Annotated in this window: 53 protein-coding genes, 12 pseudogenes and 1 riboswitch (1 of these 66 only partly in view); of the genes and pseudogenes, 56 read left to right on the forward strand and 9 right to left on the reverse strand. The window is 36.3% G+C overall.

Annotated features, from left to right (window positions below; all coding sequences use genetic code 11):
• A protein-coding gene (locus HNR31_RS14515; RefSeq protein ID WP_181556941.1) for a LysR family transcriptional regulator crosses the window boundary here: on the reverse strand, positions 1–833 show its 5' portion. Its footprint begins 22 nt before the window's first position; the window shows 833 of its 855 coding nt (coding positions 1–833); the start codon lies at positions 831–833; its stop codon lies beyond the left edge, outside the window.
• Positions 834–956: 123 nt separating this feature from the next.
• On the opposite strand from HNR31_RS14515, the gene HNR31_RS14520 reads away from it, so the two are divergent.
• The 5 genes from HNR31_RS14520 (at position 957) to HNR31_RS14535 (ending at position 4,973) form a co-directional block, all read left to right on the forward strand.
• Positions 957–2,384, forward strand: a complete 1,428-nt coding sequence (locus HNR31_RS14520) for an NAD-dependent succinate-semialdehyde dehydrogenase (protein WP_181556942.1) — start codon at positions 957–959, stop codon at positions 2,382–2,384.
• A 45-nt stretch (positions 2,385–2,429) separates the two neighbouring features.
• A complete protein-coding gene (locus HNR31_RS14525) occupies positions 2,430–2,939 on the forward strand; it encodes an FUSC family protein (protein ID WP_181556943.1) in 510 nt (169 codons plus the stop codon).
• 245 nt (positions 2,940–3,184) lie between these two features.
• Entirely contained in the window at positions 3,185–3,451 is a 267-nt protein-coding gene (locus tag HNR31_RS19170; protein WP_306465166.1) for a hypothetical protein, read from the forward strand.
• 47 nt (positions 3,452–3,498) lie between these two features.
• Positions 3,499–4,020 (forward strand): hypothetical protein, encoded by a 522-nt coding sequence (locus HNR31_RS14530; protein WP_309505723.1) that lies wholly within the window; start codon positions 3,499–3,501, stop codon positions 4,018–4,020.
• 245 nt (positions 4,021–4,265) lie between these two features.
• Positions 4,266–4,973 (forward strand): Type 1 glutamine amidotransferase-like domain-containing protein, encoded by a 708-nt coding sequence (locus HNR31_RS14535; RefSeq protein ID WP_181556944.1) that lies wholly within the window; start codon positions 4,266–4,268, stop codon positions 4,971–4,973.
• Between the two features lie 107 nt (positions 4,974–5,080).
• Here the strand turns inward: HNR31_RS14535 and HNR31_RS14540 are convergent, their stop codons facing one another.
• Positions 5,081–6,340, reverse strand: coding sequence for an MFS transporter (locus HNR31_RS14540; RefSeq protein ID WP_181556945.1), 1,260 nt, complete (start codon positions 6,338–6,340; stop codon positions 5,081–5,083).
• A gap of 195 nt (positions 6,341–6,535) precedes the next feature.
• A pseudogene (locus HNR31_RS14545) lies at positions 6,536–7,932 on the reverse strand (aminotransferase-like domain-containing protein).
• A 220-nt stretch (positions 7,933–8,152) separates the two neighbouring features.
• Here HNR31_RS14545 and HNR31_RS14550 point away from each other — a divergent pair.
• A complete protein-coding gene (locus tag HNR31_RS14550) occupies positions 8,153–9,028 on the forward strand; it encodes a DMT family transporter (RefSeq protein ID WP_181556946.1) in 876 nt (291 codons plus the stop codon).
• Between the two features lie 25 nt (positions 9,029–9,053).
• Positions 9,054–9,245 (forward strand): annotated as a pseudogene (locus HNR31_RS19425) (LD-carboxypeptidase); the annotation flags it as partial.
• A 122-nt stretch (positions 9,246–9,367) separates the two neighbouring features.
• On the opposite strand, the gene HNR31_RS14555 reads toward HNR31_RS19425, so the two are convergent.
• Positions 9,368–11,407: a molybdopterin oxidoreductase family protein gene (locus tag HNR31_RS14555; protein ID WP_181556947.1), complete on the reverse strand. Its 2,040-nt coding sequence runs from the start codon at positions 11,405–11,407 to the stop codon at positions 9,368–9,370.
• Between the two features lie 248 nt (positions 11,408–11,655).
• On the opposite strand from HNR31_RS14555, the pseudogene HNR31_RS14560 reads away from it, so the two are divergent.
• The 8 genes and pseudogenes from HNR31_RS14560 to HNR31_RS14595 form a co-directional block, all read left to right on the forward strand.
• Positions 11,656–12,152, forward strand: a pseudogene (locus tag HNR31_RS14560) (LD-carboxypeptidase); the annotation flags it as partial.
• A 656-nt stretch (positions 12,153–12,808) separates the two neighbouring features.
• Complete coding sequence (locus HNR31_RS14565) at positions 12,809–13,252, forward strand: MerR family transcriptional regulator (protein ID WP_181556948.1); 444 nt, start codon at positions 12,809–12,811, stop codon at positions 13,250–13,252.
• Positions 13,253–13,283: 31 nt separating this feature from the next.
• The gene (locus HNR31_RS14570; protein ID WP_181556949.1) at positions 13,284–14,234 is read left to right on the forward strand and encodes a sporulation protein; all 951 of its coding nucleotides are present in this window, start codon (positions 13,284–13,286) and stop codon (positions 14,232–14,234) included.
• A 28-nt stretch (positions 14,235–14,262) separates the two neighbouring features.
• On the forward strand, positions 14,263–14,952 hold the full coding sequence (locus HNR31_RS14575; RefSeq protein ID WP_181556950.1) for a zinc metallopeptidase: 690 nt from the start codon (positions 14,263–14,265) through the stop codon (positions 14,950–14,952).
• Positions 14,953–15,015: 63 nt separating this feature from the next.
• Entirely contained in the window at positions 15,016–16,350 is a 1,335-nt protein-coding gene (locus tag HNR31_RS14580) for a hemolysin family protein (RefSeq protein WP_181556951.1), read from the forward strand.
• A 555-nt stretch (positions 16,351–16,905) separates the two neighbouring features.
• On the forward strand, positions 16,906–17,385 hold the full coding sequence (locus HNR31_RS14585) for a DUF2975 domain-containing protein (protein ID WP_181556952.1): 480 nt from the start codon (positions 16,906–16,908) through the stop codon (positions 17,383–17,385).
• Between the two features lie 10 nt (positions 17,386–17,395).
• On the forward strand, positions 17,396–17,611 hold the full coding sequence (locus HNR31_RS14590; protein WP_181556953.1) for a helix-turn-helix domain-containing protein: 216 nt from the start codon (positions 17,396–17,398) through the stop codon (positions 17,609–17,611).
• Positions 17,612–17,832: 221 nt separating this feature from the next.
• Positions 17,833–18,424 (forward strand): annotated as a pseudogene (locus HNR31_RS14595) (YitT family protein).
• 8 nt (positions 18,425–18,432) lie between these two features.
• Here the strand turns inward: HNR31_RS14595 and HNR31_RS14600 are convergent.
• Complete coding sequence (locus HNR31_RS14600) at positions 18,433–19,146, reverse strand: MerR family transcriptional regulator (RefSeq protein WP_309505724.1); 714 nt, start codon at positions 19,144–19,146, stop codon at positions 18,433–18,435.
• 384 nt (positions 19,147–19,530) lie between these two features.
• Here HNR31_RS14600 and uvrA point away from each other — a divergent pair, with 384 nt between their 5' ends.
• The 4 genes and pseudogenes from uvrA to HNR31_RS14620 all read left to right on the forward strand — a co-directional run.
• A complete protein-coding gene (gene uvrA / locus HNR31_RS14605) occupies positions 19,531–21,999 on the forward strand; it encodes an excinuclease ABC subunit UvrA (RefSeq protein WP_181556954.1) in 2,469 nt (822 codons plus the stop codon).
• A 440-nt stretch (positions 22,000–22,439) separates the two neighbouring features.
• A complete protein-coding gene (locus HNR31_RS14610; protein ID WP_181556955.1) occupies positions 22,440–22,709 on the forward strand; it encodes a hypothetical protein in 270 nt (89 codons plus the stop codon).
• Positions 22,710–23,421: 712 nt separating this feature from the next.
• On the forward strand, positions 23,422–24,990 hold the full coding sequence (locus HNR31_RS14615; protein WP_181556956.1) for a Vga family ABC-F type ribosomal protection protein: 1,569 nt from the start codon (positions 23,422–23,424) through the stop codon (positions 24,988–24,990).
• Between the two features lie 131 nt (positions 24,991–25,121).
• A pseudogene (locus HNR31_RS14620) lies at positions 25,122–25,376 on the forward strand (transposase); the annotation flags it as partial.
• On the opposite strand, the gene HNR31_RS14625 reads toward HNR31_RS14620, so the two are convergent.
• Complete coding sequence (locus tag HNR31_RS14625) at positions 25,368–25,856, reverse strand: MarR family transcriptional regulator (RefSeq protein WP_181556958.1); 489 nt, start codon at positions 25,854–25,856, stop codon at positions 25,368–25,370. The pseudogene HNR31_RS14620 and the gene HNR31_RS14625 sit on opposite strands and share 9 nt — an antisense overlap.
• Positions 25,857–25,985: 129 nt before the next feature.
• Here HNR31_RS14625 and HNR31_RS14630 point away from each other — a divergent pair, with 129 nt between their 5' ends.
• The 23 genes and pseudogenes from HNR31_RS14630 to HNR31_RS14730 all read left to right on the forward strand — a co-directional run.
• Positions 25,986–26,726, forward strand: a complete 741-nt coding sequence (locus tag HNR31_RS14630) for a nitroreductase family protein (RefSeq protein ID WP_181556959.1) — start codon at positions 25,986–25,988, stop codon at positions 26,724–26,726.
• Between the two features lie 221 nt (positions 26,727–26,947).
• Positions 26,948–27,088, forward strand: coding sequence for a putative immunity protein (locus HNR31_RS19380; protein WP_374058322.1), 141 nt, complete (start codon positions 26,948–26,950; stop codon positions 27,086–27,088).
• A 603-nt stretch (positions 27,089–27,691) separates the two neighbouring features.
• Positions 27,692–28,567: a putative RNA methyltransferase gene (locus tag HNR31_RS14635; RefSeq protein WP_181556960.1), complete on the forward strand. Its 876-nt coding sequence runs from the start codon at positions 27,692–27,694 to the stop codon at positions 28,565–28,567.
• 48 nt (positions 28,568–28,615) lie between these two features.
• The gene (locus tag HNR31_RS14640) at positions 28,616–30,079 is read left to right on the forward strand and encodes an Msr family ABC-F type ribosomal protection protein (RefSeq protein WP_181556961.1); all 1,464 of its coding nucleotides are present in this window, start codon (positions 28,616–28,618) and stop codon (positions 30,077–30,079) included.
• A 104-nt stretch (positions 30,080–30,183) separates the two neighbouring features.
• Positions 30,184–30,336 (forward strand): annotated as a pseudogene (locus HNR31_RS18925) (Nramp family divalent metal transporter); the annotation flags it as partial.
• 48 nt (positions 30,337–30,384) lie between these two features.
• Positions 30,385–30,445, forward strand: a riboswitch (Fluoride riboswitch).
• A 57-nt stretch (positions 30,446–30,502) separates the two neighbouring features.
• Complete coding sequence (gene crcB, locus HNR31_RS14645; RefSeq protein WP_181556962.1) at positions 30,503–30,901, forward strand: fluoride efflux transporter CrcB; 399 nt, start codon at positions 30,503–30,505, stop codon at positions 30,899–30,901.
• Positions 30,898–31,260 (forward strand): fluoride efflux transporter CrcB, encoded by a 363-nt coding sequence (gene crcB, locus HNR31_RS14650; protein ID WP_181556963.1) that lies wholly within the window; start codon positions 30,898–30,900, stop codon positions 31,258–31,260. The genes crcB (HNR31_RS14645) and crcB (HNR31_RS14650) overlap by 4 nt, the downstream gene beginning before the upstream one ends.
• Before the next feature lie 3 nt (positions 31,261–31,263).
• The gene (locus HNR31_RS14655) at positions 31,264–31,449 is read left to right on the forward strand and encodes a hypothetical protein (RefSeq protein WP_181556964.1); all 186 of its coding nucleotides are present in this window, start codon (positions 31,264–31,266) and stop codon (positions 31,447–31,449) included.
• A pseudogene (locus HNR31_RS14660) lies at positions 31,419–31,652 on the forward strand (arsenate reductase); the annotation flags it as partial. The gene HNR31_RS14655 and the pseudogene HNR31_RS14660, both read left to right, overlap by 31 nt.
• 159 nt (positions 31,653–31,811) lie before the next feature.
• Positions 31,812–32,258 (forward strand): MarR family winged helix-turn-helix transcriptional regulator, encoded by a 447-nt coding sequence (locus HNR31_RS14665; protein ID WP_181556965.1) that lies wholly within the window; start codon positions 31,812–31,814, stop codon positions 32,256–32,258.
• 80 nt (positions 32,259–32,338) lie between these two features.
• Positions 32,339–33,205: a permease gene (locus HNR31_RS14670; RefSeq protein WP_181556966.1), complete on the forward strand. Its 867-nt coding sequence runs from the start codon at positions 32,339–32,341 to the stop codon at positions 33,203–33,205.
• A gap of 13 nt (positions 33,206–33,218) precedes the next feature.
• On the forward strand, positions 33,219–33,374 hold the full coding sequence (locus HNR31_RS14675) for a hypothetical protein (protein ID WP_181556967.1): 156 nt from the start codon (positions 33,219–33,221) through the stop codon (positions 33,372–33,374).
• A gap of 69 nt (positions 33,375–33,443) precedes the next feature.
• On the forward strand, positions 33,444–33,935 hold the full coding sequence (locus HNR31_RS14680) for a GNAT family N-acetyltransferase (protein WP_181556968.1): 492 nt from the start codon (positions 33,444–33,446) through the stop codon (positions 33,933–33,935).
• Between the two features lie 169 nt (positions 33,936–34,104).
• On the forward strand, positions 34,105–34,410 hold the full coding sequence (locus HNR31_RS14685) for a hypothetical protein (protein ID WP_181556969.1): 306 nt from the start codon (positions 34,105–34,107) through the stop codon (positions 34,408–34,410).
• Positions 34,358–35,065, forward strand: a complete 708-nt coding sequence (locus HNR31_RS14690; RefSeq protein WP_181556970.1) for a uracil-DNA glycosylase family protein — start codon at positions 34,358–34,360, stop codon at positions 35,063–35,065. The genes HNR31_RS14685 and HNR31_RS14690 overlap by 53 nt, the downstream gene beginning before the upstream one ends.
• 123 nt (positions 35,066–35,188) lie before the next feature.
• The gene (locus HNR31_RS14695) at positions 35,189–35,737 is read left to right on the forward strand and encodes a hypothetical protein (protein ID WP_181556971.1); all 549 of its coding nucleotides are present in this window, start codon (positions 35,189–35,191) and stop codon (positions 35,735–35,737) included.
• Positions 35,738–37,018: 1,281 nt separating this feature from the next.
• On the forward strand, positions 37,019–37,615 hold the full coding sequence (locus HNR31_RS14700) for a DUF2339 domain-containing protein (RefSeq protein WP_181556972.1): 597 nt from the start codon (positions 37,019–37,021) through the stop codon (positions 37,613–37,615).
• Positions 37,599–37,829 carry a hypothetical protein gene (locus HNR31_RS14705; RefSeq protein ID WP_181556973.1) on the forward strand — a complete coding sequence of 77 codons (231 nt, stop codon included), beginning with the start codon at positions 37,599–37,601 and terminating at the stop codon, positions 37,827–37,829. The genes HNR31_RS14700 and HNR31_RS14705 overlap by 17 nt, the downstream gene beginning before the upstream one ends.
• 735 nt (positions 37,830–38,564) lie before the next feature.
• A complete protein-coding gene (locus tag HNR31_RS14710; protein WP_181556974.1) occupies positions 38,565–39,725 on the forward strand; it encodes a DUF4062 domain-containing protein in 1,161 nt (386 codons plus the stop codon).
• Positions 39,712–39,870, forward strand: a complete 159-nt coding sequence (locus tag HNR31_RS14715) for a hypothetical protein (RefSeq protein WP_181556975.1) — start codon at positions 39,712–39,714, stop codon at positions 39,868–39,870. The genes HNR31_RS14710 and HNR31_RS14715 overlap by 14 nt, the downstream gene beginning before the upstream one ends.
• A 426-nt stretch (positions 39,871–40,296) precedes the next feature.
• Entirely contained in the window at positions 40,297–40,629 is a 333-nt protein-coding gene (locus HNR31_RS14720; protein ID WP_181556976.1) for a hypothetical protein, read from the forward strand.
• Positions 40,630–40,972: 343 nt separating this feature from the next.
• Entirely contained in the window at positions 40,973–41,218 is a 246-nt protein-coding gene (locus HNR31_RS14725) for an ADP-ribosylglycohydrolase family protein (RefSeq protein WP_181556977.1), read from the forward strand.
• A 275-nt stretch (positions 41,219–41,493) separates the two neighbouring features.
• Positions 41,494–41,834, forward strand: a pseudogene (locus HNR31_RS14730) (ATP-binding cassette domain-containing protein); the annotation flags it as partial.
• 235 nt (positions 41,835–42,069) lie between these two features.
• On the opposite strand, the gene HNR31_RS14735 reads toward HNR31_RS14730, so the two are convergent.
• Positions 42,070–42,615 carry a TetR/AcrR family transcriptional regulator gene (locus tag HNR31_RS14735; RefSeq protein WP_181556978.1) on the reverse strand — a complete coding sequence of 182 codons (546 nt, stop codon included), beginning with the start codon at positions 42,613–42,615 and terminating at the stop codon, positions 42,070–42,072.
• A gap of 384 nt (positions 42,616–42,999) precedes the next feature.
• On the opposite strand from HNR31_RS14735, the gene HNR31_RS14740 reads away from it, so the two are divergent.
• The 6 genes from HNR31_RS14740 (at position 43,000) to HNR31_RS14765 (ending at position 48,276) form a co-directional block, all read left to right on the forward strand.
• Positions 43,000–43,740, forward strand: a complete 741-nt coding sequence (locus HNR31_RS14740) for an SDR family oxidoreductase (protein WP_181556979.1) — start codon at positions 43,000–43,002, stop codon at positions 43,738–43,740.
• A 97-nt stretch (positions 43,741–43,837) separates the two neighbouring features.
• Complete coding sequence (locus HNR31_RS14745; RefSeq protein WP_181556980.1) at positions 43,838–44,425, forward strand: SDR family oxidoreductase; 588 nt, start codon at positions 43,838–43,840, stop codon at positions 44,423–44,425.
• 193 nt (positions 44,426–44,618) lie between these two features.
• Positions 44,619–45,470, forward strand: coding sequence for an aldo/keto reductase (locus HNR31_RS14750; RefSeq protein ID WP_181556981.1), 852 nt, complete (start codon positions 44,619–44,621; stop codon positions 45,468–45,470).
• A 633-nt stretch (positions 45,471–46,103) separates the two neighbouring features.
• Positions 46,104–47,075, forward strand: coding sequence for an MFS transporter (locus HNR31_RS14755; protein WP_258561100.1), 972 nt, complete (start codon positions 46,104–46,106; stop codon positions 47,073–47,075).
• A gap of 33 nt (positions 47,076–47,108) precedes the next feature.
• On the forward strand, positions 47,109–47,300 hold the full coding sequence (locus HNR31_RS14760) for an aldo/keto reductase (RefSeq protein WP_043904775.1): 192 nt from the start codon (positions 47,109–47,111) through the stop codon (positions 47,298–47,300).
• The gene (locus tag HNR31_RS14765; protein ID WP_181556982.1) at positions 47,287–48,276 is read left to right on the forward strand and encodes an aldo/keto reductase; all 990 of its coding nucleotides are present in this window, start codon (positions 47,287–47,289) and stop codon (positions 48,274–48,276) included. The genes HNR31_RS14760 and HNR31_RS14765 overlap by 14 nt, the downstream gene beginning before the upstream one ends.
• Positions 48,277–48,938: 662 nt before the next feature.
• Here the strand turns inward: HNR31_RS14765 and HNR31_RS19385 are convergent.
• A complete protein-coding gene (locus HNR31_RS19385; RefSeq protein ID WP_181556983.1) occupies positions 48,939–49,061 on the reverse strand; it encodes a site-specific integrase in 123 nt (40 codons plus the stop codon).
• A gap of 490 nt (positions 49,062–49,551) precedes the next feature.
• Here HNR31_RS19385 and HNR31_RS18930 point away from each other — a divergent pair.
• Positions 49,552–49,687, forward strand: a pseudogene (locus tag HNR31_RS18930) (ASCH domain-containing protein); the annotation flags it as partial.
• Positions 49,688–49,820: 133 nt separating this feature from the next.
• Here HNR31_RS18930 and HNR31_RS14780 read toward each other — a convergent pair.
• Positions 49,821–49,961: pseudogene (locus HNR31_RS14780) on the reverse strand (IS110 family transposase); the annotation flags it as partial.
• Positions 49,962–50,091: 130 nt separating this feature from the next.
• On the opposite strand from HNR31_RS14780, the pseudogene HNR31_RS14785 reads away from it, so the two are divergent.
• The 7 genes and pseudogenes from HNR31_RS14785 (at position 50,092) to HNR31_RS14820 (ending at position 57,418) form a co-directional block, all read left to right on the forward strand.
• Positions 50,092–50,615 (forward strand): annotated as a pseudogene (locus HNR31_RS14785) (sigma-70 family RNA polymerase sigma factor).
• On the forward strand, positions 50,612–51,637 hold the full coding sequence (locus HNR31_RS14795) for a DUF4030 domain-containing protein (RefSeq protein WP_181556984.1): 1,026 nt from the start codon (positions 50,612–50,614) through the stop codon (positions 51,635–51,637). The pseudogene HNR31_RS14785 and the gene HNR31_RS14795 overlap by 4 nt, the downstream one beginning before the upstream one ends.
• A 97-nt stretch (positions 51,638–51,734) precedes the next feature.
• Entirely contained in the window at positions 51,735–52,235 is a 501-nt protein-coding gene (locus HNR31_RS14800; protein WP_181556985.1) for a YjdJ family protein, read from the forward strand.
• A 421-nt stretch (positions 52,236–52,656) separates the two neighbouring features.
• Positions 52,657–53,829: pseudogene (locus HNR31_RS14805) on the forward strand (IS3 family transposase).
• Between the two features lie 471 nt (positions 53,830–54,300).
• On the forward strand, positions 54,301–55,008 hold the full coding sequence (locus tag HNR31_RS14810; RefSeq protein ID WP_181556986.1) for a Type 1 glutamine amidotransferase-like domain-containing protein: 708 nt from the start codon (positions 54,301–54,303) through the stop codon (positions 55,006–55,008).
• A gap of 593 nt (positions 55,009–55,601) precedes the next feature.
• Positions 55,602–56,246, forward strand: coding sequence for a hypothetical protein (locus tag HNR31_RS14815; RefSeq protein ID WP_181556987.1), 645 nt, complete (start codon positions 55,602–55,604; stop codon positions 56,244–56,246).
• A gap of 299 nt (positions 56,247–56,545) precedes the next feature.
• The gene (locus HNR31_RS14820) at positions 56,546–57,418 is read left to right on the forward strand and encodes an aminoglycoside 6-adenylyltransferase (protein ID WP_220129556.1); all 873 of its coding nucleotides are present in this window, start codon (positions 56,546–56,548) and stop codon (positions 57,416–57,418) included.
• Positions 57,419–57,671: the final 253 nt, after the last annotated feature.

The raw sequence follows: 57,671 nt of genomic DNA on the forward strand, positions 1-57,671 counted from the left end.
AACAATTTTCCTATATCCGGATTTCGGGCGATAAGTGAGATCTGTCTCTTTATGTTGAAATCTGCAATCGGAAGAACCTTAATAATGGATCGATCTATATTATAGGTGAAAATTTCCGGAAGAATAGATATGCCTAAATTTGCTGAAATAAACCCAATAATACTTTGGCCAAAGTCAATTTCAAAAGAAATATTCGGTTGAGAATGATGAAGTCTATATGCTTCTTCTATTAACATGCGAACATCGCATGAAGAAGGGAGAACAACAAGAGGTTCATCTTTGAAATCCTTAAAATAAATTATATCTTCATGCCTAGCCAGTGGATGAAGATGATTGACAAACAAATAAAAAGGTTCTTTAAAAAGAGGCTTAGACCAGTATGAATGTTGAATTTCTCGATCATCTAATAGCGCAGCATCGATGTCTCCAGTATGCAGGTTATTTAAAATATCATAAAAGCTATAAGAAATTTTAATACTCACTTCCCGGTTGTGTTCCTTAGCGGTAGCTAATTTATATGGGAGATAAAAGCTGGCAATACTTGGCCACGTTCCAATTTTAATTTCTGATGTTTCTTGTGTAGATAGAATTTTTCTCTGTATAGAACGAATTTTATGTAAAACAGGTTCAATTTCTCTAAATAAAATATCCCCAGCTTCTGTTAATTCTACTCCTTTTGCAGAACGTGTAAATAAAGTTGCTCCTAGATCTTCTTCTAATTTTCTAATTTGTTTGCTTAATGCTGGCTGTGTCATATGAAGCTGCTCACTAGCTTTTGTTAAGCTTTTTGTCTTCGCTGTTACCAAGAAAGCCTCTAGCCACTCTGTTCTCATTTTTATCCCTCATAACTTTTTGTTATACCCATAGTATATAAAGGAAGTACTCCTAATGCAAAAATCATGATAGTCTGTGGATGAGTTCAAAACAACAGCAGTGTATCTAAGGGGGACAATCTTATGTATCCAAACAGAATGTATGTGAATGGCCAGTGGATTGATGCAAAAGAAACCATTGATGTCATCAATCCAGCTACAAAGGAGATCATCGGAACTATTCCAAACGGCGGCAAGAAAGAAGCGAAAATGGCAGTAGATGCGGCATATTCTGCTTTTAAGGAGTGGTCTAAAAAGACTGCCGAAGAGCGTAGTAAACTTCTATTAAAATGGTATTCCTTAATTGAAGAACATACGGATGAACTGGCGGAAATCATCACCACTGAACAAGGAAAACCTCTTTCCGAAGCAAAAGAAGAGATTTTCTATGCGAATAGCTATATCTCTTGGTTTGCTGAAGAAGGAAAACGAATTTATGGAGAAACTATTCCGGCATCCTCTCCTAATAAACGTATTATAGTAAAAAAACAGCCTATAGGTGTTATTGCAGCCATCACTCCATGGAATTTTCCAGCAGCTATGATTACACGAAAAATTGCCCCAGCTCTTGCTGCTGGTTGTACAACCGTTTTGAAACCATCTGAACAGACGCCTTTCACTGCTTTGAAACTGGCGGAACTCGCTGAACAAGCCGGGATTCCAAAAGGGGTCATTAATATTGTAACAGGTGATGCTGAACCGATTGTAGATGTATGGCAAAAGGATGAACGTGTGCGCAAGCTCACTTTTACCGGTTCTACACGCGTAGGGAAAATTTTAATGCGCGGGGCTGCTGACACTGTGAAAAAGTTATCTCTCGAATTAGGAGGGCATGCTCCGTTCATTGTGACAGCTAATGCAGATATAGAGAAAGCCGTAGAGGGCGTTATAGCTTCTAAATTTAGAAATGCAGGCCAAACATGTATATGTGCAAACCGTATTTTTGTAGAAGAAGGGATTGCTGAAGAATTTTCTAAAAAACTAGCAGAAAAAGTGGCAAAATTGAAAGTAGGTAATGGATTTGAAGAGGGCGTAGATATAGGTCCACTCATTAACGAGGCAGCAGTTCGTAAAGTACAGGCACAAATTGAAGACGCAAAGCAAAAAGGGGCTAAAATCCTTGTAGGAGGTAACTCCATAAAAGAAGAAGAAGGCTTTTTTATGGAACCAACTGTTATTATGAATGCTACTGACGATATGTACTGCATGTATGAGGAAACATTTGGGCCGCTTGCTCCTATCGCAACATTTAAAACAGTAGAAGAAGCTATTGAACGTGCTAATAATAGTCCTTATGGATTGGCTGCATACGTATTTACAGAGAATATGAAAGAGGCAGTTTATATAACAGAGGCATTAGAATATGGAATTATAGGTTTAAATGATGGTTCTCCTTCGGCTGCCCAAGCACCATTCGGTGGATTTAAAGAGAGTGGGGTGGGCCGTGAAGGTAGCCGCTATGGAATTGAAGACTATCTCGAAATTAAGTATATTTCACTCGGATTGAAATAATTTACCTCTAATAATAACAAAAAGGATAATAACGGGGAAAGACCTATGAACACCAAAGTATTTATAAAGCATCTTAGTAGAGAATTAAATCGTGTAGGAATCACTTTACAGACTTTTAAAATATCGCTAGCAGCAGGAATTTCATGGTGGCTAGCGACTTTAATTACTCCCCATTTCTATCCTTTTATTGCTCCGTTAACAGCAGTTTTAATTACTGATACAACTTTTAAAAAGGCTGTAACCAAAGCGATTAACCGTTTTTTAGGGGTTGCAGGCGGAGTGGCATGCAGTCTGTTTATTTCTCAGTGGATCATACCGTCAGGAATAGCAGTCTTTTTGAGTATTTTTGTAGGGATGGCAATTGCGAAAACTCTTAAACTTCATCAAGATAGTATCACACAAATAGGTGTAACTGTCGTAATGGTTTTGGCTTTTTTACATTCAGGAGGTTATGAATGGGCACGTATAATTGAGACAGTCATAGGATCAGTCGTTGCCATTTTTGTTACTATTTTTCCACCTCACAGGAGAGCTGGTAATTATGATACCCCTTGATCTTGGTTTGGTATAATATTCCATTAACAGGAGGCGTTGGTTCAAGAACGGCTAAATAAAAATCTAATCTCTAAAGCCACGTAAATATAAAGTGATGGATAATAATTGAGTTAGTAAATATTAGCGCATGTGCTTTTATTTGTCTGGACATAAAAAAGGAATCAAATGTTTAAATATCTAATATATAAAATCAATATGGATTTATATTCTAAAAATATATTTTACGAGGAGTTGTCATTCAATGTGTGGGATTTGTAACTAGACACAAAGAAAGAGATTTAGAAATTCCGATGCACCGTCAAGAGTTAATGACTGCAATTGAAAAAGATTTGTTCAATGACGATGATGTATTAGCGGCTTTTTATGGCGGTTCAATCGGAAATGAAAATATGGATTTATATTCCGACATTGACCTCCGCATCGTTGTATTACCTGAAAAATTTCAAGAATTTATCTCGAACAAAAAAATCGGCCTAAAAAATGGGGAAATGTTCTTTATTTTGAGGATTTAGGTCCGTTTGTAACTTATTCCATCGCTCACTATGATTGTTTCGTTAAAGTGGATACATTTTATTATAAACCTGAAGACATTCAGCCTTCTGTATGGATGAAAAATATCAAAATTATAAAAGATACGAATGGAATATTGGCAGATATTTTAGATCAATCAATGGCTTTGTCCTATGAACCAACGATGGAAGAATTCGAGCTTTGGAGAACAAAGTTTTTTGCGTATTTTCATGAAGCTTATCGCAGAGTAATGAGAAAAGAGTATTATTATGCTTTGAAATGTATTGACAGCTTACGTTTATCAATGGCAACAGCTTGGTATATGGAAGTAGGCATCCAACCAAATACGTTTGGTGATTGGGCAAAATACGAAGGTGAAAGGAGTAAACTAGAAGCCTGGCAACGATCCCTCCTTGAAAGTTGGGAATGTGGTAGAAATCCCCTTGAAATGATGAATGTGATGAAAAGGATAGTTCCAGAATTTAAAAGGGGCCATAACAATCTTTGTCATAAGCTCGGGATCGAAGAAAGCCCTGAGTGGGTTAATGGAATTATTGATATGGTTATTTGAGCAGAAACACCCGCAAAAAGTGCGGGTGTTTTTAACTATCCCGAAAATTTGTATTTTCATTATTTGCTGATGCCCCATAATTGCGGTATGGTTGTCCCCCATGAAAGAAATTTTTGCATAATCTGTGGTGCTGTGAAATGCGACATGGGTGGCTAATAGGGAAGGTTAGTTGAAAAAGGATTTGATTTTAATTTGTAGAAATTATCGGTGTGGAAAATAGTTCTTTTTAGAAAGGAAGGAATAAGATGCGACAAATCATTGCTCTAGGCGGCGGAGGGTTCTCAATGGAACCGGATAACCCGTTATTGGATTGGTACATATTGAAACAAACAAAAAAAACTACTCCAAAGATTTGTTTTATCCCCACTGCCAGCGGGGATTCAGATCATTATATATCAAGGTATTATAACTTCTTTAATAAACAAAATTGCAAACCTTCTCATTTATCTTTATTTAAACCGCCAACAAGAGATTTAGAGGGGTTTATACTGGAGAAGGATATTATATATGTCGGTGGGGGAAATACAAGAAACTTATTAGTTTTATGGAAAGAGTGGGGGTTAGATGATATTTTAAGAAAAGCTTGGAACCAAGGGATTGTTTTAGCCGGCATTAGTGCTGGTTCTATATGTTGGTTCGAGGAAGGCGTCACAGATTCATTTGGAGAGGAATTAGAACCAATGAAATGCTTAGGCTTTCTAAAAGGCAGTCATTGTCCGCATTATGATGGAGAGTTAGACATAAGGCATTCATATCATAAACTAATTTATTCTGGAGCCATACAAGCTGGTATTGCAGCAGATGATGGAGTTGCCATCCATTATATTGAACAAAACATAAGTAATATAGTTAGTTCTAGACCAAAGGCAAAGGCTTATAAAGTTTATTTGGATAACAAGGTGATGAAGGTGATAGAGGAAGAGCTTCAGACGAATTTTTTGGGTTCCTATTAAACCTCTAAGAAGAACTTAAATATTATGCTTAGGCCCCAACAATTATTATAGAGTTTTTACATAAAAAATCGCTTCTCTTTAATGAAGATAAAGAAGCGATTTTTATATTATATATTATTTATTTCTGTGGAATCTGCTGTCATTGTTAGATAGTATTTTTTCTTCGATGGTTGTAAGCTGAATAGACATAGCATCATTGTTATCAATAACATTATTAATGTTCCTGTTATCACAATAAACTTAATTGAAATGAATTGAGACATAATTCCAAAAATAACGGTTGTAATAATTATTAAAAAAGCTTTAATTAACCCATATATGCTGCCTACTCTCCCCATTACTTCAACAGGTATATTGTTTTGATAAAATGTATGAAATCCTGTATTTGCAAAAGAGAGAGAAAAGGAAAGAATGAAGAACCCTAAAGCCGCTATAAAAAAGGAGTTTGAAAATGCATAGATGATATAGCCAACGGAAACATTTAAAGAGCCTAAACCAATTAATAAAGAAGTAGCTAATTTTTTTGCAAAAATCGTGTTTACAATAGCCCCAACGACAATACCTACACCAGCTATACTTACCAGAAACCCGTATTCACTATCTGATAAGGAAAGTACCTTTTTGGCAAAAGCAGCTTCAAGCGAATCTACAGCAGTTGCCATGACCATCATACAACTAAATAAAAAATAGATCAATGTAATATAAAAATACCGATGACTAAATTTTATAACTATTTTCCAATCATTTTTCAAAAGTTCCAAAGATATTTTTTCATCCATCGTTTTAGTAAAGGTTTGTTTTTCAAGGTTAGGCAATAATAAGGTAACAAATCCTGACAAAAATAAGGCTAATGCATTCATATAGATTGCCAATATTGGCGTACCTATTAAAAATAGTATACCGGCAATAGCTGGACCAATCAGAAAACCCCCAGATTCAATTAAACTCCGAAGAGAGTTAAAACGTTTTCTTTGTTCAGAGGGAGTTAATTTCGTAATATAAGTCATAGATGTTGGGATAAACATAGAACTTGCCATATTTATTAAAAAGACAACTACATACATAGACCAAATCGAAGAAAAGAAAGGTAACGAGGCGATAAGTATAGCTCGTATGATATCTAATATAATCATGAGATTACGTTTATTTAACCGGTCTATGACACTGCCAGCCCAAGCATTTGTAAATAATGCAGCCAAAGGTTTGAGGATATAAAGGGCAGATACGGCAAGGGGTGATCCTGTCATATCAAGCACAATTAAATTTAGTGAGATTAAATAAATCCAGTCACCTACATTAGAAACTCCAATTCCAAATAGAAGAAGAAAATGATTTTTCCAAATTTTAAATCGATGTTTTAACCTCATTTAAAAGTTCCTCCTTTTGTACAGCAATGGTCAAAGATCTTTTTAGTCGTGAATTTATTAATATATCACCATTAAGCAGGCCTAACAACAGCGTAGCTGTCATAGACAGCAATAAGAGTAAAAATCCTATAATTATTTGAATCGGTACTTAAAAATGGTCCAACAAAAACTATTCCTGATTTGAGTACTTTTTTCTTACCCTTTTGCCAGTTCACGAATGATTTGATTAATTTGATAGATTCCATTTTTAAGATCTTTTAATGTGGCATAAGCAAAGGACAAGCGAAGATAACGGTTCGCCTCTTGAGCATAAATATTCCCTGGATTAAGAAGTATACCTTTAGATAATGCCTTTACGTAAAAGTCTCTCATTGATAGTTTAGGTAGTATTTTCAACCAAATAAAAAATCCTCCTTTTGGTATATCCCACGTGGCTATGTCGCTTAAATAAGTTTCTAATGCTTCTAATGCTACTGCTCGTCGTATTTTAAGCAACTCTCTGACAGACTCAAGATGCTGTTGATATAAGCCACTTGCTAACCATTCAGCAGCGACTCTTTGGGATAATGAACTAGAACCGTAGTCGGTTTGCATTTTAATATCAGCCAATCTTTTAATGACAGGTTCCGGACCGACAATCCAACCGATTCTTAGACCTGGGCTTAAGGTTTTGGATAAACTGCCAAGATACAATACGTGTCCATGTCTATCCATTGCTTTTAAAGGAGGTGGTGGGAGTTCATCGATCCATAACTCCCGATAAATATCATCTTCAATGATCGGAAGTTGTTCTTTTTCGCATCCATGAAGAATCTCTTGGCGTCTTTTTTCTGACATTAAAATCCCCGCTGGATTATGAAAACAAGGAATGGTATATAAAATCGCTCTACCTCGCAATTTCTTTGATGATAAGGAAAGAGAATTTGGTAAAAGACCGTATTCATCTATTGGTAGACCTATAAGCTTCATGCCAACAGATTGAAACACACGCAGCGAGTAAAGGTATGAAGGTTTTTCAAGTAAGACGGTTGAGCCTCTGGGCAAAAGGCCAACCGAAATCAATTGCAAAGCCTGTAATGCCCCGGAAACAATTAAAATTGACGAAGGAGAAGCATGAATGCCATTCGCTCTTAAATAGCTACTCAATGATTGACGTAAAGGGAGAAATCCCTTCGGGTCTTCATATCCAAAAGGTTCCATTTTTTCCGATACTCTTCGCATGATAAGCTTCATTGTGTCTATAGGAAAAATCTCCGTGGAAAGTTCCCCTTTACTAAGTTGGATAAGATTTGTATTTGATTCAGCTTCGTTGATCTCCTGAACTGTCGCTTGGCTCGGTTTTTGTATTCCTGATTGGATATAATCGTTCCAAGCAGGTGACAGATTTGTCGCTAGTAACGTCCATGTATTATTGACAACAAATGTGCCCTTTCCCATTTTCCCTCAATCGTTCCGTCCGCCATTAATTCCTCTAAAGCAATGATGACAGTGCTCCGGTTCACTCCAAACATATCAGCTAATTTTCGTTGGCTTGGAATTTTGGTTCCGATAGGCCATTCCCCGTTTGCAATCTTTTCTTTGATAAAATCCATAATTTGTTTATATTTAGGAGATCATTTATTTGGTTTCTGCTCGATTTTGTCCATGAAAAACACCTCCTTCATATTCTTTTTTCGGGCTAAAGTGGTTGGGTTAATAACTGTCCAACTGGTTGAAGACATTTTACCAAGCATCGATTAAGATAACAAGAAATAAGAAGCAGAAAAGAATATTGGTTGGTTTTCTATAAATCTCCATAAAGGAGGTGAAGAAATGAAAAAACCGCTCGACTTAAGTGTTATAGGTGCGCATGGACTTATTATTTTTCTTTGGGGTTCAGCTTTTGCGGGAATTAGAGTGGGGTTAGAAGCTTACACTCCTGCACACCTTTCCCTTTTACGCTTACTTGTTGGATCAGCAGCGCTTATTGTTTTTGCATTTATCATTCGTATGCGTTTGCCAGATTTAAAGGATATTCCTTCTATTCTATTGTTAGGTTTTTTAGGTTTCGCAGTTTATCATACAGCTTTAAACATTGGAGAGAAAACGGTTAGTGCAGGAGCTGCAAGCCTTATTGTATCGACAACTCCCATTTTCACAGCACCTCTGGCTCTTATATTTTTCCGCGAAGGGTTAGGAATATGCGGCTGGATAGGAGCGATCATCAGTTTCTCTGGAGTAACACTAATTTCTCTAGGGACAGGAGATCAACTACAATTAAATAGTGGAGCTTTACTGATTCTTCTAGCATCTTTTTCAGAGAGTTTATATTTCGTGTTTCAAAAGTTTTATTTGAAAAAATATCGATTTCTTGAGTTTACTACCTATACCATATGGGCAGGCACCTTTTTTATGCTTGTCTTTCTTCCAGGACTTGGCGAAGCAATGATAAAAGCTCCAATGGAAGTGACTCTTAGTGTTGTATACTTAGGTCTTTTTCCAACGGTACTTCCTTATTTTGCTTTAGCTTACATAACATCACGTGTGGGAAGTTCGGAGGCAACAACTTCACTTTATCTAACACCAACTGTTGCATTTGTCATTGCGTGGATATGGCTTGGTGAGATACCAACTATTCTCTCTCTAATAGGTGGAGTGATCACACTATTGGGAATTTTGCTCTCAAGCGGATGGAATGTTGGCAGATAATAGATTTATTCTATGAACCAACAAGAAATGGGGATTAGGTTTGCCCGCAAGTGTTCTATTACTAGCAATTACTTTAAATACAGGAATAGCCACCGTTCATGGAACAATTCGATGATATGACAGCCATGTGGCGAACGGGGCTTCAGTTACCCGATATTCTTCGAGTAAATATGAAAAGAAATGGCAACATGATCATCCATCTCCATATGCTTTTTATTAACAGAAAGATACATATTGGAAAACCAATTCAAATTTGAGCTTGTTTTGTTGTTCGGTGGTGAAAAAGGAGGGACGTCCCGGTCCACATTTTCGTTCCAATAAGGCCCTCCATAAACATTTTTAAAGTTTCTCCACATCTACGCGACCAGAAAAGAAAGTTGCTCCACCGCCCATATCGGCTACTCGATCTGGGGTAAGTGAGTTTACCAGATGTTTCAGGCCTGGGGAATCTGCCCATAGCCCTTGCGTGACAACGACACTTGGAAGTACATTTTCTCCGACAGAAACTTTCAAAATGCATTCTCCGCGATGGTTCCACACTCGGACTTTATCTCCATCCTGAATCCCTTTCGATAAAGCATCTTTAATATTCATATGCAAGCAAGGCTCTTTTTCAAGAGAGATATGTTTTTCAATGTTTGAAAAGGTTGTGTTTAAGAAATTGTGGTTGGGACCGGGCACAAACAAAAACGGAAAGTCTCCATCGTTAACAATAGGCGTATAGGTTGGTAAAGGAGGGTAGCCATCTTGTTCTATTTTTTTTGAATAAAGTTCAATTTTTCCGCTAGGTGTTAGCAGTTTTCCTGGCAGCAATGGTTTTACATTTGCTTTTATATACTGCTTTTCAACCAATGTTTCATAATCGATTCCTTTCAGGTAAGGATTGTTTGGGTTATCCAAGGCTTGTGAAATCATTTCTTCTTCTGTCTCATATAAACACGGATCCTCAAAGCCCATGTTTTTCGCAAGCAATTGGAACACTTCGACATTTGATTTGGACTCTCCATATCGTTCAATAACTGGCTGCTGAATTTGAACATAGTGGTGCCAGTATGATGTATAAAGATCCGTATTTTCGAATGAAGATGTGGCAGGAAGTACAATATCTGCGTATTTTGCTGTTTCTGTTAAAAATAAGTCATGCACAACGACAAAGAGATCTTCCCTTGCCAATCCTTTTCTTACTTTATTGCTGTCCGGTGCAACAACCGCAGGGTTTGTGCCGTACACGAATAAGGATTTTATCGGTGGGTCTAATTCCAATAATGCCTGGCCGAGCAGATTCATGTTTATGACTCGTGTATGTTTATTTTGCAACAAATCCGGGCGTTGCAAGCTCATTTTATTAAGGGTCAAATACCCGCTATTTGACTTGATGGCTCCGCCGCCTTTTACAAGCCATTGTCCGGTCAGGGCAGGAAGGCAAGCAATGGTCCGGACACACATGCCCCCATTGTCGTGATGCTGAAGACCGTTGCCGATTCGAATAAAGGAAGGTGTGGTTTGCCCATACAATCTGGCAAGTTTATAAATGTCTTCAACAGGAACACCTGTAATTCCGGAAACAGTGACAGGATCATACTGGACAACGTGCTCACGCAGCTCTTCATGTCCGACTGTATATTTCTCTAAAAAATCATTGTCTACCATGTTTTCGGCAAACAAAATATGCATCATGCCCAAAGCGAGAGCAGCATCGGTACCCGGCAATATTGGAATGAACCAATCTGCGAACTGGCCGGTTTGATTTTTATGAACATCAATACAGATGATCTTCGCACCATTTTTTCGGGCTTTTTGGGCAAGGACAATTTGATGCATGTTGGTGCTTACAGCATTGATTCCCCAGAAGATGATTAATTTTGAATGAATCGTATCTTCCGGGTCTGTTCCAAAGCCGCCTCCCATTGTATATTTAAGACCTTCCGACCCAGCTGACGAACAAATTGTCCGATCCAGCAGGGAAGCGCCCAACCGGTGGAAAAACCGTCGGTCCATTCCTTCGGCGCTAAGTCTTCCCATGTTGCCATAAAAGCTATACGGAAGAATACTTTCAGGTCCTTCTGTTTCGATCAGCTCTTTCCATTTGGCAGTAATTTTTTCAATCGCTTCGTCCCAGCTTATCCGCTCAAATTTCCCTTCACCTTTAGCTCCCGTACGTTTCATTGGATATTTCAAGCGTTTTGGATCGTAAATTCGTTCGGTCATATTCCGTACTTTATTGCATATATTTCCTTTGGTCACAGGGTGATCCGGATCTCCTTGTATTTTTACAATTTTTCCATCTTGCTTATGTACTAGTAACCCGCATTGATCGGGGCAATCCAGAGAACAAACGGATGGAAATATACCTGTTGGCTGATGCACAAATGAGTACATATTTTTCTCCTTTCATTATCAGGTTCATCCTTGTTATTCATTTAGATGGTTAATATGATAAAATAATTCGAAAAGTAAGGCAATAATGATATATAGTTAGTTCTAAACCAAAGGAACAAGGTTATGAAGGTCATAAAGAGCTTCAGATGAATTTTTGGGTTCCATTAAGCCTCTAAGAACGAGGTGAATAACGAGACAGATAAACTAAAATAAATTCTAGGCAGATAGGAAAGAACAGGAGAATGTATATGATAAAATATCCGTTTTTAAAAAAAGGGGGCAATGATTGGTGTAACAGCACCTTCCTCTGGTGTAAAGATAGAATTACATCATATGTTTAAACGAGCCTGTGAAAGCATGAAAAGAAAAGGATATAAAGTGGTTTGTGGGGAAACAGTTTGGACACAAGAGAAAGCGAAGTCTGCGAGTGCCAAAAAGAGAGCAAATGAATTTATAGAGATGATGAAAAGATAAATAAAAATGGGTATTAGGTTACTCGGATACAAGCGTTTTATTATTAGCAATTACTTTAAACACAGAAATAACCACCGCTCACGGAACAAATCTAGTAGATTTAAGAGGCGAATACTCCGATGATACAACATCCATGTGACAAACGGTTTTATCAACGGAAACAAGGGCTTCAGTTATCCAATGCTCTTCGAGTAAATATCAAAAGAAATGGCAACATGATAACCCATCTCTATGTGTTTTTCATTTAACAGAAGATACATATTGGAAAACAAATCAAATGAACATGAACGTGTTGCAAAACGCATAGTGAATGCATAAATGTTCTATTAGAGAGAATAGGGCTTGGTTCTATTATTCTTACTTAGAACCAAGCCTTATTATTTTTATCCAGTTAAATGGAAATTGATTTTGCACTTCCAAGAAGAACCTCTAAAGAAATCTGATATGCTTGTTATTTGATATAAAATCAACAATAAAGTTAAACAGATCTAGTATTAAAAATATGTAAAGAGATATGAGGAAAAACCTTATATTGCTTTTCTAGTTTATAAAAGTCATTAAAATATAAGCGGCGCCGCTTTCACCAGACCCTAAGATATGACACTTATTTTCATAAATTCTATGATCAAATATTTCTAGATCACCCCTCGTTACTTCACGTGAAACCATGACACAGAAATGGTAAAGAAATTAATATGACTGTTATTTTAGTAAGCATTCTCATTTGCTTAGGAGCCCTGAAAATATTGAGCTAGTTTTTATTAGCCTTAAAGGTTTGTTTTTTTATTTCATTGTATGAATCCAAAATCAGAATATATTCGTATGTAGTGATTGGAACTAATTTTTAAAAAATTAACAGTATAACGTTTGACTGTATGGTTTTTCGAAAATATAATTTTAATTGATATTCTAAAAATATATCAGGGAGTGAGTTTCGTTGGGAAGTTCCTCAAAATTGGTGAACTTGCAGATTTAGCTGGCGTTTCCAAACGGACGATTGATTATTATACGCAATTAGGGTTACTGGAACCTGTTCGCTCCGAGACAAATTATCGCTATTATCCCGAAGAGAGTATCGAGCATTTGCGGTTAATCAATGCATTAAAAAAGCAACATTTAACTCTTGAAGAAATCAAAGAACGATTACAGATTATAAAAAATCAACAAGTTTCTGTAGATGAAATTGTAGATAAAATTGAGCACCTTCAAGAAGAAATGAAACATATTCAAGAAGAAGTATTGGAATTAAAACCGTTACTTAAACAATTCAATGAACAGCAGATCAAGTTGATGACAAAACCATTGACCCAACAAGGTTACGCGTTGTTACACGCATTAGCGATATTGCTTGGAGAAAATCCTTTTATTTAAATCAATAGATGTTAAGGAGAGATGAAAAAGGGTGTTTAAGAAATTTTTATCAAAGCTTGGGATTGGTTCTGCGAATATTAATCTTGTGCTGCATCATTCTCAAGTACGCTTAGGAGAGACGATTAGTGGTGAATTTCTCATTGAAGGAGGGACCGTAGAACAGGAGATCAACAAAATTGATATAGAACTCCGGTTAACATTAAACCAAAACGGGCAAGTACAAACAAAAACAATGGCAACGGTTCCAGTCGCTTCTGCCTTTGTCATTCAAGCTGGCGAGAAGAAAGTGTTGCCTTTTGCATATGAATTGCCAAAAACTCTGTCAGTGTCAAGACACGGTATTCATTACACGTTTGTTACCCGTCTTGATATTGCAGGCGGTGTCGATCATTTAGATGAAGATTCAGTACAAATTCTTCCACCGTTGCCTTTAGAAAAAATCTTCGTTGCCTTTGAAAAGCTGGGTTTCCGGGAAAAGGCAACTTCAGGATCACTAAAACCGTATGGCCAAGAATTTGAACTGTTTCCAACTGAGCAATTTAAAGAGACTGTTCAAGAAGTGGAGTTTTTTGCATCGCTAGAAGAAGAAGGAGTTCGTCTGCTTCTTGAAGTGGACGTATATGCAGGAGTCTTTGGCATACAAGAAAAAGAATTAAAACGGGAAATCTTTTTCCCATATGCAGAATTAGATGTAGACATATTAGCTGACAAACTTCACGAAACAATTCAAGAAATGATCGATCAGCCGTATCAATATGCAGCATCATCTTACATGACTCATTATTCCCATACTCCTCATGTGCATGGACACGGAAGTGGCTTGATGGGAGCGATTGGCGGTTTTGCTGCAGGAATGTTTGCGGGAATGTTAGTGGAAGAACTCGTAGGTGACGCCATCGAGGAAGCATTAGGCTTTGATGAAGAAGCTGAAGAAGAAGGGGTTTTTGACGATTTCTTTGGCGAAGAAGATGAAGAATTTTAATACTAATACTTGAAAGGGGAGAAATGTGATGTTATTTCATCCAATGGATATTCTCATCTTTTTAGCCTTTGGACTGTCACTTTGGGCACAATTTAAAGTAAAAGGAACCTTTCATCAATGGGCGGAAGTTCATGCTAACTCTTCACTCACGGGAGCTGAGGTAGCAAGAAAGATTCTGGATTCCAACGGTTTATATCATGTTCCCGTTGAATTAGTACCTGGTGCATTAACAGACCATTACGATCCATTGTCACGCACCGTTCGATTATCTGAACCTGTTTATTACGGACGTTCTATCGCTGCTGTATCGGTAGCTGCCCATGAGGTTGGCCATGCGATCCAACATCAACAGTCCTACGGTGCTTTAGTTTTGCGACATCGTATGTTCCCAGTAGTAAATTTCTCTTCTGGAATTGCTCCATTTCTATTGTTAGGTGGGCTTTTGCTGCATCAAACTTCACTCATTGGGCTTGGCATTATTCTCTTCTCAGCAGCCGTGGCATTTCAATTAGTTACGCTGCCGGTAGAATTTAATGCAAGTTCTCGTGCCAAAAAACTTCTTCTTGCTGAAGGATTTATCCTCAATGATGAAGTACGTGGAGTGAATAAAGTCTTAAATGCTGCTGCATTAACTTATGTAGCTGCCGCATTAATCTCTGCGTTAGAATTAATAAAGTTTATTATGATTTTCTTTCAAGGGAATAATGAGGAAGAATAATGTATAGTTAAAATTAACAGGAGGTGGAGTCTCTAGCTGTTTGCATGCAGCTAGAGAGCTTAATTGGAGATAGTTAATTTGCTGATGGTTGGTGTTTTAATTGCTTTAACGGCATTCTTTGTTGCATCCGAATTTGCCATTGTCAAAGTACGCAGTACACGTATTGATCAGCTGGTATCTGAAGGAAATCGAAACGCTAGAGCTGCAAAACGGGTCGTTTCTAATTTGGATGAATATTTATCAGCTTGCCAGCTCGGTATCACTATTACCTCATTAGGGCTTGGATGGCTTGGCGAACCAACCGTAGAACATTTACTTCATCCGGTATTTGAACGAATGAATTTGAATGAGTCTGTAGCATCTTTCCTTTCTTTTGTGATCGCATTTGCTACAATTACATTTTTGCATGTGGTCGTTGGAGAGCTAGCTCCGAAAACATTGGCAATTCAAAAAGCAGAAGCCATTACTTTGTTATTTTCAAGACCTTTAATCTTTTTCTACAAAATCATGTATCCGTTTATTTGGGCATTAAATAGCTCATCCCGTGTCGTTACCGGATTATTTGGGCTAAAACCTGCAGCGGAACATGAAATCGCTCATTCAGAGGAAGAATTGCGACTGATTTTATCCGAAAGTTATAAGAGTGGAGAAATTAATCAGTCAAAATATAAATACGTAAACAATATTTTTGAGTTTGACAATCGGATCGCTAAAGAAATTATGGTACCCCGTACTGAAATTATCGCATTAGATAAAAATGATTCGATTGTGGACCATTTTGAAATTATAAAACAAGAAAAATATACGCGCTATCCTGTTATAGATGGGGATAAAGACCATATCGTTGGCATGGTGAACATAAAGGAAATATTAACAGATTGCATTCAAACTCCAGAGGCAGTTGAAAAAAAGTTAGACGATTATATTCGTCCAATTATTCAAGTAATCGAATCTATCCCTATTCACGATTTACTTGTAAAGATGCAGCGTGAACGGGTTCATATGGCAATCTTAGTTGATGAATACGGAGGAACAGCAGGGCTTGTGACGGTTGAGGATATATTAGAGGAAATTGTCGGTGAGATTCAAGACGAGTTTGATATAGACGAGGTTCCAATGATTCGCAAAGTAAACGAACATACCACTATTGTTGATGGAAAAGTATTGATTGAAGACGTAAATGATTTACTCGGAACGGATATCGATGATACGGATGTTGATACGATTGGTGGCTGGATTTTAACTGAAAAATTTGATATTCAACAAGGTGGCATTCTTTCCTACGGCGATTACGAATTTAAAGTGTTAAAAATGGAAGGTCATCATGTCCAATTAGTTGAAATCACAAAACGTGTAAAGGCTCCTTCTCTTATTGTACAAGAAGCGACAATAGAATAGCACAGCGAATAAAGTGACGAAAGACGGCAGCAATAGATGGCTGCCGTTTATTTTTTGCGAAAAAGACAAGTTCTTTATATGTAGGGCAGGAAAGAAAATACAACTGAGGAGAGAAGAAATTATTGAAAAAGGCAATTATAGTGGGGAGTATTTTGTTAGTGATGTTGAGTAATAAAAAAGTTGTTTAAATTATAAAAATGTCATTTAAAAAATAAAAAAGTCGTTTAGTTTTTTATTCAACAAACGGGCCATATTGTTGAATAGCGTACCAGTTATTTTAAAGGAAAATACTTATAATTAACGGGATGTTGCACAATAAGCCCAATATCCTTCTTTTGATGTTTTTTGTGTTTGATATTTTAATTTTAAGAAGCATCTCTGATTTCACGGAGATGCTTCTATAATTATATGAGAATCAATGGTAAGGTTTTCCCGACTTCAAGTTTCCGGTCAAATTTAACAACAAATTTTTATCAATATTTAATAAATTTTTATTTTAAAACGATAAATAATGTATTAAAATTTATTCAAAAATAAATTAGTGAGGTGCTTTTTATGAAACGAGAAACACTCTTTTTAAAGATAGCTGTTATTCTTATTGGAATCCCAGTTCTTGCTTTGTGCATATTTTTGGTGCCTGAGATAGCGAATTATGCAGCAGAATTGTTTCCAGATAATGCTTATATGAAATATCTCGTTTTAATCGATTTGTATGCAACGGCGATACCTTTTTACTTTGCTCTGTATCAGACTTTCAGACTTTTAAGCTATATTGATAAAAACAAAGCCTTCTCAGAATTATCGGTAAAAGCTTTAAAGGTTATCAAATACTGTGCATTCACCATCAGCGGATTGTATGTGGTAGGCATGCCACTCTTCTATCTCATGGCGGAGGTAGACGACGCCCCAGGTATCATGCTAATCGGATTGGGCATTATTTTTGCTTCAACGATTATTGCAGTCTTTGCTGCTGTTCTCCAAAGGCTTTTACAAGAAGCCATCGATATAAAATCAGAAAATGATTTAACGATCTGAGGTGAATAACATGCCAATTATCATCAATATTGATGTGATGCTGGCTAAAAGGAAAATGAGCGTCACAGAACTTTCGGAGAGGGTTGGAATCACGATGGCTAATCTTTCTATATTGAAAAATGGAAAGGCAAAGGCGATTCGATTATCAACTTTAGAGGCGATTTGTAAGGCTTTAGAATGTCAACCCGGAGATATTTTAGAATACCGAAGTGATGAAGACACCTAATATATAATAGATTTCAAAATCTATTGAAATTTCTTTCTGATTCAAACATAGCCTGTATTAACTTGTTTAACAATCGGGCGCGATTGTCGAATAAGAATCCTTAGATTTAAACGACTTTTTTGTAATAGTTTTGAGTTCGGTAAAGCATTTTATATCAAAAATTAAACAACTTTATTTTAACCCCGTCCTAAATCAGAACGGGGTTTTGTGTGTTTGAGGTTATAAAATTAAATAACTTTATTGTAATCTTACAAGTGATTGGGATTAATGTTTTTTAGTTCCCCATGAGCTGTTAGATGGAGGAATGATAGGGATTAGGTTAATCATTAAAATGGGAATGTTAAAGTCGGGCTTACGATTATTTTGCTGAGTACTCCACTTTATGTCATTGCTTGGTTTTATTATCGACCTTATTTTTATAACAGTTTACATGGTATGCTTCTTTCATTACTTATGATTGATATTCTCTCTCCATGAAGAGGAAGTCTTGAAATCCCCATTCTTATAAGTTCCATCATCGGTGGGATACTTGTTGGTACAGGAATTGGAATTATGTTACGTCATGATACAAGTACGGGAGGAACAGATTTATTGGCGCAATTCATTTCAAGGTTAACGAACTATAATGTCGGTATTCTTATTCTTGACGGAATCGTAATTCTTTGCGGAAGCTGGATTGTTGGACCAGACATTTTTTTATACTCGGCGATAGTGATGACCGTGGTTGGAACAGTAATAACGATGCTTACTTCCATTAACAAACAGAACGGAAAGGATAGACGCCGCAAACGTCTATCCTTTTCTTTTTCTTAACCGTTCACTCAAGGTTTGGTTTCTTTTGAATTAACTTTGTTGCATAATTTGTATAAATAATAGGCTCCGCGAAGTTGTTCCATAATCAAGTAATCCATATAACTAAGAGAATCTTTAGCAATTTTTCTTGCATGGGCAATATTGTTGCTGTCAAATTCATTTATTATTTCTCGTATAGTGTCTAATGAATATACCGCTGATCGAAGTGTTCGAATGATCAATAGTTTACGAACATCCGCAGGGCTATATTTTCTGTATCCGTTTTCCTTATCCCGCTCTGGCATAATTAAACCTTCTTTTTCCCAGTGCCTAAGTGTTGTACTAGGTACATCAATCTCTTTTGCGACTTCCCCAATCGTAAACCAATCCTTCTTTTTCCTAGTTAAAAATAATCTATTAGGATCATCCATTTCCAGTGCTTTCAGAGCTTGTTCAGCCCTTCTTCTTTCACGATATAGATTGGCTTGAACTTCATTAACAAGCCATAGTGCCTCGGTTATTTTATTTTGCTGCACAAGAGGCATGATTTTTCGTATTAGGTCCATACCAAACCCTGGATACATGGCACGAATACATTCAAAATAAGCAACATGCACTTCTGTGTAGATGCGATAACCATTTGGCTTTCTTTCGGGAGGAGGAACAATTCCCCATGATTCATAATGTCTTAAAGCACTTGTGCTGATATTTAATTTCCGAGCAATGTCAATGGGTCTAATCACATAAAAACCTCCTTGCCTTGATATAAATGAACGAATATGACGGATATTTGTCAATAAACCTCTTCAATACTGGTAAATGTTAAGCAAACATTATCACTTGCACTAATGTCGTCGTTTAATGGAACATACACCTTATTTTAAAGCATAATATCCGTGTATTAATTTCGAATGATAATATACTGTGCTTTATGGTAAGTGACGTTTCTGTCTTTATTTGTTTTATAGAGAAAAAGGTGTGAACCTTATTGATAAACATTAAAGCGTAGATGACGGATTTTTATATATTGAAAGTTGATATTTTAATTATGTTTTTTCCTAAAGTTTAGCACTTGCATCAATGTTGTACAATGGAGGTTGAACGGTAAAATTAAAGGAGGTATGAATTTGAACGATAAGATTATTATTGAAGGCGCGCGGGAAAATAATTTAAAAAACATTTCATTGACCATTCCAAAAAATAAGTTTATTGTCTTGACTGGACCATCCGGTTCGGGAAAAACGTCGTTAGCAATGGATATACTACATCGAGAATGTCAAAGGCAATATATGGAATCTATAGGGATGACCATTGACTTTATCAGTAAACCTAAAGTTGATTTCATGATAGGTCTATCCCCTTCTATCATTGTTGGACAACATGTGACCAATCGTAATCCTCGCTCAACTGTTGGGACCGTAACCGATATGTATACTTATTTACGGGTTATCTATGAAAAGTTAGGGGAACGTAAATGCTTTAATTGCCAAACGACAACTTTGCCATCCCTGGAAAACCCAGCTCCCGATGAAGAATCATCAGGTTACAAACAATATATCTACTGTCCAAATTGTCATCAGCGTTTAGAAAAACTCACCCTATCCGATTTTTCATTTAATACTCCCGATGGGGCCTGCCCGACGTGCGATGGATTGGGGAAGGTTGATGATATTCGTATCGAATATGTATTCAATGAGGACTTCAGTTTAAGTGAAGGTTGTGTAAACATTTGGAACGGAGCTTATGGAGAATACCAGAAGAGTATCTTTAAAGCAGCTTGCGATTATTATGGTATTCCGATTGATGAAAATCTCCCATTAAAACATTTTACTGATCAACAACGCGCTTTGTTATTTTATGGGGTAGAAAGCAAGGAATTTACATCCTATTTTCCTGACAAACAACCTCCCAAAACGGTGAGGGCCGGAAAATTTGAAGGTGTTCTTACCGGAATGAGGAGAAGATACAATGAAAAAGGCGGGAATTCAGGAGAAGCGCATCTTTTTTATTCGCAACAATGTCCCGATTTCCAAGGAAAGCGATTAAAAAAAGAGAGCAGGGAAGTGCTGGTAGCAGGAACCCCGATAACGGACGTTTCTAATTATTCCCTTGAAGAATTGCTATCATGGTTAACAGAGTTGCAGAGATCTCTGACACCAGAAAATAAAACAATGGTTGAAACATTTTTACATGATCTAATTGTAAAAGTTAGAAGAGTTATCAATGTTGGATTAGGGTATCTATCCCTTGATAGACAAACGATAACCCTTTCTGGAGGGGAAGCTCAACGTTTAAGGTTAGCTTCCATTATTGGCTCAGCTCTGACAGGTGTTCTCTATATTCTGGATGAGCCAACAACTGGACTTCACCCAAAGGATACAAAAGAGCTGGTTGAAGTCATGAAGCAGCTTAGAGATTTAGGCAATACGGTTCTTGTCATTGAACATGATGTGAATGTGATGCAAGAGGCAGATTATATTATCGACATGGGACCAGGTGCTGGAAATTTGGGCGGTACTGTAGTAGGTGAGGGAAGCTTACGGGAATTAATGGAACAAAAACATTCCGTTACCGGGGCATTCTTAAGAAACAGGTCAATACCTACGATAAACCGGCGAAAAGGAACAGGAAAGTATTTGACAATTCATAACGCTAATAAGCATAATTTGAAAAATATAACAGTCTCTTTTCCGCTAGGCTGTTTAATTTCTGTAACGGGAGTGTCCGGCTCAGGCAAGTCCACGTTAGTTTTTGATGTACTTTCAACAGGGAAAAGCGGCGTTTATGATGGTTGTGAAAAAATTACCGGGTTTGAGGATGTTGATAAAGTTATTACAGTTGGACAGTCGCCACTGAGCAGAATGAAACGTTCGAATATTGCCACTTATACGGAAGTATTTACATTCATTCGAAATTTGTATGCAAGTCTGCCGGAATCAAAGAAACATAATTTTGATGCAAAGGACTTTTCTTTTAATACACCTGGTGGACGATGTGAGAACTGCCAAGGCATGGGGTTCGTTTCTTTGGACATGCACTTCCTTCCTGAGTTTGAAGTGGAGTGTCCGGTTTGTCACGGCAAAAGGTTTGAAGAAAAAATACTTAAGGTAAAGTATAAGGGGTATTCTATTTCAGATCTTCTAGATCTATCAATTGAAGAGAGCCTGCCTATATTTGAAGATCACAAAAAAATTGCGCCAATGATTCAATTATTATGTGAGATTGGACTTGGTTACTTAAAATGGGGACAATCTCTCACCACATTGTCTGGAGGCGAGGGGCAACGACTGAAATTAGCAAAGGAATTAAAGAATCAGACAAACAACCATACCCTTTATTTATTGGATGAACCATCCACTGGATTACACCCAACAGATGTAAACAAGTTACTTGTCTTGCTAAATAGGCTAGTAGATGCAGGTAATACTGTCATTGTTGTCGAACATAATAGTGATATCATCCGTGCTTCTGATTGGGTAATCGATCTGGGACCAGAAGGAGGAAGTGCCGGAGGAATGATTGTTGCAGAGGGGACACCTGAAGAGATAGCGAATATGAATAGCTCTTACACAGGTGAATATCTAAAATTAAATTAAATCGAAGATGCAGGGGGGAATTGTACACCCTGCTAACAAATTTGACGAAAACAATGGTCCCGGTGCAAATAATCTATACGCGTATAACCTGAAGATAAAATTAATCCAATCAAGAATGAAAACAATGTCCGATTGGTGGAATACAATTTAAATTTAAATGTAGTATAAAAGTGTCGGGATACACTTTTTCGTCGAAATGTACAATAACTTGAACATTTGCAACACTAATTAAATCTCAACTTAAAAAATATCTCTTCCGGTTAATCTGGCCATTGTTTCATGTGTTAAGTGACAAAAAAGATGTTTCATTTACAAAAATGTTGTTTAAATTACAAAGGCTCTTCGGATTGTATAGAGAAGTTTAGCCGTTAAAAATGTTTTTAGATTAACGATTATTACGCAGTGGATTGATATTGTACAACAAACAAAGGAGCATAAAAATGAACAGGCATTTTGATAAAGAAACATTAAAAGAAATACTCACTTATGTAGAACAAAACTGCACAGACTTAAAAGAGGTAATAACATACATCACAGAACGGTTTGAGTATTACTGGCGGGCAGGAGAGTCTGATAAATACCAAACGATATATGGTATTTACAGCTATATAAACAAATACAATCATACTATAGCGTTGATGACAGTAGAAGAGATAAAAAATTATTTGCAGGGCTTAAACTCACATGCACAAGACGAAGAAGATGTGTAATAACGTTATTACAAGATATAAAATTCAAAGGGTACCCCACCATATAATCCGAATACCCATTACAAAAAGTCATTTAAAAATGATAAAAAATGTTGTTTAATTCTCTTTATCTTCGTACTACGCATATTCAGTAGTACCAATCATCATACGTAACTAACCAAATTCCGCCACTCTTTCTTATTTCATTGATATGAAACTTTCCACGGTTACATCACTGTGTTACGGTATTATCTGAAAGTCCCACTTTTCCGCTGCCTCTTTTGATGTGTAGACGAGGAAAAGCGGGTTCACTCCTTTACTTAGGTTTAAGCGGGATAGAACGTTGTTTAAGTAAATAAAAGCGTGTTGTGCAGCAATAAATATAAATAAATAATTTACAAAAATGTTGTTTATTTACACTTAGGATTTGACAATTCTTAAATGTATCGTTTAAAGTAGATGTAAATTAAAGAACGGAAGGGTGAACCAACTAAATGAAGTACTAATCCTATTTACGAAAGCAAACAATTGAAGGTTATTTTTAGCAGGCAATCTCTGCTCTATTTATGATGCCTTCAATTGTCGTTTTTCAGAATAGGATTGGACTTCTATAGGTGGACCTAAAGGGGGTAGTCTCTTTTGGTGTGCCCTATATATGATTTATGTCTCCTATTCTGAATGTATATAGGGGGCATTTTTTTGTCTCCTAAACTTGATAAAAGGAGATGTTAATATGCTTTTATTAGAAGCTCATCATGTAAAGCACTATGTACAGGATCGTTTATTACTAGATGTGGATCAATTGCAAATTCATCAAAATGATCGAATTGGATTAGTTGGTCGAAATGGAAGTGGGAAAACGACGTTACTTCAAATTCTAGCTAAAAAGATTTCTCCAGAAGAAGGTGTCGTTATTCAACATACTCAATGTGAACTTTTACCGCAGTTTAAACGAACAGATACAACAAAAAGTGGTGGTGAAGTGACGCAAGAATATATTCAAAAAGCTCTTGTTAAAGATCCGGAACTTTTACTTGCAGATGAACCAACGACAAATCTTGATACAGACCATATTGAATGGTTAGAAAAGAAGCTGAGAGAGTGGCAGGGGGCATTTATCATTGTTTCGCATGATCGTGAATTTTTGGATGCTCTTTGTACAACCATATGGGAAATCAATGAAGGAAAGATAAGAGAGTATACAGGCAACTACAGCGATTATGTAAAACAAAAAGAAGTAGAGAGACATCAAGCACAATTAGCTTATGAAAAATATGAGAAAAAGAAAAAGCAGTTAGAAGAAGCATTAAAATTAAAAGAGAAAAAAGCGGAAAGAGCAACGAAGACGCCAAAAAGAGTCAGTGAATCGGAAGTAAGAGGGACAAAGCCATACTTTGCCAAAAAGCAAAAGAAACTGCAAAAAACAGCGAAAGCCATTGAAACGAGATTAGAAAAACTTGAAAAGGTAGAAAAAGTGAAAGAACTCCCACCACTTAAGATGAACTTACCGAATGCAGAAACGTTTAAAAATCGGATTATCTTTCGTGTAGAGGATGTAACAGGTATGATTGGCGAACGTGTACTTTGGAGCAAAGCAAGTTTCCATGTTCGAGGTGGTGACAAATTAGCGATTATCGGTCCAAATGGAAGCGGGAAAACGACGCTTGTAAAAAAGATCATCAACCAAGAGCCTGGTATTACGCTTTCTCCGTCTGTGAAAATAGGCTACTTTAGCCAAAATTTAAATATATTAGATGTGGAAAAATCTATTATAGAGAATGTCCAGTCTTCTTCAAAGCAGAATGACACGCTTATTCGGACGGTCCTTGCGAGAATGCATTTCTTCAGAGATGATGTTTATAAGCCTGTAGGGGTTTTGAGTGGCGGTGAGCGAGTAAAAGTTGCACTAGCAAAACTATTTTTAAGTGATATCAATACATTAATTTTAGATGAACCGACGAATTTTCTTGATACGGAATCTGTTGAAGCATTAGAGTCTCTTCTAAAAGAGTACGAAGGGAGCGTGATCTTCGTCTCCCACGATCGCCGATTCATTGAAAATATCGCTACACGAATTTTGGTCATTCGTAATCAAAAGATTAAATTGTTTGAAGGAACCTATCAGCAATATAAACATGCTCAACTACAAAAAACTCGAGACACCGCAAAAGATAAACGTCTCTTACTCGAAACAAAAATATCAGAAGTACTAAGTCGCTTAAGTATCGAACCATCTGAAGAATTAGAAATGGAATTTCAAAAACTTTTAAAAGAAAAAAGGGAATTGGACACGATTGAATAATTTTGAAGAGTTCCTTTTGTAATAATATTTAATTTAAATAGCTCATTAAGCCCCCTAATGAATTTGGACATTATAATGAAGTGACCAAATGAAGGGGGCTTTTGCTATACATGAAATGAAGAAAACATTCAAAGGAATTTAAGTTACAAATGGTGAGAGAAGCATTAGAAGTTGGAAATAAAACATTGGTAACTAGAAGATATGAACTTAGCCCGAATCTCGTGCAAAGGTGGATGAAAGCATATGGACGAGAAACGGTTACCCATTCCTCTTCAGCTGAGGTGAAGGTGAGAAAAGGGAAGGAGATATTTTATTTGTTGCCAAATAAAGCTTCCATTAATATTTTTAATCATTTATTCCAAACCAACATTTTAAAACTAACGTAGTCGGGCTAATTTTTCTAGAAAATCAGCAACAAGCTCAAGTGACGACAAGTCATAGCTTCTAAATAGTTCAAAACTCTTTTTATCCAATTCCAGATGGTATTGCTGGTGCAATTTTGATAACTCAGCACCCAAAGGCGTGACATAGAAATAAATCTCTTTAAGGTTTGTCGGACGTTGTTCTTTTCTTATTAAACCATAATCCAAAAGTTTTCGAGTAACTTTAGATATTGCTCCTTTTGTCACACCTAATTTTTGAGCGATATCTATACCCTTAATGCCTTCATTTTGACTAATTATCTCTAATGTATGAAGGCTTAAAACAGACAGTTTAGGAATTAGTTGCTTGAGACGGTCATTGGAGGTATTCTCGATTAACCATATTTTATCTGAAGCATCATCTGACTCACTGGTGAAAATAAGAAGTAAAGATTCTTTAATTCTTTGTTGGATTTTTTTAATATCGTTGTCCGCATCAGTCATCAAGGTTTCTTCCTTCCTTTCTTTATAAAAAATTATAACATAAGTTTACTTGGAAATCATTTGATTGACACTCTTACATTTATTTATTAATATAGTTTCCGTGGAAACTAAAATACGGAGGGATCTTTAATGAATGATGTCATCCGAACAATTAATAATCATCGATCTATAAGAAAGTTCAAAAATATTCCGCTAACTCAAGAGCAGATTGACATAATTGTTCGCGCTGCCCAAATGGCTCCAACATCTGGTCATTTACAATCATTTACCATTATTGGTATTACTGATCCTAACTTAAAAAAAGAATTATCGAAACGAGCGGAAAGTCCAGCGATTGAGGAAAGTGGTTATTTATTTATCTTTTGTGTTGATTTTTATCGTATCATGGTAACTGCTAATGATATTGAAAAAGAAAAAATGAAAAATAATTTAAGTTTTGCTTACTTCTATCAAACCGGCATTACTAATACGGCCATTGCTTTACAAAATGCTAATTTGGCGGCTGAGTCTATCGGGCTAGGGACTGTGATTCTAGGAGGTGTTGGTGCGGTGACAGAGCTGGATGAGTGGCTTGATTTACCCAATAATGTGATTCCCTTAGTTGGACTAGCTGTTGGTGTTCCAAACGAAATGCCGGAACAAAAACCACGTTTACCCCAGTCCGCTCTGTTCTTTGAAAACAAATATAACCGTCATTTAAAAGAACTCGTTGAAAAATTTGATAAAGATATGGAGTACTATTATGCACATCGTACGAGTAATCAGCAGATAGCAAATTGGTCACAGAAAAATATTAACATGCTGACTCAGGATATACCGTTTGAGTTTTACAGCGAATATATCAAACGTAAAGGATTTGTTTTAAAATAATGGTAATTAACTCAACTTTCTATCCCTGAAATAAGCAGGGAATCTTTGATATGGTTAGGTAAACCTGTAATAAATTTTAATAGATTTCTCTTTGGTGTTACATTTGTTAAAATGAGGGACATAATTGTAGTGGAAATGAATCGATCTAATGAATTCGGGATTAATACTAAAAAATATCAGGCTTTGTAGATACAAGAGTAAGTAAGTCGATTGCAGAAATTCTGAGCAAGCTAGATCACAGAACATTGGTGCTCTGGGCTACTGACTGCACCGAACATGTACTCCTATATTTCGAGGGGAAGTACCCGAAAGACGACCGACCTCAAAAAGCTATCGAAGCGAAGCAGGGCGTGCCTGGGTGAGTGGTGAAATAGCGATGGGCAAAGCTCGCACTGCTGCATTTACTGTTGAGCGATTACCAAAAATGTGGTTTAAAATCTTCAGCTATATTTAAAGGGGCCAGATTGTGGAGAATCAGCAGGTATTTAAGAAAGAGGATCGAAGTTAGACTTAGGGACACTTTCTTCAAGTAACGTTGTATAATAGTGGAATAAGTGTTAGTTTTATTTGACTTTTTCTAAAAGGATCTCTATAATAATATCTGTACTTTTGAATTTATAGGAGGATTATTAAAAAAATGTATTTTATCAGATTGCGTTTCCCAACTTTGAACCAGTAATTAAATACGTTCAAAGGCTCTGCTTGTGTATGCAGAGTAATGGGAGCAGTCTGTCCTTTTTTAATAATCTTCATTTCATATAGAAAATATGTAATGTGAAGACAGGCGGATCCGTTCTGTCTTTTTTTATTTATGTATAATTTGCCTTCTTTTGTTTAGCAAAAGGAAGGTTTATTTGGTGACGGCTTCTAATAGCCCCTAATCTAATAAGGATGGGTCTTCTTCCCTTTACTCTGAATCACAGGCAGATCGCCTGTGATTTTTTATTTCGAAAGGGAGAGATAACATGACCAAAAAAATAAAAAGTGCAGAACTTGTTAGTGAATTTGTAGGGGTATTCAGATGTCCACTCTGTAAAAGTTCGATGAGGGTTGTTGATTTTAAAAGCCTAATATGCTCTAAAAACCATACTTTTGATTTCGCAAAACAGGGATATATAAACTTGATGACTCATCCCTCTAATAGTCATTACAAGAAGGAACTGTTTGAAGCAAGACACAAGATCATTATGGAAAGCAACTTATACACTTCCATGCATGAAACGATTGCGAAAGTGATAAAGGAGTATATGGATGCTTCTCTTAACCCTTTTATGGTTGCAGATTTAGGATGCGGAGAAGGTTCCCATTTACAAAAGAGTTTGGACGAATGTATGATTCCGGCAATGACTGGGGTTGGTCTCGATATTTCAAAGGAAGGCATTGTCATGGCAGCGAAGAGATACGATAACCAAATTTGGCTAGTAGGTGACTTGGCCAAATCACCACTGGCGGATCAATCGTTTCATGTGGTTCTTAATATCTTATCTCCTTCCAATTACAAGGAATTCAAGAGGATTTTAGTTGAAGATGGACTGGTCATTAAAGTTGTTCCTCGTCCTAATTATCTAAAGGAGCTACGAGAAGTACTCTTTGATAACAATGAAAAAAAGGTCTATAAAAATGATCAAATCGTGTCACTTTTTAAAAAACATCTCCATCTACTGGATGTTTTCAATTTATGTTATACAAAGAACCTTAAGAAAGCGGAGCTTAAAAATTTGGTTCAAATGACCCCGCTTGCTTGGTCTGCGGATAAAGCACGCATTGATGCGTTTATTAATCGGGATTCCGCTGCGATCACAGTAGATTTAGATATTTTAGTTGGAGCAAACAAGGCATGAGAAAGAAAGTGATAACCGCACAAATGAATTGGAGGTAGTGAGTGAATAATGGAAAAAGTATATATTGAATTAAAAAATATTGAAGTCTCATTTTTAGATCGATTAGTATTAGATATCCCTCGACTAGCAGTACACCAGTTTGATCGTATCGGGATTGTCGGAAAAAATGGAGCTGGAAAGAGTACATTATTGAAACTTTTGGCCGGTCAAATTACTCCAGATAAAGGTCAAGTACATCGGTTTGCAGATTTTGCTTATTTCGATCAACTGTCCAGACCAGTTGAAAGAGAAATAGATTATGAGCTGTTAGGAAAGCTATCTATACCTCAAACAGAAGTGAAAAATTTAAGTGGTGGTGAACAAACGCGTTTGAAGTTAGCGGAAATTTTCTCCACCTATCATGACGGTTTATTGATTGACGAGCCGACAACTCACTTAGATGAGGACGGTGTACAGTTTTTCATCGATGAGCTACGTTATTACTACGGCGCTCTTGTTCTTGTAAGCCATGATCGTCATGTGTTAGATGAACTCGTTACAAAAATTTGGGAAGTAGAAGACGGGCGTGTAACGGAATACACGGGAAATTATTCCGACTACGTAGCACAAAAAGAACTCGCTCGTAATAGACAGCTTAAGGATTACGAAAAATATGTGAAAGAAAAAACACGTCTTTTAAAAGCTGCAGAGGAGAAGATGAAAAAGGCGGAAAAAATTACTCAGCCAAATAAACGTATGTCAAAAAAGGAAACGAAAGCAAAGGCAAATAAAATGTTTATGACTAAATCAAAAGATACAAGCCAAAAGGCGATTCAACGTGCAGCAAAAGCGATTGAGCAGCGAGCGGAACAACTCGAAACAGTGGAGGCACCAAAAAAGGAACAAACACTTTATTTTCCTCAGCCGACAGCTCTCAAGCTACACAATAAGTTTCCAATTATGGCGGATCGATTAACGTTAAAGGCAGGGAATAAAACCCTACTCAAAGAAGCTAGTTTCCAATTCCCATTAGGGAGCACTATCGCGATTACGGGAAAAAATGGTTCAGGGAAAACAACACTCCTTCGTCATATCATACAACAAGGAGAAGGGATTATCATATCTCCCAAAGCTGTCATCGGATCATATGAACAAATGGACTATTATTTTGAGAAAGATGAAACCGTAATGGCATATATGAAGGAGAAAAGCGACTACGATGAAAGCAAGATCCGTGCAGTCCTACACGCAATGAATTTTACCGGAAATGATTTGAGAAAGAGTGTCCGCGATTTAAGTGGTGGAGAAGCAATCCGTCTAGTATTGTGTCAACTGTTTTTGGGAAGATACAATATACTGATTTTAGATGAGCCGACAAATTTTTTAGATGTTTTTTGTATTGAAGCGTTAGAACGCTTTTTAAAAGGATATGAAGGCACCGTCCTTCTCGTATCACATGATCGCATGTTTATTAATCGTGTAGCAGATCATATATATGTCATTGAAAATCAACAACTAAAATTAAAAAACTAATCATAAAAAGAAGCAGAGAAGGTATCTCTGCTTCTTTTTATAGGAATCTCTATTGGATTGGGGTTTTTCTTTAATAAGGAAAAATGTATTTTTACAGCTCTCCTTTTGCGGTGGTTCCTCTCATTCAATTCACAAGCGATAAAAAGAAAATGGGGGAATTCGCTAACCCATTATGGCTTAAAGTTTTTGCTTGGATTGTAGCTATTGTTATTATCAGCTTAAACGCATATTTATTATTTCAGGCTTTCTTCGGTTAATGAATTGCTTTTTTAAATTACCCATTATAAAATATCATCATCAAGACCAGCTAAATAGGCGGTGGAGTTCGCCATAACCGTCTTTATGACCAATGACTCCTGCTAGAGGTTTCTCTGGCAGGAGTCTGTTTATTTTTGACCATATATTGAAAGGATTGTGATAAAAATGAATATTATTGCTGTTGGTATTGGTGGCTTCTTTGGAGCCGTACTTCGATACTGTATGGGGCAATGGATACCAGTACATAATGGCTTTCCTTTACCAACATTGATCATTAATTTGCTTGGGTGCTTATTTCTTGGTTGGTTTTTCACCATAACGTTGCAAAAAATAAAAATTAGCCCTACTTTGCGTCTATGTATAGGAACTGGTTTTACAGGCTCATTTACTACATTTTCAACTTTTTCAGTCGAGACAGTTATTTTAATCAAAAATAACCAAATCGAAATGGCAATACTGTATGTTCTGCTTAGTGTTGTTGGAGGTATTGCATTAGCTTTCAGCGGAATTGGACTAGCCCGTATAAACAGATCAGATAAAGTAAAGGGGAAGATCGCAAAATGATTTTTGTTGTTGGTATTGGTGGAATATTAGGTGCCATTACTCGTTTTTTATTAAGCAAATGGATATCTTCAAAAGTGACAACAACTTTTCCAATAGGAACGTGGATTATAAATATTACAGGCTCCTTTATATTAGTGGAGGTATTTGCATTACATTTAAATGAAAATATTCCTGCGTGGTTATGGTTGTTTTTTGGGGTTGGTTTTCTGGGCGCTTACACTACGTTTTCGACATTTGGATATGAAACGGTTCATTTAATTGAAAAAAAGGATTTCGGTAAAGCCATATTGTATGTATTATTGTCAGTTCTCATAAGCGTTGGTTTTGCCTGGATTGGCATTCTATTGTCAGGGGTGTAGGTAATGAAAGAGAGAGCTTATATTTCGGCTTTCCTCTCATTGGCTGTGCCAGCGATTATTGAAAACTCTCTCCAAAGCTTAGTTGGATTTGTTGCTGTCTCCTTCATTTCTAAAATCGACTTGGAAGAGGTCGCAGCGGTCGGAGTGGCTAATGCCATTCATCCGATGTCATTGATCCTGAAATTTTAAACAAAGCTGATTTGGTAGTAACATTATGTGGTCATGCGGCAGACCATCGCCCGGTGCCACCACCACATGTGAAACGTGTACACTGGGGATTCGATGCCCCTGCAAAGGCAGAGGGAACGGAAGAAGAAAAATAGGCTGTATTCCAGCGTGTTCGTGATGAGATTGGTGAAAGAATTAAGCGTTTTGCGGAAACTGGGGAATGAACGATTAATAAACCTTTGTATTATTCAAAGCCGAGAGCCGGGATAACTCAGAAGATGAAATGTCCTACTTAAAAACTGCCGAAAAAATAGGCAGTTTTTTTGTGTTTTTATTTGCAAAATACAAATAATATACTATAATGCTATTAAGAGGTGAAAAAAATGGAAAATGTTCGCGAACTGTTCCAAGTCATGACTAAACGATTTGGTCTTTTAAACAAAAATTGTTGCTCCATCGGTGGAACCGAGATTTCTCTTGTTCAAAGCCACATTCTATACGAAATCGATCGCTTAAAAGAACCGTCCATGCAGCAAGTGGCTGATTCCCTTGCTATGGATATTACGACATTTAGCCGGCAAATTCAAACGCTTGTTAAGATGAATTTAGTCAAGAAAACACCATATCCTGAAGACCGACGTATATATATTTTATCATTGACGCCGGAAGGAAAGTACGTGGCTTCGAAAATTGACGCAGAGATGAACCAATATTTAAATGAAGTGTTTTCTCATATGAGTGAATTTGAAAAAGAATCAGTTCTACGTTCCATAAAGTTATTAAACGACTGTATGGCAAAATCGAGCGTTTGTTGTAAACCGTTATTTTGAGGCAAGTTTATTATAGCTTGCCTTTTAGTAAAATTAATATTTGCATTCTGCAAATAAATTTAATATAAGGAGAGATAATAATGGACTTAGAAGTTCTTCAAGACTTTCTCTATATTGCCCTAGAATTGACTCTTTTATTTTTGGCTATTTCGTTCGTCATTAATTTTTTAGAAGGATATATTTCTTATGATAAAATGCAAAGTTTGTTAACAAAGAATCATCCGTTATTGGGGGCATTGGCTGCTGTCGCTTTTGCCTTTGTTACACCATTTTGCTCCTGTTCTACGATCCCGGTTGTTATATCGCTTCTAAATCAGAAAGTCCGTTTCGGTATTGTGATGATTTTTCTATTTGCTTCACCTGTGCTTGATCCCACCATATTGACATTAATGACCGCGACACTCGGAGTAAAAGTAGCCATTTCTTATACCATTATCACAACCATTTTATCCATACTGATTGGTTTTACGCTTGAAAAACTTGGATTTGAAAATCAAATGAAGCAAATAATGGTGAAAGGAGAAGCAGAGATCGGAAAAAAACGAAACATGAAAGAAGCTTTACAGGCGACCTTTCACTTAATGAAAACGGTTTATCCATATTTGCTTTTGGGTGCAGGCATTGGAGCCATTATTCATAGTGCTGTACCGACAGAATGGATTTCAACCTATATGGGGGGTGATAAGTGGTGGCTTGTTCCACTGGCAGCAATCATCGGCATTCCTTTGTATATTCGTCTTTCCACAATGATTCCAATTTCACAAATGTTGATTGCAAAAGGCATGGCATTGGGACCAGTCATGGCGCTGATGATTAGCTCAGCAGGTGCAAGCTTACCGGAGATAACATTATTACACAGTATCTTTAGAAAGAAGCTAGTCTTTGCGTTTGTAGGCTCTGTCATGACGATGGCGACGTTATCAGGATTTTTATTCTATATCATTTAAGGAGGAACTTCAAATGAACATGTTGAAAATTCTATTTGGCCATTCCAAAGAAAAGCAAGGTTGCTGCGACATTCAAATTGTGGAAGTAAAAGAAAGCCAAGATGTTACAGACAAGGCCACGATGGAAAGTGAATGCTGCTCATCTACATCTAATCGTGAGTGTTGCTAATTTTACTGGAAAGGCATTAGGGCGATTCCTATTGCCTTTTCTATATGAAAATAAGGAGGGATTTTTAATATGAATATTCGTAGCTTTCGCAAAGAGGATTGGCTGCAAGTCAAGGAAATTTACGAGCAAGGAATTGCGACAGGACAAGCAACGTTTGAAATGACAGTACCATCGTTCGAAAAATGGGTATCGACTATTGCTGCAAATTTATGTTTAGTCGCCGAAGACGAAGAAAGTATTCAAGGCTGGTGTAAGATAAGTAAAGTATCGGATCGCTGCGTGTATGAAGGAGTGGGAGAGGTGAGCGTGTATATTCGAGATGTGAGTCGAGGAAAGGGAGTTGGAAAACGACTTCTACAAGCCATGATCAAAGAATCAGAGGCAAAAGGATTTTGGACATTAACTGCGGGGATTTTCCCTGAAAACATACCAAGTTTACGTTTACACCAAAGTGTTGGATTCCGTGAAGTCGGTATACGACAACGTATAGGAAAGTTAAATGGTGTATGGTGTGATGTTGTATTGCTTGAACGTCGCAGTCAAATTGTTGGGATAGATTGACCATCCTTTTAAGTTTTAGGTTGGTTTAGATATAAAAGTGACATAATTATTGTTAGTCTTCTTGGATGCGATAGCAAGCCAAAATAATTCTGTCACTAAAATAAAATCGTCATAGAAAGTTGTAGAAGAATTTATAAAGGAGAGATGAAGATGAAAGAAAAAGCAAAAGGTGGTTCAAGATGACTATAAAGAGTTAGATATGCTTGAATATGGAATTGATGATGATGCCCTTAATATGTTTCTTCCCTTCTATATAATAGATATAGTAAAATGTGAAGAAATGGATATAGTGACAGTGCTAATAGGAGCAGATAACCCACAGGATTTATTGACTGACGATGTTAGAGAGTTTGCAAAAAATAAAGCAGAATTTAAATTAAATGCTGCTAGTAATCTAATAAATGAATCGGATGTGATAGTGAATGGACAGAATGAACTTCCATTTAAGTTATTCACCTTCCAAAAAAACAAATAAGAAGGAGTCATATCAACTATTAGTAAAGGAACGGAAACTTTGTTCTGCATGTAATGGTGTTGCTAATCCTTCCAAAATAATGAATGGGGTTTTTGACAACGAAGATCAATGTATTGGGCCTTGGTCAAAGTTAAAAGGAGACCTAAATGCAAAAGTAATGGTAATAGGTCAAGACTGGGGTAATGAGGAATATTATATCCACCAACAAGGAAAACCTAATCCAGATAATTTCACAAATAAACGGTTAAAGGACTTATTAGAGATCGCAGGGTTCGATTTTGATACTACTCCTATGTTTTTTACGAATGCGATACTATGCATGAAAAAAACAAAGGGATTAGGTGGTTCTGTAAAAACATCTTGGTTTCGCAACTGTTTTGATTTTTTAGTGAAGCAAATAAAAATTGTAAACCCAGATGTTTTAATCACACTAGGTTCTAAACCATTTGAAGCACTAAAGCCATTATATACTAATGGTTGTCCTTCCTTTAAAGATGCGGTTAACCAACGGGAACCAATATTTTTAGATATGAATGGGTCAATTATAAAGCATTTTCCTGTTTATCATTGCGGGAAAAATGGGTTTCGTAATAGGAGTAAACAAGACCAAATAAATGATTGGAAAAGAATCAGAGATTATCTTATACATTGTTAAAACGAAAACAACATCCTTTTTCATTTTTACTACACATTGAGAATGTATCAATATTAAATAACAAAAAACAATATAGAACTAAATATAGAACTAAAATGAATTTTTAAGAATGAAGGGAAGCAAATGCAAAAAATAATTCTGTTAATAATGGTCTTAATATTTTGCTTAGTGGGATGTAATAAAAACGAAGTAAAGTCCGAAATCTATAAAGGAAAAAATTTGTCAATTGCAGTCGTAGGTAAAACACCAGAAGTTAGAGAAAAGAATATAGATTTTAAATCTCTTTCGTTAGAGGAAATTTCCAAAAGTGTAAAGGAAATTTCAAATGAGTTTGATGCGGTTTTTATTATGAAAGAGCATCTCTCAGAAGCGGATGATGATAAGTATGTTTCAACCTATAAAAACTTAACAATTCCAACATTTTTTTTCGAAACTACTAAAGCACATTTACCGTTTGTAAATGAAGGTGTAACATACAAAACTGCACCTGAAGTTGGTGAAAATTCCTATGCAGTTGGCTACCTTTATAGCGGTACTAAACAAGAGTATAAGGATGACGTTTGGAAATTTTATTTATATAACGATGTTAAAAATGAAGTAAATATTAAGGATGTTTACACAAACATTTTTAAAATCATTGAGAGCGTATCTCAATCTTCTAACCTGAAATAAAAAAGGCTCAGTTCTATAAAAAAAGAACCAAGCCTTTTTTTATTTCAGTATAAAATCAACATTAAAATTTAACATAGCCATTGAAAAATAAAGGAACAAAGGTTCACCTTCAGCGGGTCAAGGTTCCCTTTGGTCTATGGTGTGAAATAGCCGTAAAGTAGTTCTTACCAGATAATTTTCCAGAATCAAAGGATAAGCATAAACTCGGGAAGATTTTAAAATTCTCTAGAATTAATATGCAAACTAACATTATTTTGGGCGCATCATTTTTTATTGTTATAACAGGTCTCATTTAAAATTCCATTAAAATATATTGTTAAGGTGAACTCCAAATTAAACCAATAATAAATACCCATAAAACATATACTGTGACTGTAACTACATTCAGAGATATTGCCAGTTTAATCAGCCATCCCGATTCCTTTGTCTTTTTACCTATTAAACCAAGAATTGCCCCTATAATCCATATAAAGATTAGAAGGTACCCATTTGGATTTCTAGAAAACATAATCATAAAAATACTTAATATCTATAATCCCATTGACAGATACTTATACAAAATAACATCTCCTTTTGCAATGCCATCCATTATATAAGGTAAAAGACAGGTTCATGTACCGTCTTCTGTCGCTTCTAATAACTTTATTGACAACGCGTTGCCAGCAATGAGAGTAGAAGCTAAGAAATTCCCCGATTTTTTTATTCTCTTTAAAAAGAAGCTTCTTGCATACAAGCTTCTTTCGGTGTTTCATCCGACTTTATTCCTCCACCCGGGTTCCACACGATGTCACCTCTTTGAAAGATTTGTTTGAGATCAGTACTTGCGAAATCACTTTTCTGTTCCTTTCTTTGATTAATAAGGGTTGAGCATTCCGATTCAAGTAAAGAGCTACATAGTTAAACATGACTACAATTCAATATCTCATATTAAAATAAATACCAAATTTTCCAATTTTTTCTTGATATATTTTACCAGAATATATAGATTATTGTATAGATATAGAAATGGAATTTATTTGTAAGATATTGCTTTATGTATCACATAGTGTAAGTTACTTTAATTGTTAAATAAAGAAGTTTTTGTATGATTCATACACGAATAGCATTTGTGAAAAATCATTCAGGTAACATTAGGGAATTTTAAATCGTTGTTCATTATATAAATCACGATGATTGGATGAATCGGAGAGATCAAAATGAAAACAACAGATTTTTGTTCGAATATGGTAGGTCATGAGTATTTTTATCTATCTTATTAAAGAAAATGAAAGGAGACAGTTAATGGACCAAAGACGTATAGAACAACTAGAACAACGGATTGCTTTTCTAGAAAAAGAAATGAATGTATTAAAGACGCAAGTTGAAAGGGTATTGCAAGGGGGACAAGAGGCGCAAAAAGTACCTCAAGCGCAAGAGCGAAAAGAAATCATAGCTCCTGTGAAGAAAGGAAGAGCGATTCAGTTTAAAACAAGAGAAGGACAAAAAGAAGTAGTCTCTCCGCCAGTGCAGCAGAAAGAGTCCGGTCCGATAGATTGGGAGTATGTCATCGGAAGAGTGTGGCTTCCTAGAATATTTATCTTCGTTCTCTTGCTCGGATTGGTATGGGGATTTACGCTTGCTGCTGCAATGGGAATATTAACGGAACCAATCAGAATTTTGATGGGGTTTGCCGGTTCCGGTTTACTTGTGTGGTTAGGAGAAAAACAAATCAAAAAACAAAGGGAAAGTTTAGGGAAAGCTTTATTATCAGGCGCGCTTTCTCTTTTGATTCTTACAACATTTGCGATGCATGTACTATATGACATGGTGCCGGGAGTGGTGGCATTTATTTTATGTTGGATGGATTGTCGTAGGTCTACAATTGGCGAAACGCCATAAATCCGAAGTGATTGCGATATCTGCAGAGAAATATAGAGAACGGTATTATTTGTATAGAGTATACGAAAAAGACGGGAATTTTACACTCATTGAAGTGAATAACCCACTGAGATTTGATGAAAAAGCTATTGATGTACAATACGAAATAAATCCTTTCCGCTCTGAGAAATCGGAAAAGTGGTCTATTATTGAATATATGGAATCAACTAACTGATTTTATATTAAAGACATCATGGTAATTGGTAGTAACTTCCCTTGGAAGTAACAATTTTAAAAAGAACATTTAATCATCTTTATTACACCGTTCTGATACTTGAACGGTGTTTCTTTTCTTTAATAAGACTTCAACTCTAAATATTGATATATATTCTATTCCTTTTATAATTTTCTAGAGAAACGACTTCATTTTTTATTTGTTGTCGTGGATTCAAGTTCAACTTTTTTATAAAGCCTAGATGTCGAAATTTGTTTATAAAATATAGCAGAAAAACCATTTTTTGTGTTATTTACTTAAATTATTTACTTTCATTTAAACCACTCTTATCATTGGAGGAGAAGGAATTTAGCAGTTTTTGTCGAAGTTAAACTCTAATGAATGTTTTTAAAGTAATTTTTTATGCTAAAAAAGGAGCTAAGGTTAGAGCAACACATGATTTGAAGGGGACATGTCTATATTCGAAAACTTGGAGAAGTTAGATAAATTATCTAAGCAGATGTAGAAAGGAATCTTTGTTAAGAACCTCAACCATGCTGCGAATAAAAGAAAAAAGGTAGGACAACAATATTCCATTAATCAAATAGATTCTAACTTCATAAATTCATGACACAAATGAAACCCTCTGAAGAAATTCTCGAATCAAGTTTAAGACACGAATTAGCAAACGAACTATTGTTCCTAAATTTGCTACGGATTTGGGAGATTGTTTAAAAAGTAAGGTGGTATTGTAATATGGATAGAACTACTATTTTTATAAGTTCTGTTGCACAAGATACTCTTTCCTCTATACGAAACGCTGTATTTGAAGAATTAAAAAATATGGGGCATGAACCTATTCGTTTTGAAGATAGTATGCGATATATTCACCAAGATGCCATCCGAACTTGTTTGGAATACGTATCAAGAAGTGATATCTTTCTACTATTTATCGCGGACAAAGCAGGAACATTCTTAGAGGATGAAGGGAAAACTGTTACTCACCTTGAATTTTTACGTGCATATCATGAAAATAAACGTCTTATCGTATATGTTCACGATATAGTTCTTGATACCTACTTTCAGACGATCAGACCTCAAATAAAACAATCGTTAGTACAGTATTTAAGCGAACACGGTAAAGAACCGGATTCAATGTTGAAATTTATAAGCGAAAACATTAAAGAGCAGCCTCATGTTGCCGAAAATTACGTATGGTACTTTCTTTATGATGCAGAACAAAAAGGCATATATTTCGAAAAATGTTCATTAGGTGTCGAAATTCTTTCAAACATAAAAAGCTATCTTTCAGCTCTTTTCAAAGAAAGCCTTCAATACTTAAATATTCGTTCAGAAATCGAACGAAGCTTAGAACATGTTGAATTATACGGGGATTTTTATGAACTATCACTTGAATTCATAAGTTTATTGCAGAATGGGCAAATTACAAATTGGAGAAGGCTATTAGCGCTTTTACGATCTAAGATGGTCGGCTGCAATATTTACTCTACAAATACAAAGTACCAGCAAGAAGCTATAGGAGCATTAATGGACTGTAAAGCCGTAACTCTTTACGAAAAAAGAGATGACCAGATGATTTGCAAAGAATATGATGGATTAACAACTCCTGAGAACTTTTCATTAGATGATTCCTCTTCTTACGTTGTGCAAACATATAATGATCATAATCATAATGAAAAGCTATACTATTCACTGGAAAAAAGAATATGCTATTTCCTGTTTAAAGTAAAGACTTATGTATTTTGCTTTCATCTGCCGCTGCTAGGAGAATGGGATTATTATAAATTGAAGGCTTACCAAGAGCATATATTTAATGCTATACTTGAATCAAAAGGATATTCTTATTGTTACTTTATCAAAATGCTGTTAGGAGGTCTCTCAAATGAACAATTATAAAGAAAATGTAATATTAATTGCCTCCGCACCACATGGATATGGAAAAAAAGTTGTAACGAATCGTCTTAGTCAAATGAAGCGTGATCACGCAAATTTACAAAATAAACTTTCCAAAATAAAAAGTTCATTTCGTAATTCAAAATAAATGCTCATGATGTAAAAATGCTCTACTGACAGAAGGAGTAAAATCCATTTTTTCAAATGTTTCCAATTTGCACGTTCTACAATTTCAATATTTTCAAGATAGCAGTAGAAGCCCATCTATCACCAAAGTATTCAAGAAGAAGGTCATTTGATCTTCTTCTTTTTTAGTTTAACTGAGGAGGGTGTTTAATTGAAAGTTTGTATCGAAAAGATGAAGACGCGATGCATTTTTACTGGGTAAATTGGTAAGCTGCATGGAGTGTTGTTGATAAAGCATTAACGAAGCCAACATTCCTTTGGGCTTCAAATTAATGTTAGAGGATTTAAAAGTTTTATTGGAACGAAAGGGCCTTCGGTCTTTTAGCGGCTTCAGTCACCCAAAACAAAATGTGCTTTTCAAAGACTTTTATTTTTGGGGAGAGGAAAAATGAGTGTGGGAAAAGAAATTAAAAATATATATGATGCGATACTTAAAATATGCACCGAAACGAGTCATTTCATCTCAGTTGTCAATGACCTTTTTGTCAGATACGGTTGGAATCCTGTTGGAGGAAACGGCGTGATGTGGGACCGTTCCACCCATTATGCTCAACCTCGTTTCTGGCTGCCGTATTTTCAGCAACGTGTTTTTGCAACTGAGCAAGATACTACAAAGGGAGTAGGAATCAACATTATCTTTGACGAAGCTTCTAGAGAGTTAATGAACACGATTCCTTTTGTTTTCTGTTGTTACATCAAAGTAGAAAATAGTGGCCGATGAAATTTACTATGCAAGCTGGAGCGAAACATCATAGGTGCTTGATGAAACACATCGTAAACTCTATAAGACCGTCTATCCAAACCGGATGACAATCGTTAATTATTTTCTGCCGCTCGATGTTTTATCAAATCAGCAAGCAGTTGAAATCTATATTATAAAACCTTTAATAGAAATATATAATGGGAACGTAGCTAAAGCATATGAATTAATTAAGTCAGTTTGTCTTATCAGAGAAGAATTAAGTTCTTAATTAATCAAAATTTCATAGTGTAATTCAAATGGGAACGTACGTATACGAAATAATTGTTTTTAAACATATAAGTTTTTAAAGGAGCTGGACATATTGCTTGATAAAATAAAAGGTGGGCTGTTTGGATTAGCGATTGGAGATGCTCTTGGGGCTACAACTGAATTCATGAATATAACAGAGATTCAAGAGAAATATGGAAAAGTCACGGATATAATCGGTGGCGGCTGGTTAAACTTATCGCCCGGAAAAGTTACCGATGATACAGCAATGACCATCGCTGTCGCTAAAGAAATTATTAAGAATAAGGAAAATCCTCTTCCCGATTTTACATCAACTTAATTCATGGTCGTTGGATTGATGATCGTGTGAATAATTATGACTGTAGTCGCTTTTATAATAATTGGGATGTTGTAAATATGTTACTTTTATCTTAAATTTTTATTTTATGAGAAAGACGGTGGTTAAAATGAATAATGATTTCAGAATATTCTTGAATTTTTACAAAGAAGAATTTTACCAATTTAAAAAATATGGTTGGATAGAAACTGTTGATAAAATAAACGAAAAGATGCAAATAAAAATAACAAATTAAGAGCGGATTTACCACCTAAATGGCATATATGAAGGAGAGAAGCGACTACGATGAAAGCAAGATTCGTGCAGTCCTACACGCAATGAATTTTACAGGAAATGATTTGAGAAAGAATGTCCGCGATTTAAGTGGTGGAGAAGCAATCCGTCTAGTATTGTGTCAACTGTTTTTGGGAAGATACAATATACTGATTTTAGATGAGCCGACAAATTTTTTAGATGTTTTTTGTATTGAAGCGTTAGAACGCTTTTAAAAGGATATGAAGGCACCGTCCTTCTCGTATCACATGATCATATGTTTATTAAACGTGTAGCAGATCATATATATGTCATTGAAAACCAACAACTAAAATTAAGAAACTAATCATGGAAAGGAGGATGTCCCAAAAGGTCGGTAAAACGACCTTTTGAGGACAGCCTCTTTTTTTGGTCATTCTTTCATTGTCTTCTTCAACGCACTCGTTAGTTGAAGTACAGTCCTTCACAACCTGCATTTTAATTGAATAGTAAAAGACAATATTCCTAGTTAAAGCATCTTCCTAAAGGAATTATCCTCTTTCTTCCTCACTAAAATGAAGCAGGTTTTTCATAGGAGATCACTATAGATTCCTCTCTAACAAAATCCCTACTTGTTCTGCCATGACATGAGGAGGATAAGGCATTCCATTCGCGATCCACCATTCCACGATTCCTACATAAGAATTCACAATAAATTGAAGAATAACGTCTTCATTTAATCCTTGATTTTTTTCTTTTGTTATATCCACTTCATCCTTGAACTCTTCGATGAGAAACTCAATGAACTTACTACGAAATTGAGGGGCGCCTTTGCTCGTTAACATCGTTGAAAAAAACAAATAATGATGCTCAAGATATTCGAACAAAGGAAGATTCGCCTCGTTATATTCCGCTTCAGCCGTCGATTCACAAATTTCTCTCATATTGTTAATATGTTCTTCAATGAGCTTATCCAGTAGATCAAATTTGTCCAAGTAATGAAGATAGATGGTTCCTCGGCTAACATTTGCCCTGTCGGCAATATCTTGTATCGTAATGTCATCAAAATTTTTTTCAGACATTAATTCAATAAAAGCTTTTTTTATCGCTTCTTGAGATTTGAGTATTCTTCTATCCACTTTAGACATTGTGAGGATCACCCAACTTTCTTAAAGATAATTAACAATTTTAATTGATTTGTTCACTAATGAACAAATCGTGTTCATTTAACCATTGTAAGCATCCTGTACACATTTATAATTATAGACAGATGTTAATTAATATATCAATGTTTATTATTTATTAATTCAATGTTTAATGAAGAAAGGGGGAAAGAATACGAATACAGCTCAACAAAAACTGAAAGCATTCAGAAAAGTGTGGTTCATCGGATGTCTGCCATTATGGTTGTAAAAGAATTGTTTTCGAAAAAAAGTAAAAATATAAGTAGCCCAAAAGGTATGCATTTTTTCAATGTTTAAGGCTTTTTGTTACTTGATTATTTAAATTATTAAGAAAGGATGTTATGTAGTATGTCTAATATTCAAGATAAAGTTGTCATTATTACAGGTGCTTCTAGTGGGATTGGAGAAGCTACCGCAAAAGAACTTGCATCTAAAGGTGCAAAAGTGGTTTTAGCAGCTCGTCGTGAAGATCGTTTAAAGAAAGTACAAGAAGAGATTCAAAAGAATGGCGGGCAAGCTATTTATAAAGTAACAGATGTGACTTCATATGAACAAATGGAAGAGCTAGCTGAGTATGCTCTTAAAGAATTTGGAAAAATCGATGTAATGATCAATAATGCAGGATTAATGCCATTATCACCTCTTTATCAGAAAAAAATCAATGAATGGGATACGATGATCGATGTTAACATCAAAGGTGTGCTTTATGGTATTGCTGCTGTACTTCCATCCATGAGAGAACGCAAATCAGGTCATATTATTAATGTTTCTTCCGTAGCAGGACACTTAATAGGACCTGCAGGTTCTGTTTATAGTGCTACAAAATTTGCTGTACGTGCTATTACGGAAGGTCTTCGTAAAGAAGAGTGTGTCAACAATATTCGTACAACCATCATCTCGCCAGGAGCCGTTACTAGTGAATTGCCAGAAACGATTTCAGATCCAGAACTAAAATCTGCAATTGATGAATTCTACAAAGTTGCGATTGATGCTGATAGCATCGCTCGTGCCATTGCTTTTGCCATTGAACAACCATCTGATGTAGCCATTAACGAGATGATTATTCGTCCAACAGTTCAAGAACTCTAAAAAGAAAACTTACGTTATTTAGATTGCCCCATATTATTGTTTTCGGGGTAATCTATTTACATTTAATGATTAGAATGAATGAAAGGGAGTTTTGAATTTGAAAAATGTTTTAATTCTTGGAGCAAATGGTTCAATTGCTCGCATTGCTATTAATTTATTCCTTAACGAAACCGATGCTCAGTTGACACTTTATCTTCGTAACTCACACAGACTAAAAAACATCAATTCAAATCGAGTACGAATAATCGAAGGCGATGTTTTGGATATTGAAAAATTAAAAGAAGCCATGATTGGGCAGGATGTCGTTTATGCCAATCTGGCTGGCAATCTCGAACAAATGGCGAAAAACATCGTGGAAGCAATGAACGCGACGGGTGTGAAACGTCTAATTTGGATCAGTTCAATGGGAATTTATGATGAAGTCCCGGGAGAGAAGTATGGTAGTATCTTAGATCCATATCGAAAGTCAGCTGCTATTATTGAAGCATCAGACCTTGACTATACAATCCTGAGACCTGCATGGTTTACCAATCAAGATGAAATTGACTATGAGACAACTCAGAAAGGCGAACCATTTAAAGGTTCGGTTGTATCACGTAAGAGTGTTGCGGACTTGGTTGTTAAATTAGCTGTAACGCCAGGAATGGAAGTTCGTCGTAGTTTGGGAGTGAATAAACCTGAATAAGAATTGTATTTTTTATTAACAATTTAAAAGGATCTCGTTCCTATTTTAATAGATGTACATTGAAGGGACAATACCCATTATGTATAATCAACCGGATATGGGAGAAATCACTCAATGTGCATCCAAATCATTTAGTGTAAAAAAGAAGGATTGTGACTTGACACTTAATATTTAAAACACGGGAGGATTTCATATGCAAAAAGTAATTTTGAACAATGGTGTTGAGATGCCTATATTGGGCTTTGGAGTTTATCAGATTACAGATGCGGACGTATGTGAACAATGTGTTTATGACGCCCTTATGACAGGCTATCGTCTGATCGATACCGCTGCCGCTTATCAAAATGAAGAAGCGGTTGGCAGAGCAATCAAACGGAGTGGCGTGCCAAGGGAGGAAATATTTGTTACCACAAAACTTTGGATTCAGGATGCCGGTTATGAGAGCACAAAGAAAGCATTCGCAAAATCACTGGAAAGATTGCAATTGGATTATTTGGATTTGTATTTAATTCATCAGCCATTTGGTGATGTATATGGCTCTTGGCGTGCTATGGAGGAATTGTATCGTGAGGGAAAGATTAGGGCAATTGGAGTTAGTAACTTCCAAATGGATCGTCTGGTAGATTTGATTATTCATAATGAAGTAGTTCCTGCTGTAAACCAGATTGAAACGCATCCTTTTTGCCAACAAATAGAAAGCGCAAAACTTATGAAAGAGTACAATGTTCAGATAGAGTCCTGGGCGCCTTTTGCTGAAGGAAGAAATAACATCTTCCAGAATGAAGTTTTAGTATCAATAGCTGAAAAGTATAATAAATCCGTTGCTCAGGTGATTTTACGTTGGTTGACACAAAGAGGAATCGTCGCGATTCCAAAGTCTGTTCATAAAGAAAGAATCATCGAAAACTTCAATATCTTCGACTTTGAATTAAGCCAAGAGGATATGGAGATGATTGCTACGTTAGATACGAAAAAGAGCTTGTTCTTTTCACATAACGATCCTGAAATCGTGAAATGGCTCTGTAACCGTAAATTTGATATTTAATGCTCTTATACAACACAACGAAATGAAATACGGAGAACCGTGTCATAAGTGATGGTAAACTTCAAAAGTAAGCTAACTTTGGTTGCACATACATTAGGCACAGCAACTGGTTGTCTAGTTGCCGTGGTAAAGCCTTATTTTGTTATACTCACTATGAACCATAGTAGTGGTTCATAGTGTATCATTTCTGGTTTTTCTATACTTTAGAATGAATGAAAGGGAGTTTTAAAACTGAGTAATCTTTTAATCCTTGGAGCAAACGGGGGAATTGCTTGAATTGCTACTGATATATTCCTAAAAGAAACTGATGCTCAGTTAACGCTTTAATCTGCGTAACTCAAGCAGACTTAGAAATCTTGATCCGAATCGCGTACGAGTAATTCGTTCTTTAGGACAAAAGGGATTAAATTATAGATTGAGGAGTAGATAGAACACCGTGAATAAAACCTAGAAAATTTACATGCTAACCCTTATCAGCTTTTTTGTGGGCACGTCACAATTTGTCATCTCGGGCATTCTGGATCAAGTCGCTTCTTCTGTCGGCGTATCGGTATCGGCAGCAGGACAGCTTATTACCGTATTCGCGCTTGCCAACGCAACGGCACGCCAGCCGTCATGGTGGCGACTGCGAAGATGGATCGGCGCAAGCAACTGCTACTAGCTCTTGCCATTATTTTACTCGGCATCGTTTCGACGCTCGCCCTTCCGGGTTTCGGCTTCCTGATGGTCTCTCGCGTTTTACTCGGGGTCGGAACGGGTGTTTTCGTAGTCACCGCCTATTCCACCGCTGCAAATCTGGCGCCTTCCGGGCAACAGGCTGGAGCGATGTCTAACATTGCGTTGGGCTTCAGTGCCTCTCTCGTCCTCGGCATTCCCATTGGGCGCGTGGTCGCTGCGGCGTATGATTGGAAGGTGATATTCTGGGGTATTGGAATCTTCACCCTGCTGGGAATTTTCGCTGTCGCAAAGACGATTCCATCCATGGAAGGCGAAGCATCCGTCCCTCTTGGCAAGCAACTCGCCCTGTTAAAGAAGCCAAAGATAGCCTTCGCCCTCGGCGTGACGTTCTTCGTGTTTATCAGCTATTCGGTGGTCAATACGTATATCACCCCATTCCTGACCTCTGTCATGTCGATGAGTGAACAGGAAGTGAGCGTCATTCTCTTCGCCTTGGGCATCGCGAGCTTGATCGGCTCCAAGCTTGGCGGCTTCTTGGCGGATCGGACCGGCACCGCTCGCACACTTGTCGGCAGCATGGTCGTACAAGCCCTCGCTCTCGCGTTGCTGTCCATCGTCGCCCGAACGACCATCGTCGCTATCCCGTTACTCATGCTTTGGGCGATTGCTGCTTGGACGTTCGGACCGACCCAGAACTACAACCTACTCTCACTCGCTCCGGAAGCCTCCGGTATCTTGCTTAGTCTGAATAGTACCTTCGTACAGCTCGGCTTTGCAGCAGGCGCTGGTATCGGAGGAATTGCCGTGGGCGGATCGTCTATACTGGCGATCTGTTGGATCGGCGCCGCTACAGTCTTCGTCGCAGTCTCCGTTGCATCCGTTTCCTTCGGGCTTACACGAACTTTCTCAAAGCGCGCCAATGGTTGAGCTTTTCTGGTATTAAAATTAGAAGGATTTATTATGAAATATCGCACAGTAGGGAAAACAGGCATTAAAGTCTCAAGTTTATGTTTTGGTACGATGTCTTTTGGCGGAAACGCTGATGAAGAAACATCTAAAGCAATGTTTAAACGTTGTCGTGAGGCCGGTATTAACTTTTTTGATACGGCAAACGATAAAAAAGAAAGGAAGATAAATTATGCAAAAGCGTAAATTAGGAAAAAGCGGACTAGAAGTTTCTGCTATCGGGCTTGGTTGCATGGGAATGAGTTATGGTTATGGTCCGGCAGCAGACAAGAGGGAGATGATTTCGCTGATCCATGCGGCGATTGACCGGGGTGTTACTTTTTTCGACACCGCCGAAGTTTATGGTCCATATGTGAATGAGGAGTTGGTAGGTGAAGCGCTTGCCCCATTCAAGGGGAAGGTGGTCATCGCCACAAAATTTGGTATTAAAATGGTAGATGGCAAGCAGGTGCTTGACAGCAAGCCGGAGACCATTAGGCAATCCGTCGAAGGCTCGCTCAAACGCCTAAAAGTTGAAGCCATTGATCTGTACTATCAGCATCGTGTTGACCCAAATGTACCGATTGAGGAAGTAGCCGGAGTAGTGCAAGACCTAATCAAAGAAGGTAAGGTTAAGCATTGGGGACTTTCTGAAGCAGGGGTGCACACGATTCGCCGTGCACACGCGGTTCAGCCGCTCACTGCAGTTCAGAGTGAATACTCAATGATGTGGCGAAGCCCTGAAGAAGAACTGCTTCCTACGCTCGAGGAACTCGGAATCGGTTTCGTTCCGTTCAGCCCGCTGGGTAAGGGCTTCCTTACTGGAAAAATTGATAAGAATACAACATTCGTTAGCTCCGATTTCCGCAGTATTGTTCCTCGCTTCAAACCGGAGAATCTCGAAGCAAATCAGGTTTTGGTCGAACTAATAAAGAAGGTTGCTGCAGAGAAAAACGCAACACCGGCTCAAATCGCACTCGCATGGGTGCTTGCCCAGAAGCCATGGATTGTTCCGATTCCCGGCACGCGTAAATTGGAGCGCTTGGAAGAAAATCTTGGCGCAGCGGACATTGAGCTGACTCCCGACGAACTAAAGGATTTGAACGACGCGCTCTCGAAGATCGAGATTTCGGGGGATCGCTATCCGGCAGATTCAGAATACGCAAATAGAACGGGCAAATAACTGATCGTTCTCCGTGTGGGATAGAATAAGGTATGAAAAGTGCAAGGTAAATCACGAAAATCGTGAAAAAACTTGCACTTTTCATTTAAAGTAAGGCGAGCATCATTTCATCAAAAAAAACAAAGCTGGCTTATTTAAAGACAAGCAATTATCTACAATTTTGGAGTGTATAATTCCAAACATAAGGTCCAATTCTTGCCGTTACCACCAAAGTTTTTGAACAGTCTGAGGGAGTATATTAAAGAGAATGGATTAACATCCGATGATCCACTTTGTTACGGAATCAAAGGGGTAGCGTTACAAAACAAACAATTAAATCGAATGACTGATAAAATTTGTGGATATTTAGGGTGGGAAGGGGAGAGAAGAGTTACACCACATGGTTTCCGATATTCCATTGCGACATTGTTAGATGAAAAGGGTGTTTCCAAAGATATTAGATACTATTCAATATTTGTTAGGTAATAGTGAAACAGAGAGCATCAAATTTTATTCACGCCGTGATAAACGAAAAATACATCAAATTTGTTATAATTTTCCTTTGAACAAAATTGGCTAAATGATTTTAAACATGAAATGCGTCGTTGCAATGTGCAATGTTCGTGGCTGAATACCATGATTGATTACTTGATCTTGAACAAAGCGTCGACTTGTAGAAGGTGTTAAATATCATGTAAATCAAGCGATCTGATTTGTTTTATTAAAAATTCTTTGTAACATTTCAAGTCATAAGCGTAGCTGCGTAGTGTATTATGTGAACAGTTTTTTTCAATTTCCAAATACATCAAAAAAATCGTCAGCTGCCTGTGTAAAGTTCATACGGAACGACCTCCTTAAAAATTAAGTTATGAGGGCGCACCCGTAAATTTAAATTATGGACCGTACCTGATAGTTATCCGGACGTCCATAAAACTTAATTGGAACAGCACTAATAATTATCGTCAACTTGAGGGGAAGAAGTACACGATATAAAATCTTATCGGTACTTGAGAGATCAACTTATTGGTACGCTTAAGTTTCTATCCAGTTGACATAATATAAAGTGAAGGATAAAAAACGATAAAACAGTAAGTTAACTTAATAATCGCGTATAAACTTTGATAATTCGTGATAATTGTATCGAAAAAATAAAATGAGTTAATTTATGTATGTAAATATTAGCACGTGCGTTCTTATTTGTCTAGATTAAAACAGCAAAATATGTAAGGATAGAGCAGAATAAAATATTCTAATCAATCAATCCTTCAGCAGTATTATTCAAAATACACAAAACTAGATAGAACATATCAGTATTGGAAAGAAGCTTATGAAAAATTCTTTAAAGAAGAGTTTAAGTAAAATTGGTCGCGAATTTAAAGAAGATATGTTGCTGGTTTGTGAGCGTTTTGAATTGGTTGATGTAAAGAAATAATAGGAATAATAGGAATGATATTACACCACAATACTAAAAAGGTGAGTTAATAAATGATTTTTTTAAACGCTCGGAATGAAAATCCGAGCGTTTTTCTGTGATGGTAGTCCATGGCATCGGTCTTTGCTTTTCATAAACTTGAACTTTTGGCTCTATAGGAGATGAGTGGATTGATGATAATGAATACATAGTGATGATCCTCCAAAAATTTAACAACGGGAGGATGGTAATGTCCTGTTGCTTCTAACACCACTGGAGGCTTCTGACCGGTAGATTATACACTATTTTTATGTATTTTAATATTTTAAACATTATTTATAACCTTTTTCATTAACATAGCATATTTTTTTGAAACATTTTAACGTTATTTTATGTCTAAAGAGTGAAAGGAAAGGGGAGGAAAGATGTTATTTCAGGATAAAGTGAAAAAAGCAAAAAGAGGAAACGATAAAGCTTTTCAAGAATTAATTGAAGCTGAAAAAGAAAAGCTTTATCGAATGGCTTATCTCTATGTGAAAAATGAAAGTGATGCAATTGATATTGTTCATGAAACGATTTATAAGGCTTATATTTCGATAAAAAAGTTAAAAGAAACAAATTATTTTTCAAATTGGCTCACGCGAATTTTAATTAATACAGCCCTTGATTTTAAAAAAAAATAAGCGGGTTATTCCTGTTGAGGAATTGGATCTATATGGAAATTATAAAAATATCGAAAGACTTCATATTGAAGAACGTATGGATTTAGTCGATGCTATCGACCAATTAGAAGAGAAATATAAAACCGTTATAATTACGATATTACAATGACCTTCCGATAAAAGAAATCGCAAAGATTTTAAATTATCCAGAAGGTACGGTGAAAACCAACTTACATAGAGCAATTAATCAGTTGAGAATTTATTTAAGAAAGGAGTGCATCAAATGAATGATTTCCTATCTCATTTAAAAAAAGAAGCGGATAAAATTTCAATTCCGGAAAAAGAACTGAATGACGCAATCCAATCAGCAATTCTTAAAGGAAAAAAGAAAAAGTGGAGCTTGAGGAAGAAAATCGCTTATTTTAGTGGAGCGGCTGTATTATTATTTGGTTTGTTCATTGGTTCAGCGTTTATTTCACCGACAATGGCGGAGGTTGCTTCAAAAATCCCTTATTTAAACCAATTATTCGAATCTAAGCCTATTATCGATGTAATCTCAGAAGAATTACGGAGAAAATACAACATTGATAGTGTGGGAATACAGTTGATCCCTAAGAAGAAGGTTGAAGTAGCAATTGTAGGAACAGAAGAGTATTACAACGATGTAAAAGATGATGTGGAAAAAACGGTTAAAGACATTTTGGCATCAAGAAATTATGATGCTTTTACCGTTAACGTATATAAACAAAACCTGTACAGAGAAATCGAAGACCCGAAGCAACTAGAGTTTGAGCGCCAAAGCGGGGAACTGATGGATGCTATTTATGAAGAATTAGAAAAATACGATTTTACCGTTTTATCCGTTGGAGTACGAAATAACGATAAAGAAAAATTAGTCGAATTGGATGTCCCTAATACTGAGCCAAAGGTAGATGAGATTAAAAAAGTAGTTCAAAGCGTGATTGAATCAAAAAATATTGGAGCATTCCCAATAAAAATCCACAAAATTGATATGGAAAAGCGAGAACAAGAAGCTAGATGGCGTACAGTAATTAAAACAATTGCTGAGGGATTAATGAGTCAAAAAGAGTATAAAGTGAAGGGAGTAGGTTATTCTAATCATCCTTCCCCAATGACGATTACAATTAAAACAACGGTTTCATCATCAGATCCCGAAGCAAGGGAGCTTGGAAATAAAATTGAGAAAATGGTAGTTGATTTTATTAACTCAAAAGAGGCGAAAAAAGCAGTAAAAGATGACCCATATAAAATTATTGTTTATAGTAAAGATAAGAAAGAACTTAATTAAATAATTCTTCTGCAATCTGTTGGCATAGATGATTAATATTGTAGGTTTATTGAATAAAAGGTCTAGGTGATAAATTAAAAAAAGAGGTGAAATTGGGATGAATAGAGTGTCATTTATATTTCAATATGCGTCAGCGTTTATGCTTTTTGTTTTCTCTACATTTGCTTCATGGTATGAAGGAAGTGAATTGAGAGATAGACCATGGGAATGGAAACATTCTGCATTTTTTTCAAAGGTGTTCAATGGTGAAGTAATGGAAAGCACCGATATTTCACAATTGGACCACTTTATATATGCAGCAAAATTTAAACCAATATTTCCTATATTGATGATGTTTAGCCTTACTTTTATTTTCATTTTAAGTGGTTATTTACTTTTAAAGCACAATACAAAAAAGCTAATTGTGTTTCATTTCTGTTTGGGTATTATGTTTTTTTTATTAGGAGCAATGGTATCTGATTCTCCGACAGTAGGAGGTAAATATTTCACTTCTCTTTTTATAATTACTTGTATGTTAAACTTTATTATTTCACTCATTCTCTTCTTAAAGTTAAGAAAAGGAAATGAGCAAATTTTCAAAACAACATTTTTAAGCTAACAGATTGCTTGGATTGAATAAGAACAGCCAAAGACCGCAATACAGTGGTCTTTTTCTTTTAGTCAAAAATCAGCAAAGGATATTTAATAGAGCATATCAATATATATTTAGGTCAATTGCACACTACACAACCGTGTATATAGTTGGTATAATTTTGTCATTTATGTCGGTAAAATTCTGTCACTCTACATTACAACTGACCAAAAGGAGAAGATTTCTATCTCTGTATATAATAAGATTGCATGAAATTCTAATTTAACGAAGACTTTTAGACGGAAAAATTAAATGTTTGGTATAATTTACCTGTGATATATATTTTTCCTATTAATTTTATATGTCAATGATGTTAGTCTAAAAAGTGGACACAGAGAACAGAGAGATTATAATAAACTTAATTACAATCGGTTCGAGGTGTCCAATCATGAAAAAGAGAACATTTGATCAAGAATACAAGATTCAAGCCGTTGAGTTATGCTTGGAGGGGGACAAGTCCATCGCCCAAGTGGCAAAAGAGTTAGGTTTGGCTTACAACACTCTTCACCGTTGGGTGAAAGAATACAAAGAAAGCAACGGAAAGAGTTTTGTGGGTTCAGGCAACATCAAGCCGCAAAATCAAGAAATCATTGAGTTACGCCGTCGCAATCAAGAGTTGGAGGAGGAATTAGCCATCCTAAAAAAGGCGTTAGGCATCTTCACCAGAAACCAGAAGTAATTTACGCGTTCATTTTTCAACACCGAAACGAATTTCGCGTGGTGAAGATGTGTCAGTCAAGTGCTCGATGTTTCAAGAAGTGGGTATTACGACTGGCTCAAGCGTCCGAAAAGTAAACAGAAAGAACGAAAAGAACAACTCACTCAACAGATTCGAAATGAGTATCTAAAGTCCCGTAAGATTTACGGAAGCCCGAAAATTACTCAAGAACTATGCAAACAAGGGATTCGAGTGTCTCAAAAGACGGTCGCTCGCATCATGAGCGAAGAAGACTTGAGATCCATTACCGTCCGTAAATTCAAAGCCACTACGAACAGTAACCATCCTTACAACGTCTATGACAATCTATTGAAACAAAACTTTCAAGCAACGGCTCCGAATGAAGTATGGATGGCGGATATTACGTACATTCCTACCGATGAAGGCTGGTTGTATTTAGCCAGTATCATGGATTTATATACTCGTAAGATTATAGGATGGTATATCGATACACGAATGACGAAAGAGTTCGTCATTAAAGCGTTACAACGGGCTCTAAACAGCGAAAAACCAACGGAACGAGTGATTCATCATTCGGATCGTGGGAGCCAATATGCTTCGAATGACTATCAGCAACTTTTACAGGAACATCATTTTCAAGTGAGCATGTCGAGACGTGGGAACTGTTACGACAACGCTTGTATGGAGTCGTTTCATAGCCTCATCAAGAAAGAGTGCATTTATCTGAATCGATTCCGCACGCGGAAAGAAGCGAAACAAGCCATTTTTGAGTACATCGAATGCTTCTACAACCGAAAAAGGAGTCATTCCGCTCTTGAATATGTATCGCCATGTGAATTTGAGGCTGCTTACTACGCTAACCAGAGAAAAGTAGCTGCCTAAGTTCAGCTATTTCTCTCTGTTTAACGTGTCCATTTTCTTGACATAACACCACCAGAATTTAAAAGAGTCCATAAAAATCTTTGTAATAAGCTCGGAATCGAAGAAAATCCTGAATGGATAAATGGAATTATTGATATGGTTATTTAAGCAAAACACCCGCAAAATGCGCGGGTGTTTTGCTTACAACCATTTTTTAACTATCCCGAAAATTAGCATTTTCATCATTTGTTGGTGACGCAATGCGGCATGGAAGTCTATCCTGAAAGTGAATATTTTCATCCTTGCTGATGGTGTCGCAATTATGCGGTACGGTTGTCTTCCATGGAAGAATAGAATTTCTTGCATAATCTGTGGTGCTGTGAAATGCGACATGGGTGGCTAATGGGGAAGGTTAGTTGAAAAAGGATTTGATTTTAATTTGTAGAAATTATCGGTGTGGAAAATAGTTCTTTTTAGAAAGGAAGGAATAAGATGCGACAAATCATTGCTCTAGGCGGCGGAGGGTTCTCAATGGAACCGGATAACCCGTTATTGGATTGGTACATATTGAAACAAACAAAAAAAACTACTCCAAAGATTTGTTTTATCCCCACTGCTAGCGGGGATTCAGATCATTATATATCAAGGTATTATAACTTCTTTAATAAACAAAATTGCAAACCTTCTCATTTATCTTTATTTAAACCGCCAACAAGAGATTTAGAGGGGTTTATACTGGAGAAGGATATTATATATGTCGGTGGGGGAAATACAAGAAACTTATTAGTTTTATGGAAAGAGTGGGGGTTAGATGATATTTTGAGAAAAGCTTGGAACCAAGGAATTGTTTTAGCCGGCATTAGTGCTGGTTCTATATGTTGGTTCGAGGAAGGCGTCACAGATTCATTTGGAGAGGAATTAGAACCAATGAAATGCTTAGGCTTTCTAAAAGGCAGTCATTGTCCGCATTATGATGGAGAGTTAGACATAAGGCATTCATATCATAAACTAATTTATTCTGGAGCCATACAAGCTGGTATTGCAGCAGATGATGGAGTTGCCATCCATTATATTGAACAAAACATAAGTAATATAGTTAGTTCTAGACCAAAGGCAAAGGCTTATAAAGTTTATTTGGATAACAAGGTGATGAAGGTGATAGAGGAAGAGCTTCAGACAAATTTTTTAGGTTCCTGTTAAGCCGATATGGAAGAACGAATTAACTTCAACATCTGTGGTGAAGCTCACTTTATGGTTGGCTAACGGTTAGTGTTAGTTGAACAGGACATACAAAAAAGACCGATTGATGATATTATCCCCTTTAAGCAGACAGTGTAAAAAGCCCATTTTTAATAGTTGGGTGTTACACTATATTTGGAGGGGATTTTTTATGGCACGAAAAGGACAAACATTTCACCGTTATACGGAGGAATTCAAACAAAGAGCTATTCACACGTATGAGAATGAGGGAATGAATTATCAAGAATAATGTAGAGGAAATAAGAACTTAAAGTCAAAGTGAACACACATTGAGAAAGAAACAGTAAGATAAAAAAGAATTGATACTTCTGCCACAAAAGGAATCAAAAAGAGACATCATTCTTTTCTTACTCAATTCCCACCACCGTCTTTGGTGTCGCGAAATACGGCATGGGTGGCGAACGAGAGCATTACTTCAATAAACAGGAAGTAATGCCTTTTTTATTGAAGTGAAGAGCAGTTTAATTTAAGAATAAATATCAGAAAAATGGAAATTATGTTATAATTAACAAAACAATTCAAAGAGGATTATTATGAATAAAAAAATAAAAATTGGTATCGGTGTATTCGGCATATTCGCATTAGGTATAGGGCTTTTTGCTTTCGCATTTGTACAAAGCATGAAGCCAGATGAGGATGAAGTGAAAAAGGTAAAAATACAAGCACAGGAATATATAAAAAATACATTTAAAGATGAAATTGTTATTTATGACACACTATTTGATAATATGGGCAACTTCCCAACATTTGATTACGCTGCTAAAGCAGAGAACAAAAAGGATCATACACAGTTTTTAGTCTACTACAATGAAGAAACAAAACAGATGGAAGACTCCTATATTGCGGAGAAGTGGGAAAAGGAATTAGAAAACAATATACGTCCTTATATTGAGCAAAAACTTGGAGCGTTGGACAAATTGTGGGTAGATTATGACGAAAGGACCGGAATAACATATAACGTTAATCCAAATGAGCCAAGTAGTTATAAAGAATACGATGCGGCACCTACTATTATCATATCTGTACCTAGAAAGCCGGCTAAAAAGGATGAAGAAATTTTTAATGAGATTGTATCATTTATTCAAAAGAACGCTGGATTAAAACATGGAATGATTTCCATTAGTTATGTTAAAAAAGGTGTACCATTAGATGATAAAGAATGGCACAAGACCTTTTAACAAATTCTAAAGAGCATATTTATAAAAAGTCAAGTCCAAATTATTTTGTAAATTTCCCTTTGATAGACATCATGGGCCTGATGATTTGACGTATGGTAGGTAAGTCTGAAAATTAGCATTTTCATCCTTCTGATGGTGCCGCCGATGCATGGGTGGCTAACGAAGCAGTTTAGTTCAATAAAAAATATAATCTTTGGATGGTATAATTAGGATATTACTTCTTAACTTTGGGGGATAGGAATGCTAAAAAGAAAATATGGAGACCGTTCGTATCGAAGGAAGGGGTGACATATGTGAAAATGAGAACAGAACAAGAAATGTTGGATTTAATCATAACATTTGCTAAGCAAGATCATCGTATACGTGGAGTGCTAATGAACGGTTCTCGTGTAAATCCAAATATAAATAAAGATATATTTCAAGATTATGATATTGTATATTTAGTTACAGATGTTGAACCATTTAAAGATGAAAACTATATTTTGTCTCGCTTTGGGGAAGTAATGCTTATGGAAAAACCTGAAGATAAAATTTTTCCACCTCCCATTGGCGATGGCCGTTATACATATTTAATGCAATTTATGGATGGAAACCGAATTGATATGCATTTTATGCACACTAGTAAAGTGGATGAACTAATTAAGGATAGTTTGACAAAGGTTCTACTAGACAAAGACCACAATATTCCAGATATCCCACCTCCAAGTGAACAAAGTTATCTTATAAAAAAACCAACGGAAAAATTATATAACGATTGTTGTAATAGTTTTATATGGGGATTAGGATCTCATATTCCAAAAACTATTTGGAGACAAGAATTACCATTGTTAATGCGTTTAATAGATGTTGTTTTACGTGAGCCATTAATTCAAATGCTTGAGTGGCATATAGGAATTAAAACAGATTATAAATACTCAATTGGAAAAGGGGGAAGACATTTAAAAAAGTTCTTAGAGCCTGAAATTTGGAATGACTTTGAGAAGACGTATACAAATGCGAATTATGATAATATTTGGGATTCGTTATTTTTATTTCATGACTTATTCAAAAAAACAGCTAAACATGTTGGGCAAGTGCATGGTTTTCGCTTTCCTGAAGAAGAATGCAAAAGAGCATTAGAGTTTCTAAAACACGTAAAAGACTTGCCGCAAGATGCAAAATCAATCTTTTAAATAAAGATACGATGGAGGGGAAAAGAGATGGGAGATGTAGCGATAAGAACAGCGAATCAAGAAGATATTCCGCAGCTTTGCAATTTATACAGATAATTGTTTTTAGCAGTTAAAAAATGAATGTATCAAATGGCAAATAAGAGTATCCGTTTCATTGAATATTAACTCATACGCCACATTACTTGATATGGAGCATCTGCGGTCATGATTCTACGTAAAAGGGGAAATAAATTATATATGGTTTCACAGGCAA

Origin of the sequence: Thermaerobacillus caldiproteolyticus (genome assembly GCF_013761245.1) — a bacterium.
In the GTDB taxonomy this organism is placed as follows: domain Bacteria; phylum Bacillota; class Bacilli; order Bacillales; family Anoxybacillaceae; genus Thermaerobacillus; species Thermaerobacillus caldiproteolyticus.

Coding starts and splice junctions, on each gene's coding strand:
- HNR31_RS14520 (WP_181556942.1), top strand. CDS start 957: ATGTATCCAAACAGAATGTATGTGAATGGCCAGTGGATTGATGCAAAA.
- HNR31_RS14525 (WP_181556943.1), top strand. CDS start 2,430: ATGAACACCAAAGTATTTATAAAGCATCTTAGTAGAGAATTAAATCGT.
- HNR31_RS14535 (WP_181556944.1), top strand. CDS start 4,266: ATGCGACAAATCATTGCTCTAGGCGGCGGAGGGTTCTCAATGGAACCG.
- HNR31_RS14540 (WP_181556945.1), bottom strand. CDS start 6,340: ATGAGGTTAAAACATCGATTTAAAATTTGGAAAAATCATTTTCTTCTT.
- HNR31_RS14550 (WP_181556946.1), top strand. CDS start 8,153: ATGAAAAAACCGCTCGACTTAAGTGTTATAGGTGCGCATGGACTTATT.
- HNR31_RS14555 (WP_181556947.1), bottom strand. CDS start 11,407: ATGTACTCATTTGTGCATCAGCCAACAGGTATATTTCCATCCGTTTGT.
- HNR31_RS14575 (WP_181556950.1), top strand. CDS start 14,263: ATGTTATTTCATCCAATGGATATTCTCATCTTTTTAGCCTTTGGACTG.
- HNR31_RS14585 (WP_181556952.1), top strand. CDS start 16,906: ATGAAACGAGAAACACTCTTTTTAAAGATAGCTGTTATTCTTATTGGA.
- HNR31_RS14590 (WP_181556953.1), top strand. CDS start 17,396: ATGCCAATTATCATCAATATTGATGTGATGCTGGCTAAAAGGAAAATG.
- HNR31_RS14610 (WP_181556955.1), top strand. CDS start 22,440: ATGAACAGGCATTTTGATAAAGAAACATTAAAAGAAATACTCACTTAT.
- HNR31_RS14615 (WP_181556956.1), top strand. CDS start 23,422: ATGCTTTTATTAGAAGCTCATCATGTAAAGCACTATGTACAGGATCGT.
- HNR31_RS14625 (WP_181556958.1), bottom strand. CDS start 25,856: ATGACTGATGCGGACAACGATATTAAAAAAATCCAACAAAGAATTAAA.
- HNR31_RS14630 (WP_181556959.1), top strand. CDS start 25,986: ATGAATGATGTCATCCGAACAATTAATAATCATCGATCTATAAGAAAG.
- HNR31_RS14635 (WP_181556960.1), top strand. CDS start 27,692: ATGACCAAAAAAATAAAAAGTGCAGAACTTGTTAGTGAATTTGTAGGG.
- HNR31_RS14640 (WP_181556961.1), top strand. CDS start 28,616: ATGGAAAAAGTATATATTGAATTAAAAAATATTGAAGTCTCATTTTTA.
- crcB (WP_181556962.1), top strand. CDS start 30,503: ATGAATATTATTGCTGTTGGTATTGGTGGCTTCTTTGGAGCCGTACTT.
- crcB (WP_181556963.1), top strand. CDS start 30,898: ATGATTTTTGTTGTTGGTATTGGTGGAATATTAGGTGCCATTACTCGT.
- HNR31_RS14655 (WP_181556964.1), top strand. CDS start 31,264: ATGAAAGAGAGAGCTTATATTTCGGCTTTCCTCTCATTGGCTGTGCCA.
- HNR31_RS14665 (WP_181556965.1), top strand. CDS start 31,812: ATGGAAAATGTTCGCGAACTGTTCCAAGTCATGACTAAACGATTTGGT.
- HNR31_RS14670 (WP_181556966.1), top strand. CDS start 32,339: ATGGACTTAGAAGTTCTTCAAGACTTTCTCTATATTGCCCTAGAATTG.
- HNR31_RS14675 (WP_181556967.1), top strand. CDS start 33,219: ATGAACATGTTGAAAATTCTATTTGGCCATTCCAAAGAAAAGCAAGGT.
- HNR31_RS14680 (WP_181556968.1), top strand. CDS start 33,444: ATGAATATTCGTAGCTTTCGCAAAGAGGATTGGCTGCAAGTCAAGGAA.
- HNR31_RS14690 (WP_181556970.1), top strand. CDS start 34,358: ATGGACAGAATGAACTTCCATTTAAGTTATTCACCTTCCAAAAAAACA.
- HNR31_RS14695 (WP_181556971.1), top strand. CDS start 35,189: ATGCAAAAAATAATTCTGTTAATAATGGTCTTAATATTTTGCTTAGTG.
- HNR31_RS14700 (WP_181556972.1), top strand. CDS start 37,019: ATGGACCAAAGACGTATAGAACAACTAGAACAACGGATTGCTTTTCTA.
- HNR31_RS14710 (WP_181556974.1), top strand. CDS start 38,565: ATGGATAGAACTACTATTTTTATAAGTTCTGTTGCACAAGATACTCTT.
- HNR31_RS14715 (WP_181556975.1), top strand. CDS start 39,712: ATGAACAATTATAAAGAAAATGTAATATTAATTGCCTCCGCACCACAT.
- HNR31_RS14720 (WP_181556976.1), top strand. CDS start 40,297: ATGAGTGTGGGAAAAGAAATTAAAAATATATATGATGCGATACTTAAA.
- HNR31_RS14735 (WP_181556978.1), bottom strand. CDS start 42,615: ATGTCTAAAGTGGATAGAAGAATACTCAAATCTCAAGAAGCGATAAAA.
- HNR31_RS14740 (WP_181556979.1), top strand. CDS start 43,000: ATGTCTAATATTCAAGATAAAGTTGTCATTATTACAGGTGCTTCTAGT.
- HNR31_RS14750 (WP_181556981.1), top strand. CDS start 44,619: ATGCAAAAAGTAATTTTGAACAATGGTGTTGAGATGCCTATATTGGGC.
- HNR31_RS14755 (WP_258561100.1), top strand. CDS start 46,104: ATGGATCGGCGCAAGCAACTGCTACTAGCTCTTGCCATTATTTTACTC.
- HNR31_RS14760 (WP_043904775.1), top strand. CDS start 47,109: ATGAAATATCGCACAGTAGGGAAAACAGGCATTAAAGTCTCAAGTTTA.
- HNR31_RS14765 (WP_181556982.1), top strand. CDS start 47,287: ATGCAAAAGCGTAAATTAGGAAAAAGCGGACTAGAAGTTTCTGCTATC.
- HNR31_RS19385 (WP_181556983.1), bottom strand. CDS start 49,061: ATGTATTTGGAAATTGAAAAAAACTGTTCACATAATACACTACGCAGC.
- HNR31_RS14795 (WP_181556984.1), top strand. CDS start 50,612: ATGAATGATTTCCTATCTCATTTAAAAAAAGAAGCGGATAAAATTTCA.
- HNR31_RS14800 (WP_181556985.1), top strand. CDS start 51,735: ATGAATAGAGTGTCATTTATATTTCAATATGCGTCAGCGTTTATGCTT.
- HNR31_RS14810 (WP_181556986.1), top strand. CDS start 54,301: ATGCGACAAATCATTGCTCTAGGCGGCGGAGGGTTCTCAATGGAACCG.
- HNR31_RS14815 (WP_181556987.1), top strand. CDS start 55,602: ATGAATAAAAAAATAAAAATTGGTATCGGTGTATTCGGCATATTCGCA.
- HNR31_RS14820 (WP_220129556.1), top strand. CDS start 56,546: ATGAGAACAGAACAAGAAATGTTGGATTTAATCATAACATTTGCTAAG.